Here is a 56,560-nt window from a genome sequence, read left to right as displayed (position 1 = left end):
CGTCTGCAAATCGTCCGCGCGTGCGATACGCATGATGAAGCTCAAGCGGCCATTCCTCCCTGAAATTCGCCCTTCGCGATCCGCCAGATCGCCAGCGCCGACAGACGCGCCCGTTCGGCCAGGCTTTCGGTCAGCAGAAATTCGGCGTCGCTGTGAATGCTGCCTCCGCACACGCCCATCGTATCGACCACAGGCACGCCGCACGCCGCGATATTGTTGCCATCGCACACGCCGCCAGTGTCGCGCCAGCCGATCGACAGCCCCAGGTCCGCGCCGCTGCGCCGCACCAGCCCGAACAATCGCTCCGCCTTTGCGTCCATCGGCTTGGGCGGGCGGCCGAAGCCCCCATGCAGGTGCAGGCTGACGTCATGGTCCCGCGCGACCGCCGCCATGACCGCATCGATCAGGGCATGCGCCGCGCTCTCGTCGGCTGGCGTTCGGGGCCGGAAGTTGACGCGCAGCACCGCATGGTCGGGCACGACATTGTTCGGCCCGCCCCCGTCGATCTTCGCCGGATTGCAGGAAAAGCCCGCACCGCTCCCTGCCTTCAGGCGCAGCGCCAGATCGGCGGCGGCGACGAGCGCGTTGCGGCCTTCTTCGGGGTTGCGCCCGGCGTGGGCGCTGTAGCCGGTGACGATGATCGAGAAATTGCCGCTGCCCGCCCGCGCGCCTGCCAGCGTCCCATCCGGCAACGCTGGCTCGTAGGTAAAAGCCGCCAGCTTGCCCGCCGCCGCGTCCCGCAGCAGGCCGGCGGAGGAGGGGCTGCCCACCTCTTCATCGCTGTTGATGACGACGGTATAGCCCAGCGAAGCGGCGGCGTCGGACGCCTCGATCGCCGTCAGCGCCGCCAGCATCACCGCGATCCCGCCCTTCATGTCGGCGACGCCGGGGCCGTTCAGGACGCCAGGCTCCAGCCAGCGCTGCGTCTGAAAGGGATGATCGGCGGCGAACACCGTATCCATATGCCCGGTCAGCAGAAGCTGCACCGGCGCATCCGGCCGCACCGACAGATGCAGATGCCGCCCATGCCCGACCAGCCCCACGCTGCCGTCCGCCGCGACGCTCTCGACCGGAGCGGGCTCGACCAGGGTCAACGCGCCTGGCAGCACCGCGAATGCATCCGCCAGCCGTCCCGCCATCGCCGCCAGCCCGGCAAGGTTGCGCGACCCGCTGTTGATCGCGGCCCAGTCCTGCACCTGCGCCAACATCGGCGCGGCGGCGACCGCATCCAACACTTGTTGTTCGGCGAACGAAAGCGTCATCCCCATCCTCTACCAGAGCGGGGAGCGCACCTCCACCGTCGCACGATTATTGCGCGGCCTAGAAATCATATGTCAAGGTCAAGCGGCTCAGAGTGTCCAGCCCGCTCGGCTGGAGGATGGTTTCCGATTCATACTGAACCGTGTAGGACAGGGCGGCCGACAGCCGCGTGCTGACCTTCGTTTCGACGGAGCTTAGCGCGTTCAGCGAAAACACGTCGCTTTCGGCATAGCCCGCCGCCTTCTGCCGGAACGTCAGCGTCGGCGTCGCGCGCCATGCGAACGCCGCCGATCCGCGCACGCCCAGCTTCGTCTCGCGCTCGCCCAGGACATATTTCGCATGGCGGATCGACGGGCCGATATCGGCCTGAAGGTCAACGGGCTTGCTGACGATCAGCTTGTATCCGATGCCGACCGATCCGGTATAGCGTTCGTCATAGCCGATCGAGGTGTCCCGCTCGAACTGCGCCAGCCCATAGGCGAAGCCGCGCGGATCGAACTGGTAACGCGGCTCGTAGCTGCCGAAATAGCGTTCGCGCGAGGTGACGCCATTGGCGCGGCGATAATCGGCGCTGGCGGTCAGCTTGTGGCTCCACTGGATGCCGGTGCGGGTGGTTGTTGCAGCGACGCTGATGCCGATTTCGCTGGTCGATCCGGTCGATCGGAAGCCGCCAGCCTCGATCCGCCCGGTCCATAATTCGGTAAAGCGCGCTTCGCGCACGACCATGTCGTGCGTCGCCTTCGTCCGGTCCTTCCAGCGATTGACCATCCGCTGGATTTCGTCGGCCGACGCGGGATTGGTCTGCACCGCGATCTTGGCGACGGTGGCGATGTCGGTCTCGTTACCGTTGGCGATCGCCGCCTCCAGCATCTCGCGCACCGCCGGCGGCAGCAGAGCACCGTCGGCGGCATGGGCGGTAGCGGGCAGGGCGGTGGTCAGCAGGGCGAGCAGGCGGAAACGCATTTGTCCGTCATATCGCCCTGACCGGAGATTTTAAGCCCCTAAATAAGTGTTTTGAATTCCTGAAGAATGTCGCGGTAGAGCTTCTTTTTGAAGGGCACAATCAGTTCGGGCAGCGATTCGGGCTCGGCCCATTTCCATTCGCGGAATTCGGGATGATCGGTGTTGATGTCGATATCGCTGTCCTGCCCAACGAAGCGGGCGAGGAACCAATATTGACGCTGCCCGCGATAGCGCCCGCCCCACAGCTTGCCGACCAACTCAGGCGGCAGATCGTAGAAATGCTCGTCCTTCGCCTTGGCGATGATCTCGACATGCTCGCGGCCGATGCCCGTCTCCTCGCGCAGTTCGCGCAGCGCGGCGGTTCGGGCGTCTTCATCGTCGTCGATCCCGCCCTGCGGCATTTGCCACGCCTCGACCACATTATCGAGGCGCTGGCCGACGAAGACCTTGCCATCCACATTGACCAGCATGATGCCGACGCAGGGCCGGTATCCCAATTCCTGTTCGCTCGGCGTCGAAGCCATTTGATCCCCAAAATTCGTCATGATCCGGCGGGATGCGTCCCCTGACCCGCCGTCGACGCCTGTTTCGTCGCCGACTCAGAATAAGCGGGGCGGGGGGCGGCGTCCATCGCGCGAATCGCTCATCGCTTCATTTGCGATAAGCCGCTGCCGGCAATATGGCCCAAGGACCGCTTGGAACCGGGCCGGCGCGCGCGCATTCCGGCCTGATGCCCGACCCCGTCCTGCTCTGGCTCCGCCAGGATCTGCGCCTGTCCGATCAGGCCGCTCTAATAGCCGCTGCCGCCGAAGGGCCGGTCATCCCCGTCTATGTGCTGGATGACGAAAGCCCCCGCAAATGGGCAATGGGCGGCGCGTCGCGCTGGTGGCTGCATCACAGTCTGGCCGCGCTGGACGAGGCGCTGCGGGCGAAGGGATCGCGCCTGATCCTGCGCCGGGGGAAAAGCGCCGAGGTGCTGGCGCAGATCGCGAAGGAGGCCGGCGCGTCGCGCGTCCACGCCCTGCGCCACTATGAACCCTGGTGGCGCAACGCCGAGAAAGCGGTCGCCAAGGCACTCGATCTCTGCCTGCACGATGGCGGATTGCTGCTTCCGCCGGGCGCGGTGCGGACCGGGGCAGGGGGCATGTATCGTATCTACACGCCCTTTTCGCGTGCGGTGATGGAGCAGATGCCGCCGACTGCGCCTCATCCCGCGCCAGGCGCGATCGACGCGCCCTCCGCATGGCCGAAAAGCGATTCGCTTGGTGACTGGAAGCTGCTGCCCACCAAGCCGGACTGGGCCAAAGGCTTCGCTGCCGACTGGACGCCGGGTGAGGAGGGCGCGCGCCGCCATGTCGCCGATTTCCTCGACGACGCGGGCGATTATGCGACTGCCCGCAACCTGCCCTCGGTCGAAGGCACGTCGCGCCTCTCGCCCCATCTCCATTTCGGTGAAGTGTCGCCCGCCTATGTCTGGCACCGGGTCTCCTCTTCTGGAAAGAATGTAGAAATCTTCCTCAAGGAACTGATCTGGCGCGATTATGCCCATACGCAGATAGGCGAGCTGCCCGCCTATGGATCGGACAACGCCCGCGCGGAATTCGACCGCCTGCCCTGGCGCGATCTGCGCGAAGCCCGCGCCGACTTCACCGCCTGGAAGCGCGGCCGCACCGGCTATCCGATCGTGGACGCCGGGATGCGGCAGCTCTGGGCGACCGGCTGGATGCACAATCGCGTCCGCATGATCGCCGCCAGTTTCCTTATCAAGCATCTGTTGATCGACTGGCGGCACGGCGCGCAATGGTTCTGGGACACGCTGGTCGATGCCGACTATGCCAATAACAGCGTCAATTGGCAGTGGGTCGCCGGCAGCGGCGTGGACGCCAATCTCTTTACCCGGATCATGGCCCCGCTCACCCAGTCGGAGAAATTCGACGCCGCCGATTATATCCGCCAGTGGGTGCCCGAACTTGCCGGCCTATCGGACGAGGTCATCCACGATCCCGACGCCCATGACGCGCGACCGCAGGACTATCCCGCGAAGATCATCGGCCACAAGGAGGGGAGGGAGCGGGCGCTCGCGGCCTATCGACAGATGAAGCGGTGATTGCCGATCCGATCGGCTTGCGGCAGATATGACGCCATGAATGCCACCGATCCCCGCCGCGGCCGCCGCGCCCTGTCCGTGCGGCGTCCGCCCGTCAGCGGCGAGCCGCGCCTGATGTCGCGCTGGACCGCGCCGCTGTTTCACCGGATGCTCGACCGGATCGATGCGGGGCTAGAGCAGGGTGCGCTGGAGGCGAGCCTGCCCGATGGCACGCGGCGGCTGCTGGGCGGCCGTGCCGATGGGCCATCCTGTATTGTCGACCTGCACAGCTGGCGCGCGCTCGTCCGGCTGGCGAACGGCGGCTCGGCGGGCTGGTATCGCGCCTGGGCAGCGGGCGAATGGTCCAGCCCCGATTCCGTGCCGCTCTTCGCCCTGTTCATGGCCAACGCCGCGGCGTTGGGGCGGGTCGCCCGACCGAACGGCCCGATGCGCTGGCTGGGCCGCGCGCTCCACTGGGCGCGGCGCAACCATCGGCGTGGATCGCGGCACAACATCGCCTATCATTATGATCTGGGCAATGACTTCTACAGCCTCTGGCTCGACCGGAACATGCATTATTCCAGTGCTTTGTTCCACGATCCCGACAGCCCGACCGAAAGCCTGGAGCAGGCGCAGGACCGCAAGGTCGACGCCATTCTCGATCGGCTCGACCTACAGGATGGCGACGCTTTGCTGGAAATCGGCTGCGGCTGGGGCGGCCTTGCCGAACGCGCGATGGAGTGCCGGGCGATCGGCTATACCGGCCTCACCCTCTCCACCGAGCAGGCGGATTATGCCCGCGACCGGCTGGGGTCGGGCGCGGAGGTCATGCTGACGGACTATCGCGACGCCTTGGGCAGCTATGATGCCATCGCCAGCGTCGAAATGGTGGAGGCGGTCGGACAGGCTTGGTGGCCCGCCTATCTCGCCGCAATCCACCGCCTGCTGAAGCCCGGCGGGAAGGCGGCGGTCCAGTTTATCCTGATCGACGACGCCATCTTCGATCGCTACGCCGCCGGCGCGGATTTCATCCAGACCTATGTCTTTCCCGGCGGTATGCTGCTCTCACAGAGTCGTTTCCGTGCGATCGCCGAGGCGCAAGGTCTCAAATGGCGCGACGAACGGCGCTTCGGGCTGCATTATGCCGAAACCTTGCGCCGCTGGCGCGAGCGCTTCGACCGGGCGATCGAGCAGGGCCGCCTGCCCGCCAGTTTCGACCAGCATTTCGTGGCCTTGTGGCGCTATTATCTCATGTACTGCGAAGGCGGTTTTCGCGGCGGCGGCATCGATGTGGCGCAAGTGACGCTGGTCAAGCCCGCCTGAGGCCCTACGCCTCGACGCGGATTCGCTGCCCGCTCGGCGCATCGCCCGTCACTAGATCGACGATCGCGTCGGCCACTGTCTCCGGCCCCTTGAGCTTCGCCGGATCTTCGCCGGGGAAGGCGCGCGCGCGCATGGCCGTGCGGGTCGCGCCCGGATCGACGATATAGGTGCGAATGGCGGAGATGGCCCGTACTTCCTCGCCATAAGCGCCGATGAGCGTTTCCAGCGCCGCCTTGGACGCGCCATAGGCGCCCCAATAAGCGCGGGGGCTTGCGACCGAGGAGGTCAGCGCCACCACCCGCGCGTCGTCGCTCGCGCGCAGCATCGGGTCGAACGCCGCGATCAGCGCCTGTGGCGCGCCGACGTTGAGCGACAGCAGCCGGCCGAACTCCTTGGCGTCGATCGCCTGCACCGCCGCCAGCGACCCCAGCGTCGCGGCATTGAGGACGAGAATGTCGAGCGCGCGCCAGCGGCCCGCAATCGCCTGCGCCAGCCGGCCGATGCTGTCCCCGTCGATCAGGTCGAGCGGCGCGATCGTCGCGTGGCCGCCGGCGGCGTGGATGCGCTCCTCCACCTCCTCCAGCCCGCCGACCGTTCGCGCGGTCAGGACGACATGCGCCCCGGCGCGCGCCAGGGCTTCGGCCGTCGCTGCGCCAATGCCCCGGCTCGCGCCGGTGACGAGGGCGAGGCGGCCGGAAAGGGGGAGCGTGTCTGTCATCCTAAATCCGTTCGTCTGCATAATCGTCACCCCGGACCTGATCCGGTGGCCCGCCTTTTCGCGTAAGGAAGCGGGACCCCGGGTCAAGCCCGGGGTGACGGTGAAGCGCAATTTTCGAGAGCTGCTAGACCACCCGTTCGGCCAGAAGCTCGAACTGGTTCTGCACCACCACTTCGTCCTGGTCGGTCAGGGTCGTAGGATAATCGCCGGTGAAGCAGGCGTCGCAATATTGCGGGCGGATGTCCGCGCGCTTCGCTTCGCCCAGCGCCTTGTAGAGGCCGTCGATCGAGATGAACGCCAGGCTGTCGGCGTGGATGAAATCCTGCATCCCGCCGATGTCCAGCTTGTGCGCCAGCAGCTTGGTCCGCTCGGGCGTATCGACGCCATAGAAGCAGCTATGCTTGGTCGGCGGCGAGGCGATCCGCATATGCACCTCCGCCGCGCCCGCCTCGCGCATCATCTGCACGATTTTGAGGGACGTGGTGCCGCGCACGATCGAATCGTCGATCAGCACGATCCGCTTGCCCTCGATCAGCGCGCGGTTGGCGTTGTGCTTCAGCTTCACGCCCAGATGCCGGACCTTGTCGCCCGGCTGGATGAAGGTGCGGCCGATATAGTGCGACCGGATGATGCCCAGCTCGAAGGGAATGCCCGATTGCTGCGCGTAGCCGATCGCGGCGGGAACCCCGCTGTCGGGCACGGGGATCACATAGTCCGCCTCGACCGGCATCTCGATCGCCAGCTGCGCGCCGATCGCCTTTCGCACCGAATAGACGCTGGAGCCGTCCACGATCGAATCGGGCCGGCTGAAATAGACATGCTCGAAGATACAGGGGCGTGGATGCGTTTCGCCGAAGGGGCGGTGCGATCGCGTGTCGCCGCCGTTGGTCACGATCACCAGCTCGCCCGGTTCGACCGTACGCACATAATCCGCGCCGACCACGTCCAGCGCCACGGTTTCGGACGCGAAGATGGTCGCGTCCCCCAGCTTCCCCATTACCAGCGGCCGGATGCCCAGCGGATCGCGGCACGCGATCATGCCCTCGGGCGTCATGACGATCAGCGAATAGGCGCCCTCGACCTGGCGCAGGGCGTCGATGAACTTGTCGAGCAGGGTGCGATAGCTGCTGGTTGCGACCAGATGGATGATGACTTCGGTGTCGGAGGTCGACTGGAAGATAGACCCGCGCCGAATCAACTCGCGCCGCAGCTTCATCGCATTGGAGATGTTGCCGTTGTGCGCGACGGCGAACCCGCCCGAGGACAGTTCGGCATAGAGCGGCTGGACGTTGCGCAGCGACGTCTCGCCGGTGGTCGAATAGCGCACATGGCCGCAGGCGCTTTCCCCCGGCAGGCCGCGAATCACCTCGTCCCGGTCGAAATTGCCCGCGACGTGCCCCATCGCCCGGTGGGTATGGAATTCATGCCCGTCCCAGCTGGTGATGCCGGCGGCTTCCTGGCCCCGATGCTGAAGCGCGTGGAGGCCCAGCGCCACGATGGCCGAAGCCGTCTCGCCGCCGGATACGCCGAAAATGCCGCATTCCTCGCGCAACTTGTCGTCGTCGAAGGGATTGGTCGTTATCATGGGTGCGAACCGGTTCCGTTGCCGTTTCTGGCGCGCCCGCCGGGCCGCCCGTTGGCGCGCATATAGGGACTAAAGGCTGCTTTGTCGCCTCCTTGTCACAAAAAAGCGGAACGCGTGCGGCAACGCAGCGTTTCGCCCCGCCCGCTATCGGCAAAATGCCCTACTGGCGCGCCGCCACGCACGCCGCTACACACGCGGCCCTGATGCACCGTTTCGCCAATCCCGCCCGCTTCGTAAAGATCGCGCGCCCGCTCACGCCATGGCTGTTCTGGCCGGGGCTGGCGCTGATTCTCGTCGGTGCGGGATGCGGCCTGTTCGTGACCCCGGCCGACTATCTTCAGGGGGATACGGTCCGCATCCTCTACATCCATGTCCCCGCCGCCTGGCTCGGCATGGGGGGCTGGACCGGCATAGCGGTGGCGGGGCTGATGCAGCTCGTCTGGCGCCATCCGCTCGCCGCCGTCGCCGGCCGCGCGATCGCCGCGCCCGGCGCGCTGTTCACCGCCATATGCCTTGCCACCGGATCGATCTGGGGGCGGCCGACCTGGGGAACCTGGTGGGAATGGGACGGGCGTATGACCTCCATGCTCGTCCTCCTCTTCCTCTATCTCGGCTACATCGCCCTCGCCAACGCCAGCGCGCGCGAAGGGCAGGGCGGGTCGAGCAACGTCGCCGCGATCTTCGGCCTTGTCGGCGCGGTCAACGTGCCCATCATCAACCGCTCGGTCGTGTGGTGGAACAGCCTGCACCAGGGGCCGAGCATCACGCTGCGCGGGTCAAGCATCGAACCGGCGCTGCTCTGGCCGCTGGGGCTGACCCTGCTTGGCTTTTCGCTCTGGTTCGGCGCGATCGTGCTGATGCGGATGCGGGCGATCCTGGCGCAGAACAAGGTGGAGGCGCGGATGCAGCGTCTCGCAAGGGGTTGAAGATGAACCAGTGGGCTTTCGTGATCGCCGCCTATGCCGTGACGGCGCTGGGAACCGGGCTCGTCAGCGTCATGAGCTGGCGCGCGATGCGCCGCGCCGAAGCGGCCGCCGAGGCGCTCTGACATGAAGGCGAAGCATCAACGGCTGATCCTGGCGCTCGTCGCGCTCGCCGCCATCGTCGGCGCGGGGCTGCTGGCGGCGTCGGCGCTGAAGGACGAGGCCGCCTATTTCTACGCGCCCGCCGACGTCAAGACCAAGGGCGTGGAACCGGGCAAGGCGATCCGCCTGGGCGGCATGGTAGTGAAGGGTAGCCTCAAGCGCGCAAGCGACGGCGTCACCATCCGGTTCGACGTCACCGACGGCAAGGCGACCGTCCCCGCGACCTTCAGCGGCATCGCGCCCGACCTGTTCAAGGAAGGCAGCGGCGTCGTCGCCGAAGGATCGTTCGACGCGCGCGGCACCTTCGTCGCCACCAACCTGCTCGCCAAGCATGACGAACGCTACATGCCCCGCGAACTGGAGGGGATGCAGTATAACGAGGCCACCCACGAGATGAAGGTGGCGAAGTGAGGGTTGGCACACTCATCCTCCCCCAGAGGGGGAGGGGGACCGTTCGCGAAGCGAATGGTGGAGGGGTGTCACCCTATCGAAAGGGCGACACCCCTCCGTCAACCCTTCGGGTTGCCACCTCCCCTTCCAGGGGAGGATGGTCGCGCCCATGATCGCCGAAGCCGGCCTCGCCGCCCTCTGGCTCGCGGCAGCCCTCGCGCTGCTGCAACTCTTCCTCGCCTTCGCGGGCCTGAACGGCGGCAAGCCCGACCTGCTCGCCGCCGTCCGCCCCGCCGCCGTCGCGCAGGGGCTGCTGACCGTCATCGCCTTCACGCTGCTCATCACCCTGTTCCTGCGCTCCGACATGTCGGTGCTGCTGGTCGCGACCAACAGCCATTCGGCCAAGCCCTGGCTCTACAAATTCGCCGGCACCTGGGGCAATCATGAAGGGTCGATGCTGCTCTGGGTGACGGTGATGGGCGTCGCGGGAGCCGCCGTCGCTCTGTTCGAACGCGCGCTCACCCGCGCCACCCATATGGCGACATTGGGCGCGCAGGCGGCGATCAGCCTCGGCTTCTACGCCTTCCTGCTCTTTTCCTCCAACCCCTTCGCCCGGATCGACCCGCCGCCGCCGGACGGGCAGGGGCTGAACCCGCTGCTGCAAGATCCTGGCCTCGCCTTCCACCCGCCGACGCTCTATTTGGGCTATGTCGGCCTGTCGGTCGCTTTCTCCTTCGCGGTCGGCGCGCTGCTGACCCGCACTGTCGACGCCGCCTTCGCCCGCGCGATGCGCCCCTGGGTGCTCGGCGCCTGGGTGCTGCTGACGCTCGGCATCACGGCGGGCAGCTACTGGGCCTATTATGAGCTGGGCTGGGGCGGATGGTGGTTCTGGGATCCGGTGGAAAACGCCTCACTCATGCCCTGGCTCGCGGCGACCGCGCTGCTCCACAGCGTTACCGTGCTGGCGACCCGCGACGGGCTGCGCGCCTGGACGATCATGCTAGCGGTCGTCGCCTTCTCGATGTCCATGGTCGGCACTTTCCTCGTCCGCTCGGGCATCCTCACCAGCGTCCACGCCTTTGCGGTCGATCCCTCACGCGGCAGCTTCATCCTGGCGCTGCTGGCCATCTACATCGGCGGCGCACTGGCGCTGTTCGGCTGGCGCATCGGGTCGGTCCGGGAAGGCGCGCCGTTCGAGCTGGTCAGCCGCGAAACCGCGCTGGTGGTCAACAACCTCCTCCTCTCGGTCATCCTCGGCATCGTGCTTATCGGCACCCTCTATCCCCTGCTGACCGAAGCGTTCGGGCACAAGGTGTCGGTCGGCGCGCCCTATTTCGACCGGATCGCCGGCCCCCTGGCGCTCGCGCTGATGCTCGTCATGGCGGTTGGGCCAATGATGCGCTGGCGGCGGGATGATCTTGTTTCGATATCGAAACGAGTCTGGGCGCCCGTCGTGATCGCGATTCTGGTGTTCAGCTCGCTGTTCATATTGGCCGGGTATCGCATCGGCATATTGCCGTTTTTCGGCCTTTTCGTGGCGATCCTCACCGGATGCGCCAGTGTCCTGCCGCTGCTGCGCCGCAAGCTGCTGCGCACCCCGCTGTTCACCTGGGGCATGGTGATCGCGCACCTTGGCTGCGCCGTCAGCCTGGCCGGCATGGCGTGCGATTCGGCCTTCACGGTCGAAAAGCTGGTCGCCGCCCGCCCCGGCGATATGATCCGGACGGCCGGCTGGACGCTCCGCTTCGACCGCATCCTCCCCATGGCCGGCGACAACTGGACCGCGCTTCAGGCCGATATGACAGTGGACCGTGGCGGCGCGCCGGTGGCGATCCACCCCCAGTCCCGCTTCTTCGCCGCGCCGCCGACCACCACCACCGAAGCCGCGCTGCTGACCCGCTGGAACGGCCAGCTCTACGTCGTGCTGGGCGAGGAAGTGGAGGGCGGCCGCTGGCAGATGCGAATCTGGTGGAAGCCGTTCGTCACCCTGATCTGGCTCGGCGGCATTCTGATCGCGCTGGGCGGCGCGCTGGCGCTCATTGGCCGGGAAAAGCGCGGCTGGCTGGCGAAATGGCGGGCGCGGGGGGCGCTGGCGTGAGGCGCCTCTTCATCTGGCTGCCGCTCGCGCTGCTGCTGGCCTTCGTCGGCCTGTTCGCGAGCGGCCTCTTCCGTCCCGACGATCGCGTCATCCATTCGCGCCTCGTCGGTCAGCCGCTCCCCGCCTTCACGCTCCCCGCCGCCGCCAGCGACCGTCCGCCGCTCGCCAGCGCGCAGCTCGCGACCGGCAAGCCGCGCCTGCTCAACATCTTCGCCAGCTGGTGCGTCCCCTGCGCCGCGGAAGCGCCCCAGCTGATGGCGCTCAAGCAGGCCGGCGTCGAGATCGACGCCATCGCCATCCGCGACGCCCGGCCCGATGTCGACCGTTTCCTTGCCCGCTACGGCAATCCCTATGCCCGCGTCGGCCTCGACGCCCGCAGCGCGGTCCAGATCGCGCTCGGCTCCTCGGGCGTGCCTGAGAGTTTCGTGATCGATGGGCGGGGGCGCATCGCCTACCAGCATATCGGCGACATCCGCGCCGACGATGTGCCGATGATCCTCGATCGATTGAGGGACGCGCAATGAAGCGGCTGATTGCCCTGTTGCTGATGCTGCTCGCCGCTCCGCTGTTCGCGCAGACGGCGCTTCCCCCGGCGCCCTGGGCCGACCGCCAGATACCGGACGCCGCGCAGGAGCGGCAGGCCAAGGCGCTGATGGAAACGATCCGCTGCCTGACTTGCCAGAGCCAGTCGATCGCCGATTCGGGCGCGAGCATGGCGGGCGACATGCGCTCCCAGATCCGAGAGCGGATCATGGCCGGGGAGAAGCCCGAAGCGATCCGCCAATGGCTGATTTCCCGCTATGGCGACTGGGTCAGCTACGAACCCACCGCCGCGCCGATCCTCTGGCCGCTCTGGGCCGCGCCCTTGCTGCTGCTCGGCCTGGGGCTGCTGCTGCTGCGCGGCCGGATCAAGCGGGGGAAGCGGCCATGACCGGCTGGATCATCGCCTTTGCCGGCGCGGCGCTGGCCTTCGCCGCTCTGCTCTTTGTCGGCCGCATTCCCCGTTCAGCGCGGGAGATCACCGCCGCCGCGCTGCTGCTCGGCCTCGCCGGCTACGCCTGGCAGGGGCATCCCGGCATCGCCGGCGCGCCGCGCCAAGTGCGCGAGACGAAGCGGGAAGGCTTCGACGAGGCACTGGCCGAAAAGCGGCGCGGCCTTGCCGAGCGGTTCGGCCCCGCGGCGCAATGGTTGATGCTGTCCGATGGCCTGGCCCGGCAGGGCAAGACCAAGGACGCGGCCAACGTGCTGCTCTCCGGCCTTCGCGCCACGCCCGACGATCCCAATCTCTGGCTTGGCCTTGGCAATGCGCTGGTCGCCCATGGTGAGGGCGCGGTGTCGCCCGGCGCCGCCTTCGCCTATCGTCGCGCGCTGGGACTCGCGCCGGACGCGCCCGCGCCGCGCTATTTCTACGGCCTCGCGCTCGCTCGCGCCGGCGACCTTCAGGCCGCGCGCGACCTGTGGGCGCCGCTCGCGGCCAGCGCGCCGGCCGACAGCCAGGTCAAGGCGGAACTGGAGGCGAACATCGCGCGTATCGACGCCATGCTGGCGAGCCCCCGATAACGCATCGCAGCCCGATTGCGCCGGCCCGGACGGCGTGATAGGGCGCGCGGCGATGCGGGGCATGATCTTTCCGTCAGCCGGGTGCGCGATGACCATTTGGTTCTTCCTCCATGGCTGATCTTCTGCCGAATGCGGCGTCCTCTTCCGATGAGGAGCCGGGCCAGCACGGCCATGGCCGGCAGAAGGCGACGCTGAAGCTCGTCGTCGGCGCGATCGGCATCGTCTTCGGCGACATCGGCACCAGCCCGCTCTACGCCTTCCGCGAAACCTTCGCCGGGCATCACAAGCTCGACCTTGATCCCGACCATATATTGGGCGTCATCAGCCTGATGTTCTGGTCGATGATGCTGGTCGTGACCCTCAAATATGTCAGCGTCATCATGCGCGCCGACAATAAGGGGGAGGGTGGCAGCCTGGCGCTGCTGGCGCTGATCAACGGCCAGACCCGCACCCAGCGCTGGTCGCGCGGGATCGTGCTGCTGGGGGTGTTCGCCACCGCGCTCTTCTACGGCGACTCGATGATCACCCCGGCCGTTTCGGTGCTTTCCGCGGTCGAGGGGCTGGCGGTCTATAACAGCGACCTGGCGCCCGCCATCCTGCCGGTCGCGGTGCTGATCCTTCTGGGGCTGTTCTGGATTCAAGGATTGGGAACCAACCGGGTCGCCTCCTTCTTCGGCCCGATCATGCTCACCTATTTCGTGACGATCGCCACGCTCGGCATCCTCTCGATCATCAAGACGCCGGGCATTCTCTTCGCCTTCAATCCCTATTGGGCGTTCATGTTCTTCGTCACCGATCCGATGCCCGCCTTCCTGGCGCTGGGGTCGGTGGTGCTGGCGGTGACGGGGGCGGAGGCGCTCTATGCCGATATGGGCCATTTCGGCCGCAGCCCGATCCGCGTCTCCTGGCTCGCCTTCGTGCTGCCCGCGCTGATGCTCAACTATATGGGGCAGGGCGCTCTGCTGTTCCGCGAAGGCGCGGCGGCGCTGCACAGCCCCTTCTACAATCTCGCGCCGCAATGGGGCCAGCTCCCGCTGATCGTGCTGGCCACGCTGGCGGCGATCATCGCGTCGCAGGCGGTGATTTCGGGCGCTTTCTCGGTGACGCAGCAAGCGATCCAGCTGGGCTTCATGCCGCGCCTGCGGATCGAGCATACCAGCGCGTCGACCGCCGGGCAGATTTACATCCCCCTCATCAACTGGGGGCTGATGGTGATGGTGATCGCGCTGGTGCTGGCGTTCAAGACATCGTCCAACCTGACCGCCGCCTATGGCATCGCGGTGACCGGCGCGATGTTCATCGACAATGTGCTGCTCACCGTCGTGCTCTACCGGCTGTGGCAGTGGAAATGGTATTATGCCGCGCCGCTTCTGGCTGTCTTCTACCTCGTGGACGGCGCCTATCTGGCGGCGAACCTGACCAAGGTGCCCGACGGCGGCTGGGTGCCGCTGCTGATCGGTTTCATCGTCTTCACCCTGCTCACCACTTGGTCGCGCGGCCGGCGGCTGGTGCAGGACCGGCTGCGCGAAGCGGCGATGCCGATCCCGGTGTTCGTCGCGTCCGCCGCCAACAGCGCTGTGCGGGTTTCGGGCACGGCGGTGTTCATGACGTCGACGCCCGATGGCGTTCCCCATGCGCTGCTCCACAACCTCAAGCACAACAAGGTGCTGCACGAGCGCGTGATCCTGCTGACGGTGAAGATCAAGGATGTGCCTGTGGTCGAGGATGACGGCCGCTGCAAGCTGGAGGATCTGGGCCGCGGCTTCTTCCGCATGGTGCTGCAATATGGCTTCATGCAGGAACCGGACGTGCCCGCTGCCCTTAAGCAAATCACCGGCTGCGGCCAGGCGTTCAAGATGATGGACACGAGCTTCTTCCTCGCGCGCCAGACCCTGCTGCCGTCCGCCAAGCCGGGGATGCCGCTGTGGCGTGAGAAGATCTTTGCCTGGATGCTGCGCAATGCGGAAAGCGCGATGGAATTTTTCCGCCTGCCCACCAACCGCGTCGTCGAACTGGGCAGTCAGGTCGAAATCTGACCGACGCGCCCACCGCTCGCCTGATCGCCGACAGGGAACCCGCACGATGTTCGGCGATTAAGGCGGCATGCGCTATCATCTTCATCATCTTCCCCTTACACTATCCCTCGTCATCCTGATGGGCGGCTGCTCGCCGACATCGGACGGCGGCAACAGCAGTAGCGGCAACACCGGTGCCCCCGCGACGTCGGAGACCATGGGCGCCAACGCTTCCGCACCGACCATTGACAATGCGGCCGGTGCAAATGCCGCCGAGACCAAGATGCTCCCCGCTGAAACGCGCGTTATCGGCCTGGAAGGGCTGGGCGATTTGCGTGTCGGCCGGCCGATACCCGCCAAGGGCAGCTGGGTGCAGCGAGGCGCTCAAGAAGATGGCTCCTGCCGCACCGTCTCGTCACCCGACTATCCCGGCGTTTATGCGATCATTACCGACGGAAAAGTGCAGCGCATTACCGTCGGCTCTCAGTCCGACGTGAAGTTGGCCGAGGGAATTGGGGTGGGCGCGACCGAGCGGGATGTCCAAAAATGGTTTGGCGGCTTCCGCGCAGAGCCGCATAAATATGAAGACGCTCCGGCCAAATATCTGACCGCCCCCAATGCGGCGGGGGGATCATCCGCGCTGCGCTTCGAAATCGGGCAAGATGGCAAGGTCAAGTTCATCCATGTCGGGATGATGCCAGTGCTTGCCTATGTCGAAGGCTGCGGGTGAGAGAAATAGAAAAGGCGCGGCCCGTACAGGCCGCGCCTCCATGTCGCTCAGGATGGCCGATCAGGCGGCGCTGCGATCCTGGGCGTTGATGTCGACCAGTTGACCGCCGTTGACGGCGATCTTCTTGGGCTTCATCGCCTCGGGCACTTCACGCACCAGCTCGATCACGAGCAGGCCATCGGCGAGGTCCGCCTTTTCCACCCGCACGAAATCGGCGAGTTCGAAGCGGCGTTCGAAGCTGCGGTTGGCGATGCCGACGTGCAGGAACTTCGAGCGGTCGTTCGCACTGTCATCCTTGCGACCGACGACCTGGAGTAGGTTCTGCTGCGCGGTGATGTCGATCTCGTCGGGACGGAAGCCCGCGACGGCAAGGGTCACGCGATAGCGATCCTCGGACAGGCGCTCGATGTTGAAGGGCGGATAATTGTCGCTCTGCTGCAACCGGGCGTTGTTTTCGATGAGGTCGAACAGACGATCGAAACCGACGGTCGAGCGGCGATAGGGGGTCAGGTCAAATCCACGCATTGTCATAATCTCCCAAGAGCAAAATGAACAAGCCGAACCCGAAACCGGCGTCCGGCGATACGATGCCCGGCCCCATTTGGCGACCGGACGGAACGGATATGGTTGAGGACAATCGGGTTTCAAGAGGATGCGGCGCGACGCTTTCGAGACGCGGGTAGGACGCTTTGTCCCATCGCCAACGCATTGCCGCGGGAGTAAGGATCGGGCCGCAATAAAAAGCACCCGGACCGTGCCATCACGATCCGGGTGCTTAATGGACGATTGCTCGTCTCCCCCTTGGCCTGCCTCGACCGCTTCTTAGCCCCCTAAGCTCGAAGCGGGATGCAGTATCCCTGAACCACGGCCATTTACCTGTGCTTCGATTGTCTTGCTATGCCTGGCGCGGGGGGCTGTCACGGCCAAAATCGGGGCGCTGTGATTTTGCGTCCGGCGCTGTGGCGGGGATGCAACAATTCGGCAATGCTTGCCGTTGAACGGCCCGCCGCCTAGAGCGGCACCACTCCATCAGCGAAGGGCCGCGCGCGCCGCATGATTCTCAACCGTTATGAACGCATGATCGCCAAACGCTATCTGCTGCCGGGCAAGGGCGAGGGGTTCATCTTCCTGGTGGCGGGGATCAGCCTGGTGGCGGTGATGCTCGGAGTCGCCGCTCTTATCATCGTCATGAGCGTGATGAACGGCTTTCGCGCGGAGTTGTTCGACAAGATCGTGGGCCTTAACGGCCATGCCGTGGTGCAGGGTTATGGCGGTCGCCTGCCCGACTGGCAGTCGGTGCTGAAACAGGCCAAGGCGACGCCGGGCGTCACCAGTGCCACGCCGCTGATCGAGCAGCCCCTTCTCGCCACCTTCCAGGGGCGGGTGGAGGCGGTGCTGGTGCGCGGCATGACCGTGCCCGACATTCGCGACAACAAGACGCTGAAGGGCAAGATCGTCGCCGGCAATCTCGACGCGCTGACCGCCAATGCCGGCAAGGTCGGGATCGGATCGCGGCTCGCGGAAAATCTCGGCATCCAGCTCGGCGACAGCATCACCATCATCAACCCGGCGGGACGCTCCACCCCGTTCGGTACGGTGCCGCGCCAGATCAGCTATCAGGTCGCGGCGATCTTCGAGGTCGGCGTCTATGACTATGACAAGGCATTCGTGGTCATGCCGATCGAGGACGCGCAGACGCTGCTGCTGCTAAACGATGTCGTCAGCATGATCGAGGTGGAGACGGTCAACCCCGACCGGGTCGGGCAGATATTGGAGCCGCTCGCCGGCAAGGTGGCGGGGCGTGCGGTCATCACCGACTGGCGGCAGATGAACGCCAGCCTGTTCGAGGCGCTTGCCGTCGAGCGGGTGGCGATGTTCGTCGTCCTGTCGATCATCGTGCTGGTCGCGGTGTTCAACATCCTCTCCTCGCTCATCATGCTGGTCCGCGCCAAGACGCGCGACATCGCCATCCTGCGGACGATGGGGGCGAGCCGGGGCGGCCTCGTCAAAATCTTCATGACCGTGGGCGTCACCATCGGCGCGCTCGGCATGGCGGCGGGGATGGTGCTGGGCTTCACCTTCCTCTTCTTCCGGCAGAGCGTCGTGAACGCGATCCAGTTCGTGACGGGGCAGAATCTCTGGGATCCCTCGATCCGGTTCCTGACCGAACTGCCGTCGAAGCCCGATCCGATCGAGATCGCGATCATCTGCGTCATGGCCTTGCTGTTCAGCTTCCTTGCGACGCTGTACCCGGCCTTCAAGGCCGCCAATACCGATCCCGTCCAGGTGCTGCGCTATGAGTGAGATTTTGCACGTCACGGGCCTTGCCCGCAGCTTCACCCAGGGCGGCGTGACCATCGATGTGCTGCGCGGGGTCGACCTCAATGTCGGGCCGGGCGAGATCGTGGCTTTGCTGGGGCCGTCAGGGTCGGGCAAGTCGACCCTGTTGCAGGCGGTCGGCCTGCTGGAGGGCGGATTCGAGGGGTCGATCCGCATTGGCGGCGAAGAAGCGGCGAAGCTCGACAATGATGGGCGGACGCGGCTGCGGCGCGACGCGCTGGGCTTCGTATATCAGTTTCACCATCTGCTGCCCGATTTCAACGCGACCGAGAATGTCGTGCTGCCTCAGGTCATCCGCGATGTGGAGCCAGCCGCCGCGCGGGCGCGGGCGGAATCGCTGCTGACCGCGCTGGGCCTTGGGCACCGGCTCGACCATAGGCCGAGCCAGCTATCGGGCGGCGAGCAGCAGCGGGTGGCGGTGGCGCGGGCGCTGGCCAACCGGCCGGCCCTTGTGCTGGCGGACGAGCCGACCGGCAATCTGGACGAGCGCACGGCGGACGTGGTGCTGGCGGAGTTCCTGCGGCTGGTGCGGCAGGAAGGGTCGGCGGCGCTGGTCGCGACCCATAATGAGCGGCTTGCGGCGAGGATGGACCGCGTGGTCCGGCTGCATGAAGGTCGGCTGGAACAGGCCTGACGCCGGCGATTGTCCACAGCTTTCGCGCCGAGGGGACTAGAATTGGATCGCCGGGCGGGCCACATAGGGCCATGCCGCACGCCGCCTTCGTACCCCTTCGCGTCTTTTCCTCGTTCACGATGCTCGAAGGCGCGATCGACCCCAAGAAGATCGCCAAGCAGGCGAAGGCGCTGGGCTTTCCGGCGGCGGCGATCACCGACCGGAATGGCCTTTACGGCTCCATGGCTTTTTCCGACGCCTGCAAGGATGAAGGGGTACAGCCGATCGTCGGCGCGATGCTGGGCGTGCTGCGGCCGGGGCGGCCGGCCAATGCGGCGCCCGTGCATGACTGGCTGGCACTCTACGCGCAGGATGGCGCGGGCTATGACAATCTCTGCGCGCTCGTGTCGATGGCGCATCTCGACCGGCCGGTGGAGGAAGTGCCCCATGTCACGCTCGACGCGCTGGAGGGGCGCACCGATGGCCTCATCGCGCTGACGGCGGGCGGCGAAGGGGCGATCGCGCGGTTGTTCGCGGAGGATCAGCCTGAAGCGGCCATCGCCTATGCCGAGCGGCTGGAGGCGCTGTTTCCCGATCGACTTTATGTGGAGATTTGCCGCCGGCTCGACCCGGCGGAAGACAAGGCCGAGGCGGCATTGCTCGATCTGGCCTATGCCCGCAATCTGCCGCTGGTGGCGACCAACCCGACCTGTTTCGCCGAACCGCATTTCCATGAGGCGCATGATGTCATGCTCTGCATCGCCGACAGCGCCTATGTCGATACCGCCGACCGGCGCACCAGTTCGCCCGATGCCTGGATGAAGCCGGCGGGCGAAATGAAGCGACTGTTCGAGGATTTGCCCGAGGCGCTGGCCAATACGCTGGTCGTCGCGCAGCGCTGCGCGGTCGCCGCGCCCAAGCGCAAGCCGATCCTCCCAAGCCTGGCCGGCGATATCGAGGGCGAGGCGGCGATGCTGCGGGAACAGGCGGCCGCCGGGCTGGAGGCGCGGCTGGACAAGGCCGGGATCATCGGCGCGGAGGCGCGCCAGCCTTATTATGAGCGGCTGAGGTTCGAAACCGACATCATCATCCAGATGGGCTTTCCGGGCTATTTCCTGATCGTCGCCGACTTCATCAAATGGGCGAAGGACAATGGCATCCCGGTGGGGCCAGGGCGTGGCTCCGGCGCGGGGTCGCTCGTCGCCTGGGCGCTCACCATCACCGATCTCGACCCGCTGCAACTGGGGCTGCTGTTCGAGCGATTCCTCAATCCCGAGCGCGTGTCGATGCCCGACTTCGACATCGACTTCTGCGAAACGCGGCGGGGCGAGGTGATCCGCTACGTCCAGCAGAAATACGGGTCCGATCATGTCGCGCAGATCATCACCTTCGGAAAGCTCAAGGCTCGCGCGGTGCTCAAGGATACCGGCCGCGTGCTCCAGATGAGCTATGGGCAGGTCGATCGGCTCGCCAAGCTGGTGCCCAATCACCCGACCGATCCCTGGACGCTGGAGCGCTCCCTGAACGGCGTCAGCGAGTTTCGCGCCGAATATGATAATGACAATCAGGTCCGCCGGCTGATCGACTATGCGATGAAGCTGGAGGGCTTCCCGCGCCACTCGTCCACCCATGCCGCCGGCGTGGTCATCGGCGACCGGCCGCTGAGCCAGCTTGTCCCGCTCTATCGCGATCCGCGCTCCGACATGCCGGTGACTCAATTCGACATGAAATATGTCGAGGGCGCCGGCCTTGTGAAGTTCGACTTCCTTGGCCTTAAGACACTTTCGGTCCTGCAGAAGGCGGTGCAGTTGCTCGGCGCGCGCGGGGTGCATGTCGATCTCGACACGCTCGCCTGGGACGATCCGGCGGTCTATGAACTGCTCCAGCGCGGCGACACGGTCGGCGTGTTCCAGCTGGAATCGGAAGGGATGCGCAAGACGCTGGCGGCCGTCCGGCCGACCAATTTCGGCGACATCATTGCACTGGTCTCGCTCTATCGCCCCGGCCCGATGGACAATATCCCGATGTTCGGCCGCCGCAAGAACGGGCAGGAGGAGATCGAGTATCCGCATATTCTCCTGAAGCCCATCCTCGAAGAGACCTACGGCATCTTCGTCTATCAGGAACAGGTGATGCAGGCCGCGCAGATCCTGGCGGGCTACAGCCTGGGTGACGCCGACCTGCTGCGCCGCGCGATGGGCAAGAAGGTCAAGGCGGAGATGGACGCGCAACGGTCCCGCTTCGTCGAGGGCTGCGCCGCGCAGAGTGAGATTCCGGCGGCCAAGGCGAACGAGCTGTTCGACTTGATCGACAAGTTTGCGGGCTATGGCTTCAACAAGTCGCACGCCGCCGCCTATGCCCTGCTCGCCTATCAGACGGCGTGGCTGAAGGCGCATTATCCGGCGGAATTCTACGCCGGGTCGATGGCGTTCGACATCCATCTGACCGACAAGCTGACGGTGTTCGTGGATGACATGCGGCGCATGGGGCTTACCTGCCTGCCGCCCGACATCAACCGCAGCCAGGCCGACTTTTCCGTCGAGTCGGTTTCACATGAGGGCGAGGACGCGCGGCTCGGCTTTGCGGTGCGCTATGCGCTGGGTGGCTTGAAGGGCGTTGGCGAGAAGGCGATGGAGCAGCTCGTCGAGGAGCGTGACAAGGGCGGGCCGTTCAAGTCGCTGGACGATTTCGCCGACCGCATCGAGCCGCGCCTGCTGAACCGGCGGCAGCTGGAAAGCCTGGCGGCGGCCGGCGCGTTCGATGGCATCCATGCTGACCGGGCGGGGGTCCATGCCGCCGCCGAGACGATCCTGTCGGTCGCCTCCAGCAATGCGGCGGCGCGGGAAAGCGGGCAGGGCGGCCTGTTCGGCGACGTCGAGACGCCCCATGCCGATGTGCGCATTCCCCCGCATCAGGCCTGGACCGTGGCAGACCGCATGGCGCAGGAAAAGGAGGCGTTCGGCTTCTATTTCTCCGCCCACCCGGTCGACCGCTACCGCCATCTGGCAGAGGCGCGGGGGGCGAGGAGCTATGGCCTCGTGTGCCAGTCGCCGATGCCCGCGCCCAATGCCGAAGGGCGGGCGATGACGATCATGGCGGCGATGGTCGAGGATGTGCGCTGGCGCGAGACCAAGCGCGGGGCGCGCTACGCCAACGCGACCTTTTCCGACCAGAGCGGGCAGTTTCAGGCGAGCTGTTTCGACGAGCCGGCGTGCAAGGCGATCGAGGAACTGGCGCGGGACGGGGACTGCGCGCTGCTGATCGTGGAGTTGGACCGGCTGCCGGGTGAGGAAACGCCGCGCGTCACGGTGCGCGGGGTCGAGCCGTTCCGCAGCATCGCCAGTGCTTCGCGGATGGAGCTGGTCGTGGACTGTGAGACGGTGGCGGCGGTCGAGGCGCTGGCCGCGCTGCTGGCGAAAGCGGGCGGCGGGCGGAGCGAGGTGTTCCTGCGCGCCCCCTTGGCCGGTGGGCAGGCGGCACGGATATTCCTGGGGGACATGTTCAGCCTGGGCGCGGATCAGGTGGACGCGATCGCCACGATCCCCGGCCTTGCCATCCACCGTTTCGAGCGGATGGACGTGAAGGCGGATGGGTATCGGACGCAGCGACGGCGGTCGGGGATGCGGTTGGTGGGGTGAGGCGATTGCGCCGTCCTGCGTTGTAGCGGATGTGGCATCGCGCAACCGATCATGCAGCGGTGTCGGCCTCTCAAAACGAGACATGGGGGGCTCCCGCTCGCGGCGCGATCGCCGCGCTGCCCTCGCGATGGCCGCCGGCCGATGGGGACACGATGCCGGGGGCTGGACAGGCCGATGCGGATCGGCATCTAATGCGGGCATGACAGCGGGGGTGAGAGGCATATGGCGGTCAGCTTCACGGTGAATGGCGTCAGGCGGCAGGTGGAGGGCGACCCCGCCAAGCCGCTGCTTTGGGTGCTGCGCGAGGATCTGGACATGGTCGGGACCAAGTTCGGTTGCGGCGCGGGCCTGTGCGGCGCCTGCACCGTCCATGTCGGCGGGGAGGCGGTGCGTTCGTGCCAGACACCGCTCGGCGATGTCGCAGGCAAGGCGATCACGACGATCGAGGGCGTGCAGAAAAGCGACGCGGGCAAGCGCGTCGCCGCCGCCTGGGTGAAGCTGGACGTGCCGCAATGCGGTTACTGTCAGGCTGGCCAGATCATGAGCGCGACCGCTCTGCTCGCCACCACGCCCAGGCCCTCCGACGAAGAGATCGATGCCGCGATGATGGGCAATCTCTGCCGCTGCTCCACCTATGTCCGCATCCGCGCCGCGATCAGGCAAGCCGCCGGCATCAAGGAAGCGCAGGCATGAGCGCGGCCGTGCTTTCGCGGCGGGGGTTTATTTCCGCCTCGCTGCTGGCCGGCGGCGGATTGCTGTTCGACCTCAGCTTTCCCGTCGCGCAGGCGGCGGACGGCGCGCCGGTCATCCTCACCGCCTTCATCCGCATCCTGCCCGACAATCGCGTCGTCATCGGCGCGAAGAATGCCGAAGTGGGGCAGGGCGCCAAGACCATGCTGCCGATGATGATCGCCGAGGAGCTGGACGTCGACTGGGGCCAGGTGACGATCGAGCAGACCCATGCCGACGCCAAGATTTTCGGCGGGCAGAGCGCCGGGGGCAGCCGCACCACGCCGCGCGAATGGCTGCCCACGCGGCAGGCGGGCGCGGCGGCGCGGGCGATGCTGGTCGCGGCGGCGGCGCAGGGCTGGGGCGTCGCGCCCGAACGCCTCAAGACCGCAGGCGGCAAGGTGACCGATCCCGCAACGGGCGAGTCGGCGACCTATGCCTCGCTGGCGGGGGCGGCGGCCAAGCTGCCCGCGCCCGATGTCGCGGCGCTCAAGCTGAAAGATGCCGCCGATTTCCGCATCATCGGCCGTTCGGTCGGCGGCGTGGACACGCCCGCGATCGTGGCGGGCCAGCCGCTCTACGGCAGCGATTTCAAACTCCCGGGGATGCTCTACGCGGTGCTGGAAACCTGCCCGGCGTTCGGAGGTACGATCAAATCGGCCAATATCGATGCGGTGAGGGCGCTGCCAGGCGTCGCCCATGTGCTGACCATCAGGGGCGACGGCACGGCGGAGTCGGGCTATGACGGCGTCGCTATTCTGTCCAAAAGCTGGTGGAGCGCCAATCAGGCGCGCGAGACGCTGGCGATCGATTGGGACATAAGCGCCGTCAGCGGCTTTTCGACCGACGCCTATGCCGCGCAGGCTGCCGAAAAGCGCAAGGCGAGAGCCGAGGGCGAGATCATGCGGACCGGTGACGTGGACGCCGCCTTCGCCAGTGCCGCGAAAATCGTCGCGGCGGACTATAGCTATCCCTTCCTCGCCCATGGCAATCTGGAGCCGCAGAATTGCACCGCCCTGTTCAAGGATGGCGCGATCGAAATCTGGGCGCCGACGCAGAACCCGGAAAACGGTCGCGGGCTGGTGGCGAAGGCGCTGAACCTGCCGCCGGAGAAGATACGGATCAACTTCCGCCGCATCGGCGGCGGCTTCGGCCGGCGGCTGATGAACGACTATATGGTGCAGGCGGCGTCGATCGCGGCGCAATTGCCGGGGGTGCCGGTCAAGCTGCTCTGGACACGGCAGCAGGACATTCAACGCGATTTCTACCGGCCGGCGGGCTGGCACGGCTTCCGCGCAGCGCTGGACAAGGATGGGCGGATGACCGCCTTCCACGATCATTTCGTGACCTTCGGGAAGGACGGCAAGCCGCTGCGCGCCGCCGAGATGCCGGCGCATGAACCTCCGGTGGGCCTCGTGCCCAATGCCTTGCTGGAGCAGAGCTTCCTTGCCACCAACATGCCGACCGGATGGCTGCGCGCGCCCGGTTCCAACGCGCTCGCCTTCGTCACTCAGGCATTTCTGGACGAGGTCGCGGCGGCGGCGGGCAAGGATCTGCCGACGCTGATGCTGGAGCTTTTGGGTGAGCCGAAGGAACTGGCGCGCGGCACCAACCAGCCACCTTTCGTCACCGCGCGTGCCAAAGGCGTGATCGAGAAGGTCGTGGCGATGAGCGGCTGGGCGGATCGCCAGGCGCTGCCCAAGGGGACGGGAAAGGGCTTCGCCTTCTACTACAGCCATATGGGCTATTTCGCCGAAGTGGTGGAGGTGGCGATCGCGGACGGTACGCCCAAGGTGAAAACCGTGTGGGTCGCGGGCGATGTCGGCAGCCAGATCATCAACCCGATCAACGCGCTGCATCAGGTGCAGGGATCGGTGATAGAGGGGCTAAGCCAGGCGCTGGCCGGGCAGCAGATCACGCAAGTCGCCGGCGCGGTCGAGCAGGCCAATTTCGACACCCATCCCTATCTGCGCATCAACGACGCGCCCAGGATCGTCACGGAGTTCGTCAAGACCGACTATCCGCCGACCGGCCTTGGCGAACCGGCGCTGCCTCCGGTCATCCCCGCGCTGGTGAATGCCATCCACGCCGCTACCGGCAAGCGTGTCCGCTCCCTGCCGATCACGGCCGCAATGCTGGCCTGAAAGGCGGTCGGCGGTCCATTCCGCCCCACATTCAAGGCATGATTTCGCTCGCGTGAAAAAACTCTGACGGTCGTCAAGATTCCCATGGCGGATTGACCCGCGCCATACGTCATTCGGGCAATGGCGTGGTGGATGGGGAAACCTGGGCCCATGCCACAAAGCGGCCAACGGCCGCAGAGGGGGACAGGCAGGGTGAATCGGCTTCCCGTCACGAAATTCGGCCTTATGGCCCTGTTTTCCGCGTCGGTCGTCTTCGCGCAGGCGGATGGCGGACCCGAGGGCGCGACGATGAAGGAAACCGAGGCAGGCATCCCGGTCGCCGACCCGCTGGTCAAGGAAAAATGCGGGGCGTGCCACAGCGCCGACGCGAAAGGCAACATGACCCGCATCAGCTGGGTCCGCACGACGCCCGAAGGCTGGTCGCAGGCGATCAAGCGGATGGTGGCTCTCAACGGCCTGTCGATCACGCCGGAGGAAAGCCGGGCGATCGTGAAGTCGCTCTCCTCCTCGCATGGCCTCGCGCCGGAGGAAGCGCGGCCGGTCATGTACCTGCCCGAAAAGCGGATGCTGGACGAGACCAACATCCCCAACGAGACGATGCGTGGGGCCTGCGCCGCCTGCCACAGCTTTGCCCAGCCCTTGTCCTGGCGCCGGTCGAAGCTGGAGTGGAAGCAGCTTCAGGACATGCATGTCGCCCTCTATTCGCAGGCCGACGCGCAGTACCGCCGCCCGGCCGAGGATAGCGAGCAGCCCGCCGGGCGCGATCCCAAGGACAAGATGAACCGCGGCGAATATGCGCTGACCTACATGACCAAGGTCGCGCCGCTGCATACGCCCGAATGGGCGGCGTGGAGCGCGCGCCAACGAACCCCCAGACTCGTGGGCAATTGGCTGGTGGTGGCGAGCGTGCCGGGCAAGGGGCGGTTCGTCGGCGACTATGTGGTCGCACCCGGCAAGGCGGCGGACGAGTTCACCACGCAGGTGACGCTGCGATCGCTGACCGACGGCACGACGATCAGCCGCAGCGGGACGGGGATCGTCTATGCCGGCTATAGCTGGCGCGGCAGCTCGCAGGGGACAGGGGCGGCGCGGCCCGACGATCTGACCAGCGCGGCGCGCGAGGCGATGTGGTTCGCGCCCGACCAGCAAAGCGCGGTGGGTCGCTGGTTCTGGGGCAATTATCAGGAATTCGGCTATGACGTGAAGCTGGTGCGCGCGACCGCCGCGCCGACCGTGCTCGCGGTGGCGCCCGGCCCGGTCAAGGCAGGCACGAAGGGCATCCAGGTCCGCATCCTGGGCAACAATCTGCCCGCTTCGCCGGGCGTGGCCGACATCGATCTCGGCGAAGGCGTCAGTGTCACCAAGATCGTGTCGGCGAGCCCCAAGGAGCTGGTGGTGACGGCGGACGTAGCGCCCGGCGCGACATCCGGGCCGCGCGATGTCAGCATCGCGGGCGCGGTGCTGGAGCAGGCTTTCCCCGTCTATCGCAAGATCGACTATATCAAGGCAACCCCCGAAACCGCGCTGGCGCGGCTCGGCGGGGTGAAGTTCCCCAAGGGCTATCAGCAGTTCGAGGCGATCGGATACGAGAACGGCGTCGACGGCAAGCCGAACACGGCGGACGACATCGCGGTGGGGCCAGTGCCGGCCGACTGGTCGATGCAGGAATTCATGTCGGTCTATTATGACGACGACACCAAATATGTAGGCTCATTGAGCCCCACCGCCTTCTTCACCCCGGCCGAGGAAGGGCCGAACCCCGCCCGGCGCTTTGGCCGCAACAATTATGGCGAGGTATGGGTGGTCGCGACGGCGAAGAATGACCGGGACAAGTTTGGCAAGCCGCTGAGCGCGCGGTCCTACATGGTCGTGACGGTGCCGCTCTACAAAGTCATCGACCAGCCGGAGGTGTCGCGATGACCGTGATGCAGGCACCCGCCTATCGCCGCGCCGAATATCATGGCTTTGCGGCCGGCGGCAGCGACTTCGTCTATCTGGTGAGCGCCGGCGCGATCTTCGAGGTGGATGACGATGTGCGCGCGGTGCTGGACCGGCTGGACGGGCGGGAACTGACCCATGCCGACATGATCCGCGCGCTGACGAGCAACGGCAGGGATGCGGCCGAAGCCGAGGCGCTTGTGCGCGAATTGCGCGCGGCGCGGCTCATTCAGTTGGGCGCGGCGGCCCCAGTAATGCCGCAGGCGCCGCCCGCCGATTTTCCGCTCCAGGCGCTGGTGCTGAACGTCACCAACCAGTGCAACCTTGCCTGCACCTATTGCTACGAGTTCGGTGCGGACAAGATCGCGACGCCTGCGGGCAAGCCCAAATATATGACGCTGGAGACTGCAAAGGCATCGGTCGATCTGCTGATCGCCGAAGCAGTGGGGCGCAAGGCGGTGCATATCACTTTCTTCGGCGGCGAGACGCTGATGAATTTCCGCCTGCTGCGCGATGTGGTGGACTATGCCAATGCGGCGACGGCGGCGGCGGGGAAGGGGATTACCTACAGCCTCACCACCAACGCGACGCTGCTGACCGAAGAGATCGTTACTTTCCTGTCCGAAAACCGGATCGGGGTTACCGTGTCGATGGATGGCCCGCCCGAGGTGCAGGACAGGCATCGCGTCTATAAAAATGGCAAGGGCAGCTATGCGGTGATCGAGCCGCGCTTGCGGACGCTGATCGCCCACCACCGCACGCGCGCGGTGACCGCGCGGGTGACGCTGACCGAAGGCGTGACCGACGTGGTGCGGATATTCCGCCACCTGACGGACGATCTGGGCTTTCATGAGGTCGGCTTCGCGCCGGTTACGACGGGGGAAGAACGCACCTACTCGATCGATGGCAAGGGTATGGACGATGTGCTGGCGCAGTTCACCGCGCTGGCCGACGAATGGCTGGACTATGCGCTGCGGGGCGAGATGCATGGCTTTACCAATGTCAGCGAGACGATCAGCGAGCTGATTTCGGGCGTCAACAAGTCGCATCCCTGCGGCGCGGGGCTGGGGCTGATGGGGGTCAGCCCGTCGGGCGACCTGTCGCCCTGCCACCGCTTTACCGACGCCGACACGCATGTGATGGGGCATGTGTCGAGCGGCATCGACCGCGCGAAGCAGAGCGACTTCCTGGCGCGCGGGCATGTCGAAGCGAAATATGACTGCCAGAGCTGCTGGGCGCGGCCACTGTGCGCGGGTGGGTGCCATCATGAGGCGTTCGTGCGCTATGGCGATACGGGGCACGCCAACCTCCATTATTGCGACTGGATCCGGCAATGGACCGACACGTGCCTGCGCATCTACGGCGAGCTGGCGGTGAAGAATCCCGGCTTCCTCGAACGCTTCGCTGAACGAAAGGGCCTGTCATGAAGCATCTCCGGCCGATCAACAAAAAGGCGCATGCGATCGACGAGGCGGTGACGCAGATCGAATTGAGGGCGGCGCAGAACCCGGACGACCTGGAGGAGGATGTCGTCGCGTTGCAGCAGCAGCCGCGCCCGCATGTGCCGATGGGCTGCACCCTGTCCTTCTCGCCGGGCTGGGAAGTGGATGCGGGCGGCGGCACGGCGGGGCTGTGCCAGCCGGTCGAGCGCGATATCTACGATTGCTACGTCACCTGCTTCTGGCCGGTGCAGGTGCCCGACCATGTGAACTACTCGCCCGACTGGGCAAGCAATTGCGCGACGGCCACCAAGGACTGGCGCAACCTGGACCTTGTATTCCCATGAGGCGCGCCATGATCCTTCGCACCCTCGTTGCCGCCGGCATGTCGTTGCTGAGCGCGCTGCCGGCCTCCGCCGCAACGCTGTTCATGGGCTCCTACCCCGATCAGTTGCTGGTGTTCGATGAGGCCAAGGGCGCGGTGACGAACAAGCTGACGCTTGCGACCGGGCTGCCTACTTCGATGACCCTGTCGGACGATGGCAAGCGCATCTATGTGACGACCATCACCACCAGCGGGATCGAGGTGATCGACACCGCGACGCGCAAGGTGACGAGCAAGTTCAGCCTGAATGATGGCACCACCCGTTACCGCTTCTGGGGCGGTGTGCCGGACCCGACGGGCCGCTATTTCTACACGTTGCTCACCAAGTTCGAGAAGGGCGTGGATCGCTACACGGTCGGCAAGCCGAGCTGGAGCGTCGTCGATATGAAGACCCAGAAGGTCGCGCGCATGGTCGAGATGGACCGGGAGGACGAGCGGTCAGGGGGGTGGCGGTCGGCCTACAAGCTGTCGCCGGACGGCAAGTTCCTCTATGTGTTCGGGGAAAAGGTGCTGATCGTCGATACCGCGACGCTCAAGGTCGTGGATCGGATCGACCTCGCCAAGCCCGAAGGCACCGGCCTTGAGAATGTCGGCTTCGGCGGGCCGGTGGACACGATCCGCACGCCGGGCCAATATGTGTCGCTGTTCAACGCCGCTGACCCCTATATCCACAACAAGACGTTCGGGCTGGCGCGGTTCGACCTTAACAACCGGCAATTCACTTTCACGCCGATCGGGCCGGCGCCCGAAGCGATGGCGGGATTGCAGGTGACGCCCGATGGCAGGCAGGCTTACACCGTCGTCACCAACGGGAAGCTGGGCAACAAGCGGTGCGAATTCTGGCACATGGACATGGGCACCAACGCTGTGGTGGACAAGGCCGAATTCCCATGCCGTTCCCGCTTCCGCTTCGGCATGTCGCTCGATGGGACCAAGCTCTACATTTACGGGGCGAGCTACGACGTCGAAGTCTATGACGCCAGGACGCTGAAGCTGGAGACGACCTGGGATCTGGGCAACGACACCACCGGCGCGGGCATGGTCGCGGTGCAATGACGAGCGCAGTCGCATTCGTGGGAAGAGGATGACGACCGTCGCCATCCGGGGCAGCGGGATCGCCGCCAGCGGGTGCGCGCATATATTGACGGGCGCGGGCCTTCGGGTCGCAATCGAGGATGTCCGCCGCCCGTCCGTACCGACGATCATGCTGAGCGATCCGGCGCTGGACCTGATCCGGGGCGTGTTCGACCGGCCGGAGCTGTTCTTGCACCACCCCCGTGTGCGGCGTCGGGTGGTTGCGTGGGGCGGAGGATCGCCAGTGGTGGTGCCCCATGGCGCGGCGCTGGCGTCGGAAGCGCAGGTGCATGCGGCGCTGACCGTGGCGACCGACCAGGCCGACGGAACTGCCGATTTCATCATCCATAGCGCGCCGCGTGAGCCGGCGGGCGAAATGCGGGTCTTTGGCGATCGTGACGCGGTGGCGGCGCATGTCCGGTTGCGCGATCCGGCGCTGGCCGGGGAGGTGCGGATCGAGGCGGTGGAAAGCGGCTGGCTCTATCTGGTGCCGGAACAGGCGGGAACGGGCTGGCTGCTGGGGGTGGGCGGTCCGATCGACGCGCTGCTGGGACAAAGCGCGCTGATCGCGCCGGTGGTGGATGTGGTGGGCGCGGCGTCGACGCCTTTTGCCGCGACGCCGCGCCTGCGCCTGCCGCTGCATGGTGACGACTGGCTGGGCTGCGGGTCGGCGGCGCTTGGCTTCGATCCGATCTGCGGCGACGGGGTGGCGCAATCGGTGCGGGAGGCGATCCTGGCGGCGGCAGTCGTCGCGGGGATCGCCGGGGGCGGGGATCGGGTGGCGCTGCTGACGCACTATCGCTCGATGCTGATCGCGGCGATGCGGCGGCATTTGCTGTTGTGCGCGCAATTCTACGCCAATGGCGGGCGGGGCGATTGGTGGCGGGCGCAGCATGCTGCGCTGATGGAGGGGCATCACTGGTGCACCGGGCTGCTGGCAAAGCTGCCCGAGCCGCGGTTCCTGCTCGACGGGTTCCGCCTGGTGCCGAGGGCTGCGGCGGCGTGAGCGATGCCGCGCCGCCTGTCGCCGACTGGGGCACCTATCGCCGGCTTGCGCCGTTCCTGAAGCCCTATCGCGGCGCGTTGCTGCTGGTGCTGGCGATCAGCCTGCTTTCGACCGCGCTGGGGCTGGCGCAGCCTTACCTTTCGAAGCTGATGATCGATCAGGCGCTGCTGAAGCGGGACATGGGGGCGCTGGTCGAGATCGCGGCGATCATGGTCGGGGTGACGGTGGCGGGCTTTGCCGTCAACATCCTCGCCAGCTATCGCTATGTCGCGCTGTCGGCGGCGATGCTCTACGACATTCGCGCGGCGCTGCTGCGGCATTTGCAGACGTTGTCGCCGCGCTTCTACGGCAGTTTCCGGTTGGGCGATCTCGTGTCGCGGATGAACAGCGATGTGAGCGACGTGCAGCGCATCGCATCCGACACGTTGCTGTCGGTGGTGAGCAATCTGCTCTTCTTCGTCGGGTGCGTCGCGATGATGCTTTGGCTCGACTGGCGGCTGTTCCTTGTGAGCGTGGTGCTGGTGCCGGCGAGTCTTGCCACCTTCTCTTATTATCAGCGCCGGCTGACGGCGCTGACCCGCGAAATGCGCGAGCGGGGCGCGGACCTCGGCAGCCTGCTGGTCGATACGGTCATGGGGATGCGGGTGGTCGCGTCGCTGCGCGCGGGCGAGCATGAGGTGGGGCGGTTCAAGGCGAAGAACGACGCCTTCGTCAGCGCGATGATGCGGATGCAGCTTGCGTCCTTCATGACCGGGGCGCTGCCCGGCACGCTGATGACGGCGGCGACGTCGGCGGTGATCCTCTATGGCGGCTGGCGGATCATCGAGGGGGGGATGAGCATCGGCACGCTGGTCGCCTTCATGACATACCATATGCGGCTGCTCTCGCCGATCCAGACGCTGATGGGGCTGACATCGGGGCTGGCTTCGGCGCGGGTGTCGCTGGGGCGGATATTCGAGCTGTTCGATACCAAGCCGGAGGTCGTGGAGCGCGCTGATCCGGTGGCGCTGGTTCGGGCCGGCGAGGTGCGGTTCGAGCGGGTCGGGATGCGCTATGACCGGGACGCGGTGCTGCGGGACGTCGACCTGACGATCCCGGCGGGGAGCCTGTGTGCGATATTGGGGCCGAGCGGGGTGGGCAAATCGACCATGGCGGACCTGATGGTCCGCTATCTGGACCCAGATAGCGGTCGGGTGCTGGTGAGCGGGCGCGACCTGCGCGACTATGCGCTGGACAACGTGCGGCGCGAGATCATCCTGGTGGATCAGGCGCCATATCTGTTCAACGACACGATCGCGGCCAATATCGGCTTCGCGCTCAATGGGGTGCGCCAGGGGGAGATCGAGGCGGCGGCCCATGCGGCGGGGCTGGACGGGTTCATCGCCGGGCTGCCGCTGGGCTATGACACGCGCTGCGGGGAGCGGGGGGCGGCGCTGTCGGCGGGCGAGCGGCAGCGGATCGTGCTGGCCCGGGCGCTGCTGCGGCGACCGTCGGTGCTGATCCTGGACGAGCCGACATCGGCGCTGGACAGCGAGACCGAGGCGCTGGTCGCCGGGCGGCTGAGAGACGCGCTGCCGGGCGCGACGATCATCGTCATCACCCACAAGCCGGCGTTGGCGGAGATGGCCGATTGCGTCATCCGGCTGGCGGACGGGCAGGCGCGGATGGAGCAGCGCAGGGCGATGGCCGATGCCTGAGCCGGTGCGGATCGCGGTGATCGACAGCGGGGTTCAGCCGGCCCATCCGCACATCGACGCCGGGCGGTTGATGCCCGGACTCGCCGTGTCGGGCGATGATTTGGACAGCGAGTTGGACAGCTGTGACGCACTCGGCCATGGTACGGCGGTTACGGCCGCCATCCAGAATTTATCGCCTGATTGCATATGCTTACCCGTAAAACTGTTCCATGATGCCCTGCGGACGACGGCGCGGGCGCTGGTGCGGGCGATCGACGCGGCGGTAGGGGCGGAGGTGGACATCATCAACCTCAGCCTGGGCACGGTTAATGCGTCGCATCAGCAAATTTTGTCCGACGCTGTGCGGCGGGCGAGCGCGGTCGGGGTGCTGATCGTCGCGGCGCGCGCGGTGGACGGCGCGCCCTGCTATCCGGGCAGTCTGGACGGGGTGATCGGCGTGTCGCCCGACTGGGATCTGCCGCGCGATCGGTGGGCGGCGCGGGATGGCGGCTTCTACGCCTCTGGCCATCCCCGGCCGATTCCGGGGGTGCCGCAGCGGCGCAACCTGCACGGCGTTTCCTTCGCCGTCGCCAACATGACAGGCTTGATCGCGCGTGGCGGGCGGGCCGACGTTGCGTACTGGCGCGATCAGGCGGTCATGGCCTAGCGCACGGACGTCCAGGTCTGGGTCTTGCAGAAGAAGGCGATACAGCCCTGCACCTTGAGCGTGCCATTGGGGTTGCGGCTGACTTTGGAGGCGTAGCTCTTGCCGCTTTCGGGGTCGTAGATCGTCCCCTTCCAGATGTCGCCGGCATCCTCGAAGCCGGACAGCAGCGCGAGGCCGACCAGCGGCTTCGACCGCAGCGCGGGGTCGGGGTTCTTGATGTCGGTCTGGGGGCGACCGGGGGTCGGCTTCACGATCCGTTCGATGCGGCCGCATAGCTGCTTGCCGCACGGGCCGATCGCGACGATCGCCTTGCCGTCCACCGTGGCCCAGCGGCCGGTGACGGGCTGGGCGGCGTAGGCCGGAACGGCGAGGCTTGCGGTCGAAAGGGTGATAAGGGCTGCCAGAGCCGGCTTCATGCGATCCACTCCAATGGTCTGTAAGGCACCGGAATAGGCCGGAAAAAGGACGCCCGCCACCGCCTTTTTCGGGCGGGGCGGGCGAGTGTGTCGGCGACGCTACGGCACGGCGCGGTGCGTCGGCGGATTTTTCAGAACGCCTTGCTGATCGAGCAGGCGGCCGGACCCAGGATAACGACGAACAGGGTCGGCAGGATGAAGAGGATCAGCGGGACAGTCATGATCGCGGGCAGGCGGGCGGCCTTTTCCTCCGCGCGCATCATGCGTTCGTGGCGGAATTCGGCCGAAAGCACGCGCAGCGCCGAGGCGAGCGGGGTGCCGTATTTTTCGGTCTGGATCATCGTGGTGACGACGCCCTTGACCGCATCCAGCTTCACGCGGGTCGCGAGATTTTCGAAGGCCATGCGGCGTTCGGTGAGGAAGCTGAGTTCAATGGCGGTCAGTTGGAACTCGTCGCCCAGTTCCGGGTACGCCTTGCCCAGTTCGCGCGCGACGCGGTTGAACGCGGCATCGACGGTAAGGCCCGCTTCGGCGCAGATGACGAGCAGGTCGAGCGCGTCGGGCAGCCCCTTGCGGATCGCGGCGGCGCGCTTCTGCACCTTGTTGTCGATGTAGATGTCGGGCGACTTGTAGGCGAGCAGCAGCACCACGGCGAAGGCGAAGAAGCGCTTCAGCGGTCCCCATTCGGGCTGGATGCCGACGCCATAGAGCAGGATCGCGGCGAGGCCGCCCAGCACGATCGGCAGGATCATGCGGCCGAAGATGACGGCGACGGCCCAGTCCTTCGAGCGGATGCCGGCCTGCGCCAGGCGGATCTGCGCGTCCTTGAGCTGGTCGTCCTGAAGCACCTTGAGGCTCGACAGGAAGGACCGCATCTGGTCGGTCGCCTGGTTCTTCTGCACCAGTTTCGCGCGGCGCTTGGCGGTCGAGGCGGTGATCCCGGCCTTGAGCTGCTCGCGGCGGTCGTTGAGCGCCTTGACCCGCTTCGCCATCGGATCGCGCACCGTCATCACCGCATAAAGGGCGGCGAGCACGGCGAGCGTCGCCAGCGCGGCGAGCAACGTGCCGAAATCGGTGGCGGTCAGCCCGAAGAGGGTTCCGGCGGCAGGGGCGGCTTCCATGGTCGTTCCTTGCTCCCGCTCAAATCTCGAAATTGATCATCTGGGCCATGATGAAGGCGCCGATGCCCATCCAGATCATGCCGCCGATGCCCACCACCTGCATCGTGCCCAGGCCGAAGATGCCGGCCGGATCGGGCGTGAAGAAGGGGAGCATATAGTTGTAGTTGACGTAGCAGATCATCGCGAACACGAGGAACGGCAGCGCGCCGATGATATAGGCCGACGCCTTCGATTCCGACGACATGGCGCGGATCTTGAGCTTCATCTGCGCGCGCTGGCGCAGCACGGTGGCCAGGTTCGACAGGGTTTCGGCGAGGTTGCCGCCGGTTTCCCGCTGGATCGACAGGGTGATGACGAAAAACTGGAATTCGGCGGTGCCGAGGCGATCGGCGGTCTCCTGAAGCGCCTGCTCCATCGTCTTGCCGATCTTGATGCGTTCGGTGATGAGCTTGAACTCCTCGCCCACCGGCCCCGGAATCTCGCCCGATATCACCCCCAGCGTCTCGGCGATGGGAAGGCCGGAGCGCAGGCCGCGCGTCAGCAGTTCAAGCGCATCGGGAAATTTTGCGGTGAATTTGTCGACCCGCTTGCTGATGACTCGGCCGACCCACCAGTGGGGGAGGCCAAGGCCGGCGGCGAGGCCAACCATCATCGCGAAGAGGAAGGGAAAGCCACGCAGGACGAGGAAGGCGGTAAGCAGCAGGAAGATGACCGCGCAGGTCGTCATATAGCCGTTCAGCGTCCACTTCTTGCCCGTCATCCGCAGACGTTTGGTCAGGTTTTCGGGGTTGGGGACCAGCGAGGACAGAACCTTCATCTCCGCGCCGGCAGGGCGGTTGGAGATGGCGCGGCGCATCCGCGCTTCGAGCAGGGCTTCGGCCGAATCGCTGTGCCGCCCGCGGATCAGAGCGACGCGCCGCTTGCGCGCCTTTTCCGGCGACGGGCCGGCGAAGGCGAAGGCCGCGAGGCCCACCATCGTGGCGATCAACACCGCTATCAGGATGAAATTGCCGTCCATCTGGTCGCCTGTTCACTTGGGGATGCGGCGCCGTCCGCGATGGGACGGCGCGCGCGATCAATCGTCCTGCGTTACCTTCGCCTTGCGGCGCGAGGGCATCATCGACTTGAAATCGAACTTGCCGAGCAGCGAGTCGCCTTTTTTGGCGCTCGGCTTCGCGCCGCCCTTGGCCGGGGCTCCGTCTGCTGCGTCGGCATCCGCCGCGCCCAGCACTTCCTCCAGCATCGCCGTGCAGGCCGCGCCGAGCTTGCTGCCCTTGGCGGTTTCCGCGATGGTCTTGCCGAGCTTGGCCGCCTGCGCGGCGACGCGTAGGTCGAAGGGGACGATCACGTCCACCTTGCGCTCGATCGACTGCTCGAAATCCTTGCGGCTGATTTCGGGCGACCCCGGATGGACCCGGTTGGCCACCACGATCACGCGGCCCTGCGGCGCGTTGCTTTTGAGCCAGGAGAGGATGCGGATCGTGTCGCGCGCCGACGCCAGCGTCAGCTCCGTCACCACCAAGGTCACATTGACGTCGGTCATGAGGTGCGGATGCTGGATCAGCATGCCGCGCGGCAGGTCGATGACGCTGCATTCGAAGGCGAGGCGGAATTCCTCCAGCAGTTGGTAGAAGGCGCCGCCGTCGGTCAGCATCGGCTGGCTGATCGGCGCTTCGGCCGACAGGATCGCCAGCGTGTCGCTCGCCCGCACCATCGCGCGCTCGATGAACAGGCCGTCGATGCGGCTGGGATTTTCGATTGCGTCGGTCAGGCCACGGCCGGGCTCCAGGTCCATCGCCAGCGCGTTGGTGCCGAAATGCACGTCGAGGTCGAGCAGCGCGGTCGGGCGCTTCTTCTTTTCCGAGAGCAGCCAGGCGAGCGAGGTCGCGATGCTGGACGCACCCACGCCGCCGCGCGTGCCGATCACCGCGATGGTGCAGTGCGGCCGTTCCGGCCCGGCGTCGCGCGGGGCCATGAACACGGCCTGCGCCTGCGCCAGTGCGTCGCGCAGCTGGTCCGCGCCGAAGGGTTTGAGGAGATAATCCTGGATGCCGCTGGCGACGAGATCGCGATAGAGGCGCACGTCGTTGACCTGGCCGGCGGCGATCACCACCGTGCCGGGCTCGCAGACTTCGGCGAGGCTGTTGATGTCGTTGAGCGGATCGCCGCTTTCGGACATGTCGACGAACAGGATCTGGGGCGAAGCGGTGATCGACAGGCTCTGAACCGCGTTACGCATCCCGCCCTTGTTCACCTTTTCGGGCGCCCAGCCCATTTCGGCGACGACCGCACGCAGCAGGTCGAAGCTGTGATCGTCGCAGACGAAGGCGTGGAACGGGTCACGCTGTCCCGCCATGCCGGGTTTCCAGGGTGCGTTCATGTCACTGGCCTCCTGCGGTGATCTGCTTGAGGTCGCCAGCACCGCTGGGCGCCTTGTCGCGATAGGCGGAAATGGCGCGGTTGGACGTCGCCGTGCGAAGATCGCTGTCGGTGGTCTGGCCACGCACGAGGTCTTCGGGGTTGGCGACCATCGCCGCCCAGTTGCTGTTGACGCCGCAGCCAAAATTGGCCCCGCCGCCCAGGGTCATGTTGGTTTCCTGCGTGTCGTGCCAGTCGGGGCAGCTCGGTACGCGCGCCGTCGCGCGGCGGACGATCAGGCGGACGCTGCCTGCAGGGGCGGTGCCGGCCGCGCCGGAGCTGTCTTCGCCGACCAGCAGGCCGTAGCGTGCGGCGACATCGGCGACCGCATCGCGGATCGTCGGATCATAAAAGCCGCTGTCGGCCGCGACCGCGACCTGATCGCCATAGCCAAGGTCGATCGAGGCGAACCAGTCGTTCAGGCGCGCCATTTCCTGCGGCGTCAGGCCGCCGGGGCCGACCAGCGCGTCGTAGGTGTAGGCGCTGTGGCTGACGACGGGCTGATGCACCGAATCGACGCTGCGGTTGGTGTCGCGTTTGCGACCGGCGGCATCCGCCGACATCGGCAGCGCGGCGATGAGGACGACGGTCAATGCGGTCAGGCAGCGACGGGTGGAGAGAGGAGAAGTCATCGGATCGATCCTTCCGTCAGAAGCTGAAGCCGGGGGTCACAGGCCCCTTGCCGGTGGAGCGGGCGGCGACCGGCGGCAGCGGTGCTGCGGCCTGCGGGCCGGGCGCGGGGGCCGGGCCGGTGGGTCCGCGCTGCGGCTTGGTGCCGGGATGGCCGCTGATGCCGTCCTGCCCCTGTTGCAGCAGCAGGCCCTGAAGCTGGGTGGCGTTGCGGAACCCGTCGGTCGGCAGGCGCACGTCCTGCGCGTTCATCGGCTTCACCAGATAGGGAGTGACGACGATCACCAGTTCAGTTTCGTTGCGCTGGAACTGGCGCGACTTGAACAGGCTGCCCAGGATGGGGATGTCGCCCAGGCCCGGCACCTTGTCGACACCGTTGCTGGTTTCCGCGTTGAGCAGGCCCGCGATCATGAAGGCCTGACCCGAGCCCAGTTCGACCGTGGTTTCCGCCGTCCGGCTCTTGAGCGCGGGGATGCTGGCGTTCACCGAGAAGTCGAGGCTCGACACCGTCGGGCGGACGCGCAGGGAAATGCGGCCATCGGCCAGCACCGTAGGCGTGAAGGCGAGCTGCACGCCATATTGCTTGAATTCGATGCTGTTGCCCGAGGACGGCCCGTTATTGACCGTGTAGGGATATTCGCCGCCGGCCAGGAAGCTGGCGGTTTCGCCCGACAGCGAGGTCAGGTTGGGCTGCGCCAGCGTGGTGGCGAGGCCGCTCGATTCGGCAAGATCCAGAGCCCCGGCGACGTCCATGCCAAAAATCTTGGCGATGAAGCCCAGCGAGGTCGTGCCGTCGGTAAGACCGTTGAAGGTCCACGAACGTGTGGTGTTCTGCGGCGCATCGGGGACCGGGCCATTGTCGGTAACAAAGTTGCGGGTCGAGCGGTTGAGATAGCCGCTGAAGCTGCCGCGCCCAGTGCCAAGTCCCATTACGTTCGCGCCAATCTTGTGGCCGACATCCTTGCTGACTTCCGCGATCTTGACCTGAAGCATGACCTGCAACGGCGTCGCCATGCGCAGGCGGCTGACGACGGTCACTTCCTTGCCGACGAACGCCTGGGTCAGGCGTTCCGCCTCGGCCGCGTCCTCGGGCGCCTGAATCGTGCCGGTGAGCAGCACCATGCCGTTCATCTTGTTGACCGCGATGTCGGCGCCCGGCATCGCCAGGCGGAGCATGTCGTCGATGCTGGTCAGGTTGTTGCCGACCCGGACCGTGCCCGAAAACAGCACCTTGCCGTTCTTGGCGGTCGCAAAGACGGTGGTTTCGCCCGCCTTCTTCGCGATCAGGTAGAGCTGGTTCTGCGAGCGGACATGGACGTCCACCACTTCGGGATTGGCGATCACCACGTCCGACATGGCCGAGCCGAGATTGACCACCCGGCTGCCGCCGACCGACATCAGGATCGCATTGTCCTGCGTGCTGGCCGGGGCGGCGTTGAGCGCCGTCGTGGGGGCCGCGACCGCCGCGACCGCCAGGCCGAGCGCGATCGCCGGAGCGGCGAGGCGCGAGGCGCGATTGTGCAAGCTCTTCATCTCACTTACCCCCGACCGGAACTTCGGTCACATTGGTGCCGCGCGCGACGCGGATCACTGGTCCCTTGAAGGCGACGGTGCCGACCGGCGCGCCATTGGCGGCCATCATGGGCGGGATCGGCGCTTCGGCTTTGGCCGGCACGCTGCTGCGCTGGTAGCGCGACACATCGGCGCCGGTGGAATAGGTGGAGCCGCGATCGACCGGGCGCGCCGCGAGCTTCGCGATCAGCGCTTTTTCGGCGTTCGGGTTCGCGCTGCCGGGCAGGTCGACATCGGTGCCGGCGATCGCTGCGTCCAGATCCGACGCATTGTCGGCAATCGAGCGGAGCGACATGCTGAGCGACCCGATGGTCTGCGCGACCGCGATCTTTTCCGCGATCTTGGGCGTCACTTCGACGGTGACGTTGGAATAGGTCTGGACGACCGGCTTGCCGTCCTCGCCCATCGCGTCCATGCGCTGATCGGTGGCGAGCACGCGCAGGTTGCGCAGGATGGTTTCGGAAACCTTGAGCGGTTCGCCTTCGCCGCCGCCCGACACGCTTTGCGTGAGGACGAGGTCGACGCGGTCGCCGGGGAAGACGAAGCCCGCGACCGAGCTTTGCGCCGACACCGGCACCGTCACGGCGCGCATGCCCGGCCCCAATGCGGCGGCGAGGAAGCCGCGATCGCCGGGCTTCACCAGCGCGCCCTGGGTCAGCGGCTGCCCCGCCGTGATGGCGGTCCGCACGACGCTGCCGGCGAGTTTGGCAGGATCGGCCTGACCCTTCAGATAATAGACCTGTTCGACCAGATCCTTGGGCCAGGGCTGGAAACGGAAGCTTTCCGCGTCGAGGATGGTGCCGACCGGCAAAGCCTTGGTCGCGACCAGGACGTGCGGCAGTTCCGCCTCGTTCGGCATGGCCGCAGCGTTGACCTGCGGCGCGCTCGATGAACTCAACATGCTGCGCGCAAGCAAGGCGGTAGTGACCGCTATGATAAGCGCCCCCACCAGCAGCACGATCTTCTTAGCGTCCATGACGAAATTCGCCTCCCTCAAATGGGTGCACTGCCCCCAGCACCCCGTTCATCACGCAAATTGGTTAAGATATCGTTCGCCAAGTACCCACAAACCGGCGATGGAAATGGCAACGCCGTAGGGTATTTCGGGCTGGCCCGGCTTTCTGGCGATCCTGTGGTGGACGATCGTGACGAGCGTCACGAGGCCGCCCAGCATCGCCATCAGCACGAGCAGCGACAGGGTCACCTGCCACGGGAACCAGAGCGCCAGCGCGCCCAGTAGCTTGACATCGCCCCCGCCCATCAGGCCGAAGGCGAAGAGCGCAGCGAACAGGGCGAACACGACCGCTCCCGTGAGCAGTTGGATCGCCATATCGGGCCATGGCGACACGCCGCAGGCGACCCACCAGGGCAGCGCCAGCAGCGCGATCGCCAGATTGAGCCGGTTGGAGATGATGCGCGCGCGCAGGTCCGTGATCGCCGCGACGATCAGCAGCGCGCCCAGGGCGCCTATCAGCGCCAGTCTGAAAAAATCCCCCGACATGGGCCTAGTCCCTAGACCAGATGGCTTACCAAAGCGTAACCATGCGCCCCATGGATTCGCCCGATTTCACCGGCCTTGCAGCCGTGCCGGCCTTCGACCGGCGTGCCTGGCCGATGGGTGGCCGGCTGGATTACTGGACCGCGCCGGACGGCTGGCCGATCCGCCGCTATCGCCTGGGGAACGGCGCGCGGGGACGGATGCTCGTGGTGGGCGGGCGCGGCGACATGATCGAGAAATATCTCGAAGTCATCCATCACTGGGCGGAGCGGGGCTGGGCGGTCACCAGCTTCGACTGGCGCGGGCAGGGCGGATCGGGGCGACTGACCGGCGATCCCTTGTGCGGGCATATCGGGGATTTCGGCGACTGGATCGCGGACTTGAGCGCGCTCGCCGCCGAGTGGCGGGCTGAGGGGCAGGGGCCGAGCGTGATGGTCGCGCATTCGATGGGCGGGCATATGCTGCTGCGCGCGCTCGTGGAGGGGCTGGAGCCGCCCGATGCCGTGGTCCTTACAGCGCCGATGCTGGGGCTGCACAGCGCGCCGCTGCCGCTGTGGCTGGCGCATCTGGTCGCGCGGGCGATGGTGGCGCTGGGGCAGGGCGAAAAGCAGGCCTGGACCCAGAAGGAAGGATCGGAGCGGCTGAACCGTATCCGGCAGAAAAGGCTGACCCACGATCCCGAACGCTATGCCGACGAATTGTGGTGGCGCGACCATAGTCGCGACGTGGCGCTGGGGCCGCCGAGCTGGAACTGGGTATTGCAGGCGTTGGAATCGACGCGGGCGATGGCGCGAGCCGATGCCGTGCCGGGGATCAGGGGGCCGATGCTGATCCTGGCGACGAAGGCGGATGCATTGGTATCGACGCCGGCGATCCGGGCGATGGCGGCGCGCATTCCGCACGTGCGGCTGCATGTCTATGGCAAGGAGGCGGCGCACGAGATTTTGCGCGAGCTCGACCCGGTGCGGATCGACGCGCTGCGGCGGATCGACGCCTTTCTGGACGAGGTCGCGCGGTGAGCCGGCCAGATATCGTGATCGTGGGCGCGGGCATGGCGGGCGCGAGCCTGGGCGCGGAACTGGCCGCGTTCGCCAAGGTGACGATCCTGGAGATGGAGGAACGGGCCGGATATCATTCCACCGGGCGTTCGGTCGCTTTCTGGGAGGAGACCTACGGCGGGCCGGCGGTGCAGCCGCTGACGACGGCGTCGGGGGCCATGCTCGCCGCGCCCGATCCCGATTTCCATGACGGGAGCTTCCTGTCGCCGCGCGGCTCGCTGCATATCGGGCGGGCGGGGGACGAGGGACTGCGCGACGCGATGATCGCCGAATTTGCCGGCATGGTCGATTTGCGGCCGGTCGATCCCCAGGCGCTGGTGCCGGGATTGCGGCCCGAATGGACGGTGGGCCTGATGGAGGCGAGTTGCCGGGACATCGACGTGGCGGGGCTGCACCAGGCCTATTTGCGGCGCTTTCGGCGGCGGGGGGGCGACATCCGGCTGGCGGCGGCGCTGGAGGCAGCGCGGCGGCAGGGCGATGGCTGGCGGATCGAGACGCGCGATGGGGCGATCGATTGCGGGCTGATCGTCAATGCGGCCGGGTCTTGGGCGGACCAAGTGGCGATCGCCTGCGGGGTCGCGCCGATCGGCATCGCCCCGCTGCGGCGAACGGTGGTGCAGATCACATGCCCCGATCTGCCTTCGCCCGACCTGCCGCTGATCATGGACCTGGCGCAGCGTTTCTATTTCAAGCCCGAGGGACCGGGGCGGCTGTGGCTGACGCCCCATGACGAGGAGCCCTCGCTCCCCTGCGACGCCGCCCCGGAGGAGATGGCGGTGGCGCAGGCGATCGCCCGGTTCGAGGGCGCGGTCGACTGGCGGATCGGCGGGGTCGAGCATAAGTGGGCGGGGTTGCGGAGCTTTTCGCCCGATCGCGCGCCCGTTTACGGGTTCGATCCTGAGGCGCCGGGCTTCTTCTGGTTCGCGGGGCAGGGCGGCTTCGGCATTCAGACCGCGCCGGCGGCGGCCATGATCGGCGCGGCGTTGCTGGGCGGGGCGGCGCTGCCGCCGGCGCTTGCCAGCATCGATGCGGCGGCCTATTCTCCGGCACGATTTCGATGACGCAACGACTTTGGGGAGGCAGGCATGGCGCACAAGTTCGTGATCGAAAAGAACAAGGCGGGCGAGTTCGTCGCCAAGTTCAAATATAATAGCGAAACGATCTTCTGGACCGAAGGCTATGCCAGCAAGGCGGGCGCGAAGAACGCGATCGAGTCGATCCAGAAGAACGGCCCCGGCGCGGCGATCGACGACCTGACCGACTAGGCGCGCAGCGCCCGGCGGCTGGCAAGGCCCATCATCGCGAAACCGGCGAGCGCCGCGACGATGTTGGCCATCGCCGCGCCTTTGGTGCCGTAGAGCGGCAGCAGCGCGGCTTGCAGGCCGAGCAGCAGCAGCGTCGAGACGAAGGTGATCCGTAGCGACAGGCCGGCGCGGTCGGTCGCCATCAGCAGCGGGCGATAGCTGACGCCGATCAGGTCGATGCAGGCCGCGATCCCCAGCATCAAAAGCAGCGGATAGGCAGGAAGAAATTCGCGCCCGGCGATGAGGCCGAGCAGCAGGTGGCCGATGGCGACGATCAGCAGGATGATAACCGCGCCGGCCGCCAGCGCCAGCTTGTTCGTGCGGCGGAACAGTGCGCCGAGCGCTTCGGCGCCGTGCGTGCTGGTGCGCGACAGTTCGACGAAGATGCTGCGTGAGAGGAGGCTGCTGATCTTCGTCAGCGAATTGGCGAGCTGGTTGGCGAGGCGGTAGAGGCCGGCGCCCGCCGGGCCGACGAAGCCGCCGACGATCAGCACCGCGACCTGCTGTCCCACCGAGGTGAGGCTGGTCTGGAGATTGGTGGCGGTCAAAAAGCCGACGATGCCGGGATTTTCGCGGGGCGCGTCGAGCGCCCGGCCCGCGCGCCAGTGGCCGATGCGGCCGCGCCCGACCTTCAGCGCCAGATACCAGTAGCTGATCGCGCAGAGCAGTTCGGAAAAGCCCCAGGCGATGAGGAATCCCGCGATGGTCGGCGCGAAGGCCAGCGCCAGCGCGGCGCCGATCATCCGGCCGACCGGGATCATGGTTTCGGCAAGCGCGGCGGACCCGAAGCGGTCGAACAGGCGCAGCACGCCGGTCGGGCTGGAGCGGATGGTGATCATCGTCACCATGCAGAACAGCCAGACCTGAAGCGCCATTCCGGGGCCGAGATCGAGCATATGGCCGAAGAAGAGGAGGATGCCCGCCGCGATCGCCCCACCCGCCACCGCCGAGGCGAGGTCGATCAGGATGCAGAAGCGCAGCACCCGGTTGAGGGCGTCGCCGTTCCCCGCCGCCAGATGCGGCTGGCCGTAGCGCACGACGATCTGCCAGCTGTCGAAGCTGACCAATGTCTTGATGACCTGCGCGGCGCTCAACACCAGGGCGAAGCGGCCGAAATCGGCGACGCCCAGCGTCCGGGTGACGATGGCGAGATAGACGAGGCTGAGCACCGCGCCCACGCCCTTGCCGCCCAGCAGCCATCCGGTGTTCGCCAGGATGCGCGCGAACCCGTCCCCCGCCGCGCCCGGCTTGCGCTTGAACATCACTCGCTGAACGGCCCCTCGCTGGCGTGCTGATAGCGCGCTGTAGGCCAGCGTTTCGGCCAGCGCAAACGCCGCCTTTTTTTCGGCCAGATTTCGCTCTACAGCGCGGCGATGACCATTACCAAAGCCATCATCCTGTCCGCCGGCCAGGGATCGCGCCTGCTGCCGCTGACCCGCGACATCCCCAAATGCATGATCGATTTCAACGGCCGCAGTCTGATCAGCTGGCAGGTGGCGGCGCTGGTGGCGAACGGGGTGACGGATATCGTGGTCGTGACAGGATTCCGCACCGAGCGGGTCGAGGACCATGCGCTGCAACTCTACCGCGACACCGGGGCGCGCATCCGCACCGTCTTCAACCCCTTCTTTCAGGTCGCCGACAATCTTGGCACCTGCTGGATCGTGCGGGAGGAGATGGACCGCGATTTCATCATCCTGAACGGCGACACGATCATTTCGGACGAGATCGTCGCGCGGCTGATCGCCGGGGCGACGGATGCGATCACGGTTACCGTCGATGTGAAGCCCGACGGCGACTATGACGATGATGACATGAAGGTCAGCCGGGACGACGACGGGCGGCTGCGCGCCATCGGCAAAAGGCTGCTGCCGCCCGACACCAACGCCGAGTCGATCGGGATGCTGGCCTTCACCGGCGAAGGACCGGCGATCTTCCGCAACCAGATCGACCAGATGATGCGGACGCCCGAAGGGGTCGAGCGCTGGTATCTGCGCGCCATCGACATCATCGCCAAGGGCAACCGCGTCGGCACCGTGTCGATCGAGGGGCTGGCGTGGCAGGAGGTCGATTTCCCGCAGGATGTCGAGGCGGCGACGGCGCTGACGGCGCAGTGGATGGCGCAGGGGCGTTATCGCGGCTGAGCTGCCGCAGGCGTTCCTACGAAGTTCACACCGTTGCAGGGCTTTTCGGGCCTTATGCGCCCGCGACGCGCCACCCAAGCGTCTGCGACGCGTCCCTTCCAACAGAATGGCAACAGTCCCGCGCTGCGAGCGTTCGGCGGCGGCAGGGGGGACGAGCGGTTCCGGGATCATCCGACAGGATAGATCAGAGATAATCCTACTTTGAAAGGGGGGGATAGGCTGGATGCTGATCTGGAAGTGATTGCCCTCGTCACCCCGGGCTTGACCCGGGGTCCCGCTTTTTTGAGGCTCGACGAATGACGGGGGATGATCGTCACGGCGGCCGGGTCTATATGATGGCCGATCGATATCGCGGTGCGATATATGTCGGCGTGACAGCGGATATTGTCGCGCATATATGAGCATCGTAGCGGCACTGGCTCGGACTTCTGCAGGCGTTATGGATTGAATCGCCTGGTATGGACGGAGGGGGGCGACGATATTCGCGCCTGCATCGAGCAGGAGAAGCGGATAAAGCGGTGGAAACGCAGCCGGAAATTCGATCTGATCAAGCGCGCCAATCCCGACTGGCGGGATATGTCCGACATGTTGTTCAAAGAATAGCGGGACCCCGGCTCAAGGCCGGGGTGACGAGCGCATTCTTTTTCGCTTTCCCTACAGTTATCTGTCGACCCATCCTTTCAGCCAATCCCGCACCGCCGCCATGTCGCCGTCCAGCTTGACCGCAGCACCGAGGTCCGGCTGTCCGGGCCAGCCTGCATCGGGCACCGTCACGCCGCCGCCGCTGCGGGCGCCTTCGTAGCGGGGGATGACGTGGAAATGGACGTGGGGGTCGACCATCATCAGCATCAGATAGTTGATCTTCGCATAGTCCACCGCCTCGCGCAGGGCGGCCTCGATCATAGCGGTGACGGTCTTGAGTTCGGCATGGGCGGTGGCGGGGAGGTCGCCAAAGGCGGTGGCGTCGCTCCTGGCCGCCAACACCAGCGATCCGAGCGTCGGCTGGGCGGGGCGGAGCAGGACCAGCCAATGGTCGAATTCCGCCACCAGGGTCGCGGGCCAGCCGAATTTTTCGATCGTCGCGTTCATAGCGCCGCCTCCGCCTCGTCCATCCAGCTGACGATCGGCCTGCCTGACAACGTCATGACATAAGCCTGCGCCAGGCGGACGGCGTGGACGATCAGCGAGAGGATCGTCCACCAGGCGAGCGCAATCAGGCCGATGTCGGGCCGCCCGAACAGCAGCGACACGAACAGGATCACCATATTGGGGTTGCGGCGTGCGGTGATGAGGCGGAACCAGCTGTCGAACGGCCGCCAGACATGGATGTGCATCCCGCCAAAGGAGCGCATGAACGCGCCCTCGATCAGCCGTTGCAGCACATAGCCCGCGACGACCGCGCCCATGACGAAGCGGAAATCGGCGGGCGAAAGCGGCAGGCCCCAATAGACGAGGCCGGTGCCCCAGAAATACCACCAGAAGGGCGGGTGGACGAGGTCGACGCCATGGTCGATCACATTGCCCCATTTGGACGAGGTGATGGTGCAGCGGGCGAGCTTTCCGTCGACGGTGTCGAGCACCATGAAGATGAAGCCGGCCAGAAAGCCGCTCCAGTACAGGCCCTTCGCGAACAGGAAGGTCGCCAGGATGCAGAGGGCGACGCCGATGACCGACACCATGTTGGGCGTCATCCGCAGTTGCGCGGCGATGCGGGTCAGGATGAGCGCGAGTTCGGGCCAGAGATATTTGGTGAGCAGGTCGGTGACGCCCTTGTAGGCGCCGAAATAGCTTTGCCGTTCGATCGCGCGGCGGGTGGCTGGGTTGAGGTCGCGCACCATCGGCTGTTCGAGCTTGCGCAGCGCGCGGTTGTAGAGCTTGCGCCCGTCGGACAGATCGATGATGTGCGGCGCGGCGGCGGGATCGCTGCCTTGCGCCACCTGACCGACGATCGGTGCCTCCCCCCAGGTGAAGAGCGTGCCCGGCGTATCGAGCGCAAGCCGCAGCAGCAGCGGGTCGAACGCATAGGCGAGATTGAACAGAAGTTCATGGCCCGGCGCGAGGCGGCCGCCGCTCTTGGCCGCGCTTTCCGCCATGCGGCGGTTGCGTTCGGCATTGGACATGCCCCAGATCGGCGTCGCATTGTCGCCGATCAGGCGGACGGGGCCGAGGTTGGTGGTGATCGTCTGGCTCATGCGGGCTTTCGGAAGGGTCGCAGGTGGCCTGCTGCATTGCCATGCTCGCCGCGCTTTGCAAGTCGTTCGCGCGGAGGGCAGGGCGGGATTGGGCGATATGCCCCATAGTCGGTGCTGGACCTTTGCCTATTTTTTGTTATGCGCTCCCCCACGCATGTTTTGACATCATTGAGGCTGGAACCGCGATGGCCGAATTTTCTCTGCCCAAGAACAGCAAGATCAACGGCAAGGGCACGACCCACAAGGCGCCCGAGGGGGCGACCAACGTCCGCAGCTTCAAAGTCTATCGCTATGATCCCGACTCGGGCGCGAATCCGCGCTACGACACGTTCGAGGTCGACCTCGACACCTGCGGCCCGATGGTTCTGGACGCGCTGCTGAAGATCAAGAATGAATATGATCCCACGGTGACGTTCCGCCGTTCCTGCCGCGAGGGGATTTGCGGCAGCTGCTCGATGAACATGAACGGCAAGAACGGCCTCGCCTGCACCACCGCGATCGAGGAGTGCGCGGGCAAGGAGGTGCAGATCACCCCGTTGCCGCACATGGATGTCATCAAGGATCTGGTGCCGGACTTCACGCATTTCTACGCGCAGTACAACAGCATCAAGCCGTGGCTGCAAACCGTCAGCCCCGCGCCGAGCGGCAAGGAGCGGCTCCAGTCGCCGGAGGATCGCGAGAAGCTCGACGGCCTCTACGAGTGCATCCTGTGCGCCTGCTGCTCGACCAGCTGCCCGAGCTACTGGTGGAACAGCGACAAGTTCCTGGGTCCGGCGATCCTGCTTCAGGCCTATCGCTGGCTGGCGGACAGCCGCGACGAATATACCGGCGAGCGGCTGGACGAGCTGGAAGACCCGTTCCGTCTCTATCGCTGCCACACCATCATGAACTGCGCGAACGTCTGTCCCAAGGGCCTCAGCCCCGCCAAGGCGATCGCCGAAACCAAGAAGATGATGGTCGAGCGGCAGCTGTAAGTTGGCGAGTGACGGCGTTGCCGGCGGAACCCCGCTGACCGAAGGCAAATGGACAGGCTGGGCCGCATGGTCCGACCCCGAGCCAGACACGTTCCTCCAGTCGATCGGGCGCGGACATATGCGCGCGCTCGGTCCGGCCAAGGCGCTGGTGGCGATCGAGACGCGGCAGGGGCACCGCAACCGGCTGGATACATTGCACGGCGGCTTCGTCGCGGCTTTTGCCGACCACGCCTATTTCGGCGCGCTGTGGATCATGGGGCACAAGGATCAGGTCAATGGCGTGACCATTGACCTATCGATGCAATATCTGGGCGCGGGCAAGGTCGGTCGCGATCTGGTGGCCGAAGTGGAGGTGCTGCGTGAAACCGGCCGGCTCTTCTTCCTGCGGATGCTGATTACCCAGGACGGCGAGCCGGTCGCCGCCTCTACCGCGACCGTCCGCAAGGCGCCGACTCCCCGGTGACGACTGTGCTTGCCCGCTACGACGCGCTCGTCGCGGGCGGCGAATTGCGGCCGGACCCGGACCAGCGCGCCGCGGCCGAGCGGCTCGATCGGCTGCAACGGGAACTAGAAGCGGTGCCGGCACGGGGATCGACGCTCTGGAAGCTGCTGCGGAAAGCACCCGAGCCGCCGCGCGGCCTCTATATGTGGGGCGGGGTGGGCCGCGGCAAATCGATGCTGATGGACTTGTTCTTCGATACCGTACAGGTCAAGCGCAAGAAGCGGGCGCATTTCCACGAATTCATGCTCGACGTCCACGCCCGGCTGGCCGAGGCGCGCAAGTCCGAGACGGGCGATCCGATCCCGCCGGTCGTGGAGTCGCTGGCGGACGAGGCGCGGCTGCTCTGCTTTGACGAGATGGTGGTGAACAACATGGCCGATGCGGCAATCATGTCGCGGCTGTTCACGGGCCTCATGGAAAAGCGGGTGACGATCGTCACCACGTCCAACCGTGTGCCCGACGATCTCTACAAGGACGGGCTGAACCGCCAGCTTTTCCTGCCGTTCATCGACCTCATCAAGGTGAAGCTGGACGTGCTGAGCCTCAACGGGCCGACCGATTATCGGCGCGACCGGCTGGGCGACGCGACGCTCTGGCACTGCCCCAACGGGCCGGAGGCGACGGCGGCGCTGAGCGCGGCGTTCTTCCGCCTGACCGACCATGCGGTCGAGGATCGGGCGAAGGTGCCGGCGGAGGACATCAAGGTGCAGGGCGGGCGGACGCTGCATGTGCCCAAGAGCCTGAAGGGCGTCGCCGTATTCTCCTTCAAGCGGCTGTGCGTCGAGGCGCGCGGCGCGCCCGACTATCTGGCGATCGCGCGCAAATATCATACGGTCATCATCGTCGGCATTCCGGTGCTGGGGCCGGAGAGGCGCAACGAGGCGGCGCGCTTCGTGACGCTGATTGACTCCCTTTACGAATATAAGGTCAAGCTGCTGGCGGCGGCGGATGCCTCGCCCGCGCGGCTGTATCCGGAAGGGGATGGCGCGTTCGAGTTCGAGCGGACCGTGTCGCGGCTGATGGAGATGCAGTCGGACGAGTATCTGGCGCTGGGTCACGGGCCGAAATAGCCTTCCCCCCTTTCGGGCTACCATTCATTTCACCGCAACTTTGCGCGCGCAAAAGGGGCCGGGCGCGCCCGAGGACATGCGCGCCCGGCAGGGTAGCCTTGGAGGGAAGGCTCGCGGCCAGGGTAGGAGCCGGCGAGCGACAGGCTGTGTCCGGCCTTTAATGCAATTGCGAACCAATTGCAAAGATAATTTGGGCGTGGCGGATTTCCTAGGTTGAAACCCCCCGCTGAAGGGCGTAGGCGAGCCGGCAATTCCAAATGTCACGACTTGGAGGATGACAGCATATGGCCCGTAAGAAGATCGCGCTGATCGGCGCTGGCAATATCGGCGGCACGCTCGCGCACCTGGCGGCGCTCAAGGGTCTGGGCGACATCGTCCTGTTCGACGTGGTCGAGGGCATACCGCAGGGCAAGGCGCTGGACCTGTCCCAGTGCGGGCCGGTCGAAGGCTTCGACGCGAAGATCACGGGTTCCAACGACTATGCCGACATCAAGGACGCCGATGTCATCATCGTCACCGCCGGTGTCGCCCGCAAGCCGGGCATGAGCCGCGACGACCTGCTGGGCATCAACCTCAAGGTCATGAAGGCGGTGGGCGAGGGCATTCGCGATAACGCGCCCAATGCCTTCGTCATCTGCATCACCAACCCGCTCGACGCGATGGTGTGGGCGCTGCGCGAATTTTCCGGCCTGCCGCACAACAAGGTCGTCGGCATGGCCGGCGTGCTGGATTCGGCGCGCTTCAGCCACTTCCTGGCCGAAGAATTCCAGGTGTCGGTGAAGGAAGTGAACAGCTTCGTGCTGGGCGGCCATGGCGACACGATGGTGCCGGTGCCCGCCTATTCGACCATTGCGGGCATCCCGATCCCCGACCTCATCAAGATGGGCCGTTCCACCCAGGAGCGGATCGACGCGATCGTCGCGCGCACCCGCTCGGGCGGCGGCGAGATCGTCGGCCTGCTCAAGACCGGGTCGGCCTTCTACGCGCCCGCGACCAGCGGCATCGCGATGGCCGAAGCCTATCTCTACGACCAGAAGCGCCTGCTGCCCTGCGCGGCGCACCTGACCGGCCAATATGGCGTCGATGACCTCTATGTCGGCGTGCCGGTGATCATCGGTGCGGGCGGCGTCGAGCAGGTCGTCGAGATCGAACTGGACGAGACGGCCAAGGGCTATCTTCAGGTGTCGATCGACGCGGTCAAGGAACTGCTGGTCGCCTGCAAGGGCATCGACAGCACGCTCGCCTGATTTTCAACGAACCTGCACCGTTACGCCTCAGGTAAGTGCGCAGCCTGGGGCGTAGCGCTTTTCGACCAAGTGCCACTTCCACAGAAGCAAAGGGACACCGAATGTCCATTCTGGTGAACAAGAACACCAAGGTCATTACCCAGGGGATGACCGGCGCCACCGGCACCTTCCATACCGAGCAGGCGCTGGCATACGGCACGCAGATGGTCGGCGGCGTGACGCCGGGCAAGGGCGGCACGACGCATATCGGCCTGCCGATGTTCGACACGGTGGCCGAAGCCAAGAGCAAGACCGGCGCGGACGCTTCGGTCATCTACGTGCCGCCGCCGTTCGCCGCGGACTCGATCCTGGAAGCGATCGACGCGGAAATTCCGCTGATCGTGTGCATCACCGAAGGCATTCCGGTGCTGGACATGGTGCGCGTGAAGCGCGCCCTGTCGGGCAGCAAGTCGCGCCTGATCGGGCCCAACTGCCCCGGCGTCCTGACCCCCAACGAATGCAAGATCGGCATCATGCCGGGGTCCATCTTCTCAAAGGGCAGCGTCGGCGTAGTGTCGCGTTCGGGCACGCTGACCTATGAGGCGGTGTTCCAGACCACCAACGCGGGCCTGGGCCAGACCACCGCGGTCGGCATTGGCGGCGATCCGGTCAACGGCACCAACTTCATCGACGTGCTGGAACTGTTCCTGGCCGACGACGCCACCGAATCGATCATCATGATCGGCGAAATCGGCGGCGACGCGGAAGAGCAGGCCGCCCAGTTCCTGATCGACGAGGCCAAGAAGGGCCGCAAGAAGCCGATGGCCGGCTTCATCGCGGGCCGCACGGCGCCTCCGGGCCGTCGCATGGGCCATGCCGGCGCGATCGTGTCGGGCGGCAAGGGCGACGCGGAAAGCAAGATCGCGGCGATGGAAGCGGCCGGCATCAAGGTCGCCGCCAGCCCGTCCGAACTGGGATCGACGCTGGTCGAGGTCTTGAAGGGGTAAGATAACTCCTACATATACACGCGGCCGGGCTGCACCCCGGCCGCTCTTCTCCCGTCTCCGCGACTGCACGCGGCTGGGATGGTACAAACGATGGGTTATGAAAACCAGGAATTCGAGATCGAGCGCGGCCCGAGCTGGGCGCGCGACAATTGGCCGCTCAACGATACGGACGATCTGACCGGGGCGCTGGACCCCACGCAGATGCAGGTGGCGGTCAAGGCCGCCGCCAAGAGCGCGGGCAAGGCCGTGTCCGACAGCGACGCCGTCGCCGCCGCCGATGACGCGATCCGGGCGCAGCTGCTGATCCGCACCTATCGCGTCCGCGGGCATCTCGCCGCCAATCTCGACCCGCTGGGCCTCACCAAGCGCGACCTGCCGGCTGACCTGACGCCGGAATATCATGGCCTGAACGATCCCGGCAAGAAGATCTATCTCGGCGGCACGCTGGGGCTGCAATATGCGACCGTGGCGGAGATCGTGTCGATCCTGCGCGCCAATTATTGCGGCAATGTGGGCCTAGAATATATGCACATCGCCGACGTGGAGGAGCGCCGTTTCCTCCAGGAGCGGCTGGAGGGCAAGGACAAGGAGATCATCTTCACGCCCGAGGGCAAGAAGGCGATCATGGCCAAGGTCATCCAGGCCGAGCAATATGAGAAGTTCCTGGGCCGCAAATATGTCGGCACCAAACGCTTCGGCCTCGACGGCGGCGAATCCATGATCCCCGCGCTCGAAGCCGTCATCAAATATGGCGGCCAGTCGGGTGTGCGCGAGATCGTGTTCGGCATGGCGCATCGCGGCCGCCTGAACGTGCTGGCGAACGTGATGGCCAAGGGCTTCCGCGTCATCTTCCACGAATTTTCGGGCGGCACCGCCAACCCGGAAGACGTCGGCGGATCGGGCGACGTGAAGTATCACCTTGGCACCTCGACCGATCGCGAGTTCGACGGGATCAAGGTGCATATGTCGCTGGTTCCGAACCCTTCGCACCTCGAAACCGTCGATCCGGTGGTGCTGGGCAAGGTGCGCGCGCAGCAGACCTTCCGCGACGATCTGGGCAAGCATGACCAGGTGCTGCCCGTGCTGATCCATGGCGACGCGGCCTTCGCGGGCCAGGGCATCGTGTGGGAATGCTTCGGCTTCTCGGGCGTCCCCGGTTACAACACCGGCGGCTGCGTCCACTTCATCGTCAACAACCAGATCGGCTTCACGACCAGCCCGCAATTCTCGCGCGGTTCGCCCTATCCCAGCGATGTCGCTAAGGGCGTTCAGGCGCCGATCCTGCACGTCAATGGCGACGATCCCGAAGCCGTGACCTTCGCGTGCAAGCTGGCGATGGAATATCGCCAGACCTTCCACCGCGACGTCGTGATCGACATGTGGTGCTATCGCCGCTTTGGTCATAACGAGGGCGACGAGCCGGGCTTCACCCAGCCGCTGATGTACAAGGAAATCCGTCAGCACGCCCCCGTGAGCGATGTCTATGCCGCACGGCTGAAAGCGCAGGGGGTGATCGATGACGCCTTCGTCGCCGAGCAGACCGACGGTTTCGTCGCGCATCTGGAGGAAGAGTTCGAGGCCGCCAAGAGCTATAAGGCGAACAAGGCGGATTGGTTCGCCGGTCGCTGGTCTGGCCTGCACAAGCCCGCCGATGCCGAAACCGCGCGGCAGAGCGTGGATTCGGCGATCAGCAGCAAGCTGTTCGACAGCCTGGGCAAGACGCTGACGACGGTGCCCGAGGGCCTCAATGTCCACAAGACGCTGACCCGCGTGCTGGCCGCCAAGGCGGAAATGTTCAAGACCGGCGAGAATTTCGACTGGGCGACGGGTGAAGCGCTGGCTTTTGGTTCGCTATTGTCGGAAGGCTATGGCGTGCGCCTGTCGGGGCAGGATTCGGGGCGCGGCACCTTCAGCCATCGTCACGCGGTCTGGACCGATCAGGACAGCGAGAAAAAATATATCCCGCTGTCGACCGTGCCGCACGGCCGGTTCGAGGTGCTGGATTCGCCCTTGTCCGAATATGGGGTGCTGGGCTTCGAATATGGCTATGCCTTGGCGGACCCCAAGAGCCTGGTCATCTGGGAAGCGCAGTTCGGCGATTTCGCCAATGGCGCGCAGATCATCTTCGACCAGTATATCGCCTCGTCGGAGACCAAGTGGCTGCGCTCCAACGGGCTCGTCTGCCTGCTGCCGCACGGCTATGAGGGGCAGGGGCCGGAGCATAGCTCGGCGCGTCTGGAGCGCTATCTCCAGCTGTGCGCCGAAGGGAATATCCAGGTCGCGAACATCACGACCCCGGCCAATTATTTCCACGCGCTGCGCCGGCAGATGCTGCGCCCGTTCCGCAAGCCGCTGATCATCATGGCGCCCAAGTCGCTGCTGCGGCACAAGGCGGCGGTGAGCAAGGCCGAGGATTTCCTGGGCGAAACGCAGTTCAAGCGCATCCTGTCCGACCCCAATGCGGCGGCGGATACGGAAACCAGGCGGCTGGTGCTGTGTTCGGGCAAGGTGTTTTACGACCTGGCCGACGCGCGGGACGCGGCGGGCGACACGGATGTCCAGATCGTCCGCATGGAGCAGATCTATCCCTTCGCCACCGAAGCGCTGGCGATCCGCATCGCCCGCATGACCGCCCTGGAGGAGGTGGTGTGGTGCCAGGAGGAGCCGCGCAACAATGGCGCGTGGTTCTTCGTCGAGCCCTATATCGAGGAAGCGCTGGCCAAGGCCGGCAAGGCGCCGATGCGCGCCCGCTACGCCGGTCGCAAGGCGTCCGCCTCGCCCGCCACGGGCCTGGCGTCGCGCCACGTGTCCGAACAGGGCGCGCTCGTCGCCGATGCGCTGGGTCACAGCGTCCGCACCGAAATCCGTCGCCAGAAGAAAGGCTGACAGCTCATGGCTACCGAAGTCAAAGTCCCCACGCTGGGCGAATCCGTTACCGAAGCAACCGTGGGCCAGTGGCTCAAGAAGCCGGGCGAGGCGGTGAAGGCCGACGAGCCGATCGTCAGCCTTGAAACCGACAAGGTCGCGGTCGACGTGCCCGCGCCCGCCGCCGGCGTCATGGGCGACATCGTCGCGAAGGAAGGCGACACCGTCGAGGTCGGCGCCCTGCTCGGCTATGTGAACGAGGGCGCGTCCGCCGGGGCTTCGCCCGCGCCGGCTGCGAAAGCAGAGGCCGCTGCGCCCGCGCCCGCCGCTTCGGCCCCGGCCCCCGCCGCCGAGGAAGAGGGCGAGGGCGGCAGCCTGACCCTGTCGCCGGCGGTCCGCCGCCTGGTGCTGGAGCATGGCCTAGACCCGAGCAAGATCAAGGGCACCGGCAAGGACGGCCGCCTGACCAAGGACGATGTGATGACCGCCGCCGCCGCCGGCACCGCCAAGGCCGCGGCTTCGGCCCCCGCCGCCGCCGCGCCCGCCGCCGCGCCGTCGTCGGGTCCGTCGCGCGCGCAGGAGCGGGTCAAGATGACGCGCCTGCGTCAGACGGTCGCCAAGCGCCTCAAGGAAGCGCAGAACAACGCCGCGCTGCTCACCACCTTCAACGATGTCGACATGACCGCCGTCATCGAGGCGCGGGCCAAGTACAAGGATCTGTTCGAGAAGAAGCATGGCGTGCGCCTGGGCTTCATGGGCTTCTTCACGAAGGCCGTGTGCATGGCGCTCAAGGACATTCCGGGCGTCAACGCGCAGATCGAGGGCGACGAGATCGTCTATAACGATTTCGCCGACATTTCGGTCGCGGTGTCCGCGCCCACCGGCCTCGTCGTCCCCGTCATCCGCAATGCCGAAAGCATGAGCGTCGCCACGATCGAGAAGACGATCGGTGAGTTCGGCAAGAAGGCGAAGGAAGGCAAGCTGACGATGGAGGATATGAAGGGCGGCACCTTCACCATCTCCAACGGCGGCGTGTTCGGATCGCTGATGTCCACGCCCATCATCAACCCGCCGCAGTCGGCGGTTCTGGGGCTCCACCGC

51 protein-coding genes and 1 pseudogene (2 of these 52 only partly in view) are annotated in these 56,560 nt (G+C 66.2%); 34 read left to right on the top strand and 18 right to left on the bottom strand.

The genetic code is table 11. From position 1 onward, the window contains the following. The 4 genes in view from ACETPF_RS02400 to ACETPF_RS02385 are tightly spaced (at most 58 nt apart) and all read right to left on the bottom strand, a layout consistent with a single transcriptional unit that may run on beyond the window. Nucleotides 1–45, bottom strand: the start of a protein-coding gene (locus tag ACETPF_RS02400; protein ID WP_373932666.1) for an arginine N-succinyltransferase. The gene continues 987 nt to the left of window position 1, outside the view; 45 of the gene's 1,032 nt are visible here — the first part of the coding sequence; its start codon is at nt 43–45; its stop codon lies beyond the left edge, outside the window. Continuing rightward, nucleotides 42–1,262 carry a hydrolase gene (locus ACETPF_RS02395; RefSeq protein ID WP_373932665.1) on the bottom strand — a complete coding sequence of 407 codons (1,221 nt, stop codon included), beginning with the start codon at nt 1,260–1,262 and terminating at the stop codon, nt 42–44. The genes ACETPF_RS02400 and ACETPF_RS02395 overlap by 4 nt, the downstream gene beginning before the upstream one ends. A 58-nt stretch (nt 1,263–1,320) precedes the next feature. Beyond that, nucleotides 1,321–2,223 (bottom strand): DUF481 domain-containing protein, encoded by a 903-nt coding sequence (locus ACETPF_RS02390; RefSeq protein ID WP_373932664.1) that lies wholly within the window; start codon nt 2,221–2,223, stop codon nt 1,321–1,323. A 38-nt stretch (nt 2,224–2,261) separates the two neighbouring features. Beyond that, nucleotides 2,262–2,747, bottom strand: a complete 486-nt coding sequence (locus tag ACETPF_RS02385) for an RNA pyrophosphohydrolase (RefSeq protein ID WP_373932663.1) — start codon at nt 2,745–2,747, stop codon at nt 2,262–2,264. A 206-nt stretch (nt 2,748–2,953) separates the two neighbouring features. Here ACETPF_RS02385 and ACETPF_RS02380 point away from each other — a divergent pair, with 206 nt between their 5' ends. Both ACETPF_RS02380 and ACETPF_RS02375 read left to right on the top strand, forming a co-directional pair. After that, nucleotides 2,954–4,330: a cryptochrome/photolyase family protein gene (locus ACETPF_RS02380; RefSeq protein ID WP_373932662.1), complete on the top strand. Its 1,377-nt coding sequence runs from the start codon at nt 2,954–2,956 to the stop codon at nt 4,328–4,330. Between the two features lie 36 nt (nt 4,331–4,366). Next, a complete protein-coding gene (locus ACETPF_RS02375; protein ID WP_373932661.1) occupies nt 4,367–5,632 on the top strand; it encodes a class I SAM-dependent methyltransferase in 1,266 nt (421 codons plus the stop codon). A 4-nt stretch (nt 5,633–5,636) separates the two neighbouring features. Here ACETPF_RS02375 and ACETPF_RS02370 read toward each other — a convergent pair whose 3' ends face one another. Both ACETPF_RS02370 and purF read right to left on the bottom strand, forming a co-directional pair. Continuing rightward, the gene (locus ACETPF_RS02370) at nt 5,637–6,350 is read right to left on the bottom strand and encodes an SDR family NAD(P)-dependent oxidoreductase (protein WP_373932660.1); all 714 of its coding nucleotides are present in this window, start codon (nt 6,348–6,350) and stop codon (nt 5,637–5,639) included. A 124-nt stretch (nt 6,351–6,474) separates the two neighbouring features. After that, a complete protein-coding gene (purF, locus tag ACETPF_RS02365) occupies nt 6,475–7,935 on the bottom strand; it encodes an amidophosphoribosyltransferase (RefSeq protein ID WP_373932659.1) in 1,461 nt (486 codons plus the stop codon). Between the two features lie 203 nt (nt 7,936–8,138). On the opposite strand from purF, the gene ccmC reads away from it, so the two are divergent. From ccmC to ACETPF_RS02325, 8 genes are all read left to right on the top strand, one after another. Beyond that, nucleotides 8,139–8,861: a heme ABC transporter permease CcmC gene (gene ccmC, locus ACETPF_RS02360; protein WP_373933046.1), complete on the top strand. Its 723-nt coding sequence runs from the start codon at nt 8,139–8,141 to the stop codon at nt 8,859–8,861. Between the two features lie 123 nt (nt 8,862–8,984). Beyond that, nucleotides 8,985–9,431 (top strand): cytochrome c maturation protein CcmE, encoded by a 447-nt coding sequence (gene ccmE / locus ACETPF_RS02355; RefSeq protein WP_373932658.1) that lies wholly within the window; start codon nt 8,985–8,987, stop codon nt 9,429–9,431. A 148-nt stretch (nt 9,432–9,579) separates the two neighbouring features. Continuing rightward, nucleotides 9,580–11,508, top strand: a complete 1,929-nt coding sequence (locus ACETPF_RS02350; RefSeq protein WP_373932657.1) for a heme lyase CcmF/NrfE family subunit — start codon at nt 9,580–9,582, stop codon at nt 11,506–11,508. Beyond that, entirely contained in the window at nt 11,481–12,032 is a 552-nt protein-coding gene (locus ACETPF_RS02345; protein ID WP_373932656.1) for a redoxin family protein, read from the top strand. The genes ACETPF_RS02350 and ACETPF_RS02345 overlap by 28 nt, the downstream gene beginning before the upstream one ends. Next, nucleotides 12,029–12,439, top strand: a complete 411-nt coding sequence (locus ACETPF_RS02340; RefSeq protein WP_373932655.1) for a cytochrome c-type biogenesis protein — start codon at nt 12,029–12,031, stop codon at nt 12,437–12,439. The genes ACETPF_RS02345 and ACETPF_RS02340 overlap by 4 nt, the downstream gene beginning before the upstream one ends. Next, the gene (locus ACETPF_RS02335) at nt 12,436–13,068 is read left to right on the top strand and encodes a tetratricopeptide repeat protein (RefSeq protein ID WP_373932654.1); all 633 of its coding nucleotides are present in this window, start codon (nt 12,436–12,438) and stop codon (nt 13,066–13,068) included. The genes ACETPF_RS02340 and ACETPF_RS02335 overlap by 4 nt, the downstream gene beginning before the upstream one ends. A 110-nt stretch (nt 13,069–13,178) precedes the next feature. Next, nucleotides 13,179–15,104, top strand: coding sequence for a potassium transporter Kup (locus tag ACETPF_RS02330; RefSeq protein ID WP_373932653.1), 1,926 nt, complete (start codon nt 13,179–13,181; stop codon nt 15,102–15,104). A 67-nt stretch (nt 15,105–15,171) separates the two neighbouring features. Beyond that, complete coding sequence (locus ACETPF_RS02325; protein WP_373932652.1) at nt 15,172–15,813, top strand: hypothetical protein; 642 nt, start codon at nt 15,172–15,174, stop codon at nt 15,811–15,813. A gap of 60 nt (nt 15,814–15,873) precedes the next feature. Here ACETPF_RS02325 and ACETPF_RS02320 read toward each other — a convergent pair whose 3' ends face one another. Further along, on the bottom strand, nt 15,874–16,344 hold the full coding sequence (locus ACETPF_RS02320) for an Hsp20 family protein (RefSeq protein ID WP_373932651.1): 471 nt from the start codon (nt 16,342–16,344) through the stop codon (nt 15,874–15,876). Between the two features lie 522 nt (nt 16,345–16,866). Between ACETPF_RS02320 and ACETPF_RS02315 the strand changes: the two genes are divergently transcribed. From ACETPF_RS02315 to qhpE, 12 genes are all read left to right on the top strand, one after another. Then, on the top strand, nt 16,867–18,117 hold the full coding sequence (locus tag ACETPF_RS02315; RefSeq protein WP_373932650.1) for a lipoprotein-releasing ABC transporter permease subunit: 1,251 nt from the start codon (nt 16,867–16,869) through the stop codon (nt 18,115–18,117). Continuing rightward, nucleotides 18,110–18,787, top strand: a complete 678-nt coding sequence (locus ACETPF_RS02310) for an ABC transporter ATP-binding protein (RefSeq protein ID WP_373932649.1) — start codon at nt 18,110–18,112, stop codon at nt 18,785–18,787. Before ACETPF_RS02315 ends, ACETPF_RS02310 begins: the two co-directional genes overlap by 8 nt. 71 nt (nt 18,788–18,858) lie before the next feature. Further along, nucleotides 18,859–22,404, top strand: coding sequence for a DNA polymerase III subunit alpha (dnaE, locus tag ACETPF_RS02305; protein ID WP_373932648.1), 3,546 nt, complete (start codon nt 18,859–18,861; stop codon nt 22,402–22,404). Between the two features lie 222 nt (nt 22,405–22,626). After that, nucleotides 22,627–23,097, top strand: coding sequence for a (2Fe-2S)-binding protein (locus tag ACETPF_RS02300; RefSeq protein WP_373932647.1), 471 nt, complete (start codon nt 22,627–22,629; stop codon nt 23,095–23,097). Next, nucleotides 23,094–25,277, top strand: coding sequence for a xanthine dehydrogenase family protein molybdopterin-binding subunit (locus tag ACETPF_RS02295; protein WP_373932646.1), 2,184 nt, complete (start codon nt 23,094–23,096; stop codon nt 25,275–25,277). The genes ACETPF_RS02300 and ACETPF_RS02295 overlap by 4 nt, the downstream gene beginning before the upstream one ends. Before the next feature lie 192 nt (nt 25,278–25,469). Next, complete coding sequence (peaA, locus tag ACETPF_RS02290; protein WP_373932645.1) at nt 25,470–27,197, top strand: quinohemoprotein amine dehydrogenase subunit alpha; 1,728 nt, start codon at nt 25,470–25,472, stop codon at nt 27,195–27,197. Beyond that, the gene (gene peaB, locus ACETPF_RS02285; RefSeq protein ID WP_373932644.1) at nt 27,194–28,642 is read left to right on the top strand and encodes a quinohemoprotein amine dehydrogenase maturation protein; all 1,449 of its coding nucleotides are present in this window, start codon (nt 27,194–27,196) and stop codon (nt 28,640–28,642) included. The genes peaA and peaB overlap by 4 nt, the downstream gene beginning before the upstream one ends. Then, nucleotides 28,639–29,001, top strand: a complete 363-nt coding sequence (gene qhpC / locus ACETPF_RS02280; protein ID WP_373932643.1) for a quinohemoprotein amine dehydrogenase subunit gamma — start codon at nt 28,639–28,641, stop codon at nt 28,999–29,001. Before peaB ends, qhpC begins: the two co-directional genes overlap by 4 nt. An 8-nt stretch (nt 29,002–29,009) precedes the next feature. Continuing rightward, nucleotides 29,010–30,095, top strand: coding sequence for a YncE family protein (locus ACETPF_RS02275; RefSeq protein WP_373932642.1), 1,086 nt, complete (start codon nt 29,010–29,012; stop codon nt 30,093–30,095). A 28-nt stretch (nt 30,096–30,123) separates the two neighbouring features. After that, nucleotides 30,124–31,119, top strand: coding sequence for a hypothetical protein (locus tag ACETPF_RS02270; protein WP_373932641.1), 996 nt, complete (start codon nt 30,124–30,126; stop codon nt 31,117–31,119). Then, nucleotides 31,116–32,816, top strand: coding sequence for an ABC transporter ATP-binding protein (locus ACETPF_RS02265; RefSeq protein WP_373932640.1), 1,701 nt, complete (start codon nt 31,116–31,118; stop codon nt 32,814–32,816). Before ACETPF_RS02270 ends, ACETPF_RS02265 begins: the two co-directional genes overlap by 4 nt. Further along, nucleotides 32,809–33,462 carry a subtilisin-like serine protease QhpE gene (gene qhpE / locus ACETPF_RS02260; protein WP_373932639.1) on the top strand — a complete coding sequence of 218 codons (654 nt, stop codon included), beginning with the start codon at nt 32,809–32,811 and terminating at the stop codon, nt 33,460–33,462. Before ACETPF_RS02265 ends, qhpE begins: the two co-directional genes overlap by 8 nt. Here qhpE and ACETPF_RS02255 read toward each other — a convergent pair. The 8 genes from ACETPF_RS02255 to ACETPF_RS02220 form a co-directional block, all read right to left on the bottom strand. Beyond that, complete coding sequence (locus ACETPF_RS02255; protein ID WP_373932638.1) at nt 33,459–33,878, bottom strand: DUF2147 domain-containing protein; 420 nt, start codon at nt 33,876–33,878, stop codon at nt 33,459–33,461. The two genes, qhpE and ACETPF_RS02255, sit on opposite strands and share 4 nt — an antisense overlap. A gap of 131 nt (nt 33,879–34,009) precedes the next feature. Next, on the bottom strand, nt 34,010–34,999 hold the full coding sequence (locus ACETPF_RS02250; protein WP_373932637.1) for a type II secretion system F family protein: 990 nt from the start codon (nt 34,997–34,999) through the stop codon (nt 34,010–34,012). 19 nt (nt 35,000–35,018) lie between these two features. After that, nucleotides 35,019–36,017: a type II secretion system F family protein gene (locus ACETPF_RS02245; RefSeq protein ID WP_373932636.1), complete on the bottom strand. Its 999-nt coding sequence runs from the start codon at nt 36,015–36,017 to the stop codon at nt 35,019–35,021. A gap of 57 nt (nt 36,018–36,074) precedes the next feature. Then, entirely contained in the window at nt 36,075–37,379 is a 1,305-nt protein-coding gene (locus tag ACETPF_RS02240) for a nucleotide-binding protein (RefSeq protein WP_373932635.1), read from the bottom strand. A gap of 1 nt (nt 37,380) precedes the next feature. Further along, on the bottom strand, nt 37,381–38,049 hold the full coding sequence (locus ACETPF_RS02235) for a CpaD family pilus assembly protein (protein ID WP_373932634.1): 669 nt from the start codon (nt 38,047–38,049) through the stop codon (nt 37,381–37,383). A gap of 16 nt (nt 38,050–38,065) precedes the next feature. Beyond that, on the bottom strand, nt 38,066–39,580 hold the full coding sequence (locus ACETPF_RS02230) for a type II and III secretion system protein family protein (RefSeq protein ID WP_373932633.1): 1,515 nt from the start codon (nt 39,578–39,580) through the stop codon (nt 38,066–38,068). 1 nt (nt 39,581) lies between these two features. Continuing rightward, nucleotides 39,582–40,595 (bottom strand): Flp pilus assembly protein CpaB, encoded by a 1,014-nt coding sequence (gene cpaB / locus ACETPF_RS02225; RefSeq protein ID WP_373932632.1) that lies wholly within the window; start codon nt 40,593–40,595, stop codon nt 39,582–39,584. Nucleotides 40,596–40,646: 51 nt separating this feature from the next. Then, nucleotides 40,647–41,120 carry an A24 family peptidase gene (locus ACETPF_RS02220; RefSeq protein WP_373932631.1) on the bottom strand — a complete coding sequence of 158 codons (474 nt, stop codon included), beginning with the start codon at nt 41,118–41,120 and terminating at the stop codon, nt 40,647–40,649. A 41-nt stretch (nt 41,121–41,161) separates the two neighbouring features. Here ACETPF_RS02220 and ACETPF_RS02215 point away from each other — a divergent pair, with 41 nt between their 5' ends. The 3 genes from ACETPF_RS02215 to ACETPF_RS02205 are packed head-to-tail and all read left to right on the top strand — an operon-like array spanning nt 41,162 to nt 43,440. Further along, nucleotides 41,162–42,136 (top strand): alpha/beta fold hydrolase, encoded by a 975-nt coding sequence (locus ACETPF_RS02215; protein WP_373932630.1) that lies wholly within the window; start codon nt 41,162–41,164, stop codon nt 42,134–42,136. Beyond that, nucleotides 42,133–43,236 (top strand): NAD(P)/FAD-dependent oxidoreductase, encoded by a 1,104-nt coding sequence (locus ACETPF_RS02210; protein WP_373932629.1) that lies wholly within the window; start codon nt 42,133–42,135, stop codon nt 43,234–43,236. The genes ACETPF_RS02215 and ACETPF_RS02210 overlap by 4 nt, the downstream gene beginning before the upstream one ends. Before the next feature lie 24 nt (nt 43,237–43,260). Continuing rightward, nucleotides 43,261–43,440 carry a YegP family protein gene (locus ACETPF_RS02205; protein WP_373932628.1) on the top strand — a complete coding sequence of 60 codons (180 nt, stop codon included), beginning with the start codon at nt 43,261–43,263 and terminating at the stop codon, nt 43,438–43,440. On the opposite strand, the gene ACETPF_RS02200 is transcribed toward ACETPF_RS02205, so the two are convergent. Continuing rightward, complete coding sequence (locus ACETPF_RS02200) at nt 43,437–44,741, bottom strand: lipopolysaccharide biosynthesis protein (RefSeq protein ID WP_373932627.1); 1,305 nt, start codon at nt 44,739–44,741, stop codon at nt 43,437–43,439. The two genes, ACETPF_RS02205 and ACETPF_RS02200, sit on opposite strands and share 4 nt — an antisense overlap. 111 nt (nt 44,742–44,852) lie before the next feature. Between ACETPF_RS02200 and ACETPF_RS02195 the strand changes: the two genes are divergently transcribed. Together ACETPF_RS02195 and ACETPF_RS02190 are read left to right on the top strand one after the other, a co-directional pair. After that, nucleotides 44,853–45,623 carry a phosphocholine cytidylyltransferase family protein gene (locus ACETPF_RS02195; RefSeq protein ID WP_373932626.1) on the top strand — a complete coding sequence of 257 codons (771 nt, stop codon included), beginning with the start codon at nt 44,853–44,855 and terminating at the stop codon, nt 45,621–45,623. A gap of 296 nt (nt 45,624–45,919) precedes the next feature. Beyond that, nucleotides 45,920–46,226 (top strand): annotated as a pseudogene (locus tag ACETPF_RS02190) (GIY-YIG nuclease family protein). Nucleotides 46,227–46,283: 57 nt separating this feature from the next. Here the strand turns inward: ACETPF_RS02190 and ACETPF_RS02185 are convergent. After that, complete coding sequence (locus ACETPF_RS02185) at nt 46,284–46,712, bottom strand: HIT family protein (protein WP_373932625.1); 429 nt, start codon at nt 46,710–46,712, stop codon at nt 46,284–46,286. Continuing rightward, nucleotides 46,709–47,815 carry a CDP-alcohol phosphatidyltransferase family protein gene (locus tag ACETPF_RS02180; protein WP_373932624.1) on the bottom strand — a complete coding sequence of 369 codons (1,107 nt, stop codon included), beginning with the start codon at nt 47,813–47,815 and terminating at the stop codon, nt 46,709–46,711. The genes ACETPF_RS02185 and ACETPF_RS02180 overlap by 4 nt, the downstream gene beginning before the upstream one ends. A gap of 185 nt (nt 47,816–48,000) precedes the next feature. Between ACETPF_RS02180 and ACETPF_RS02175 the strand changes: the two genes are divergently transcribed. The 7 genes from ACETPF_RS02175 to odhB all read left to right on the top strand — a co-directional run. Next, the gene (locus ACETPF_RS02175; protein ID WP_373932623.1) at nt 48,001–48,789 is read left to right on the top strand and encodes a succinate dehydrogenase iron-sulfur subunit; all 789 of its coding nucleotides are present in this window, start codon (nt 48,001–48,003) and stop codon (nt 48,787–48,789) included. A 1-nt stretch (nt 48,790) separates the two neighbouring features. Beyond that, the gene (locus ACETPF_RS02170) at nt 48,791–49,252 is read left to right on the top strand and encodes a PaaI family thioesterase (RefSeq protein ID WP_373932622.1); all 462 of its coding nucleotides are present in this window, start codon (nt 48,791–48,793) and stop codon (nt 49,250–49,252) included. Beyond that, nucleotides 49,249–50,361 (top strand): cell division protein ZapE, encoded by a 1,113-nt coding sequence (gene zapE, locus ACETPF_RS02165; RefSeq protein WP_373932621.1) that lies wholly within the window; start codon nt 49,249–49,251, stop codon nt 50,359–50,361. Before ACETPF_RS02170 ends, zapE begins: the two co-directional genes overlap by 4 nt. Before the next feature lie 284 nt (nt 50,362–50,645). Next, entirely contained in the window at nt 50,646–51,608 is a 963-nt protein-coding gene (gene mdh, locus ACETPF_RS02160; RefSeq protein WP_373932620.1) for a malate dehydrogenase, read from the top strand. Between the two features lie 101 nt (nt 51,609–51,709). Next, on the top strand, nt 51,710–52,594 hold the full coding sequence (sucD, locus tag ACETPF_RS02155; RefSeq protein WP_066857545.1) for a succinate--CoA ligase subunit alpha: 885 nt from the start codon (nt 51,710–51,712) through the stop codon (nt 52,592–52,594). 90 nt (nt 52,595–52,684) lie between these two features. Continuing rightward, complete coding sequence (locus ACETPF_RS02150) at nt 52,685–55,480, top strand: 2-oxoglutarate dehydrogenase E1 component (protein WP_373932619.1); 2,796 nt, start codon at nt 52,685–52,687, stop codon at nt 55,478–55,480. A 6-nt stretch (nt 55,481–55,486) separates the two neighbouring features. Further along, nucleotides 55,487–56,560: the 5' portion of a 2-oxoglutarate dehydrogenase complex dihydrolipoyllysine-residue succinyltransferase gene (odhB, locus tag ACETPF_RS02145; RefSeq protein ID WP_373932618.1), read on the top strand. The gene runs 168 nt beyond the window's last position; 1,074 of the gene's 1,242 nt are visible here — the first part of the coding sequence; its start codon is at nt 55,487–55,489; its stop codon lies beyond the right edge, outside the window.

The organism is Sphingobium agrisoli, assembly GCF_041877245.1.
Classification (GTDB): Bacteria; Pseudomonadota; Alphaproteobacteria; order Sphingomonadales; family Sphingomonadaceae; genus Sphingobium.
This window is presented reverse-complemented; position numbering and strand designations above follow the sequence as displayed.

What these genes read in the sequence shown, in the direction of transcription:
- ACETPF_RS02220 (WP_373932631.1), bottom strand. Translation starts at nt 41,120, where the DNA reads ATGTCGGGGGATTTTTTCAGACTGGCGCTGATAGGCGCCCTGGGCGCG.
- ACETPF_RS02235 (WP_373932634.1), bottom strand. Translation starts at nt 38,049, where the DNA reads ATGACTTCTCCTCTCTCCACCCGTCGCTGCCTGACCGCATTGACCGTC.
- ACETPF_RS02320 (WP_373932651.1), bottom strand. Translation starts at nt 16,344, where the DNA reads ATGACAATGCGTGGATTTGACCTGACCCCCTATCGCCGCTCGACCGTC.
- ACETPF_RS02300 (WP_373932647.1), top strand. Translation starts at nt 22,627, where the DNA reads ATGGCGGTCAGCTTCACGGTGAATGGCGTCAGGCGGCAGGTGGAGGGC.
- ACETPF_RS02180 (WP_373932624.1), bottom strand. Translation starts at nt 47,815, where the DNA reads ATGAGCCAGACGATCACCACCAACCTCGGCCCCGTCCGCCTGATCGGC.
- ACETPF_RS02310 (WP_373932649.1), top strand. Translation starts at nt 18,110, where the DNA reads ATGAGTGAGATTTTGCACGTCACGGGCCTTGCCCGCAGCTTCACCCAG.
- peaB (WP_373932644.1), top strand. Translation starts at nt 27,194, where the DNA reads ATGACCGTGATGCAGGCACCCGCCTATCGCCGCGCCGAATATCATGGC.
- ACETPF_RS02380 (WP_373932662.1), top strand. Translation starts at nt 2,954, where the DNA reads ATGCCCGACCCCGTCCTGCTCTGGCTCCGCCAGGATCTGCGCCTGTCC.
- ACETPF_RS02375 (WP_373932661.1), top strand. Translation starts at nt 4,367, where the DNA reads ATGAATGCCACCGATCCCCGCCGCGGCCGCCGCGCCCTGTCCGTGCGG.
- dnaE (WP_373932648.1), top strand. Translation starts at nt 18,859, where the DNA reads ATGCCGCACGCCGCCTTCGTACCCCTTCGCGTCTTTTCCTCGTTCACG.
- ccmE (WP_373932658.1), top strand. Translation starts at nt 8,985, where the DNA reads ATGAAGGCGAAGCATCAACGGCTGATCCTGGCGCTCGTCGCGCTCGCC.
- ACETPF_RS02340 (WP_373932655.1), top strand. Translation starts at nt 12,029, where the DNA reads ATGAAGCGGCTGATTGCCCTGTTGCTGATGCTGCTCGCCGCTCCGCTG.
- ACETPF_RS02385 (WP_373932663.1), bottom strand. Translation starts at nt 2,747, where the DNA reads ATGGCTTCGACGCCGAGCGAACAGGAATTGGGATACCGGCCCTGCGTC.
- cpaB (WP_373932632.1), bottom strand. Translation starts at nt 40,595, where the DNA reads ATGGACGCTAAGAAGATCGTGCTGCTGGTGGGGGCGCTTATCATAGCG.
- ACETPF_RS02295 (WP_373932646.1), top strand. Translation starts at nt 23,094, where the DNA reads ATGAGCGCGGCCGTGCTTTCGCGGCGGGGGTTTATTTCCGCCTCGCTG.
- ACETPF_RS02205 (WP_373932628.1), top strand. Translation starts at nt 43,261, where the DNA reads ATGGCGCACAAGTTCGTGATCGAAAAGAACAAGGCGGGCGAGTTCGTC.
- ACETPF_RS02175 (WP_373932623.1), top strand. Translation starts at nt 48,001, where the DNA reads ATGGCCGAATTTTCTCTGCCCAAGAACAGCAAGATCAACGGCAAGGGC.
- ACETPF_RS02250 (WP_373932637.1), bottom strand. Translation starts at nt 34,999, where the DNA reads ATGGAAGCCGCCCCTGCCGCCGGAACCCTCTTCGGGCTGACCGCCACC.
- ACETPF_RS02275 (WP_373932642.1), top strand. Translation starts at nt 29,010, where the DNA reads ATGATCCTTCGCACCCTCGTTGCCGCCGGCATGTCGTTGCTGAGCGCG.
- ccmC (WP_373933046.1), top strand. Translation starts at nt 8,139, where the DNA reads ATGCACCGTTTCGCCAATCCCGCCCGCTTCGTAAAGATCGCGCGCCCG.
- ACETPF_RS02325 (WP_373932652.1), top strand. Translation starts at nt 15,172, where the DNA reads ATGCGCTATCATCTTCATCATCTTCCCCTTACACTATCCCTCGTCATC.
- ACETPF_RS02270 (WP_373932641.1), top strand. Translation starts at nt 30,124, where the DNA reads ATGACGACCGTCGCCATCCGGGGCAGCGGGATCGCCGCCAGCGGGTGC.
- qhpE (WP_373932639.1), top strand. Translation starts at nt 32,809, where the DNA reads ATGCCTGAGCCGGTGCGGATCGCGGTGATCGACAGCGGGGTTCAGCCG.
- ACETPF_RS02185 (WP_373932625.1), bottom strand. Translation starts at nt 46,712, where the DNA reads ATGAACGCGACGATCGAAAAATTCGGCTGGCCCGCGACCCTGGTGGCG.
- ACETPF_RS02370 (WP_373932660.1), bottom strand. Translation starts at nt 6,350, where the DNA reads ATGACAGACACGCTCCCCCTTTCCGGCCGCCTCGCCCTCGTCACCGGC.
- ACETPF_RS02215 (WP_373932630.1), top strand. Translation starts at nt 41,162, where the DNA reads ATGCGCCCCATGGATTCGCCCGATTTCACCGGCCTTGCAGCCGTGCCG.
- ACETPF_RS02245 (WP_373932636.1), bottom strand. Translation starts at nt 36,017, where the DNA reads ATGGACGGCAATTTCATCCTGATAGCGGTGTTGATCGCCACGATGGTG.
- ACETPF_RS02255 (WP_373932638.1), bottom strand. Translation starts at nt 33,878, where the DNA reads ATGAAGCCGGCTCTGGCAGCCCTTATCACCCTTTCGACCGCAAGCCTC.
- ACETPF_RS02345 (WP_373932656.1), top strand. Translation starts at nt 11,481, where the DNA reads ATGGCGGGCGCGGGGGGCGCTGGCGTGAGGCGCCTCTTCATCTGGCTG.
- ACETPF_RS02150 (WP_373932619.1), top strand. Translation starts at nt 52,685, where the DNA reads ATGGGTTATGAAAACCAGGAATTCGAGATCGAGCGCGGCCCGAGCTGG.
- ACETPF_RS02315 (WP_373932650.1), top strand. Translation starts at nt 16,867, where the DNA reads ATGATTCTCAACCGTTATGAACGCATGATCGCCAAACGCTATCTGCTG.
- ACETPF_RS02240 (WP_373932635.1), bottom strand. Translation starts at nt 37,379, where the DNA reads ATGAACGCACCCTGGAAACCCGGCATGGCGGGACAGCGTGACCCGTTC.
- purF (WP_373932659.1), bottom strand. Translation starts at nt 7,935, where the DNA reads ATGATAACGACCAATCCCTTCGACGACGACAAGTTGCGCGAGGAATGC.
- ACETPF_RS02200 (WP_373932627.1), bottom strand. Translation starts at nt 44,741, where the DNA reads ATGTTCAAGCGCAAGCCGGGCGCGGCGGGGGACGGGTTCGCGCGCATC.
- mdh (WP_373932620.1), top strand. Translation starts at nt 50,646, where the DNA reads ATGGCCCGTAAGAAGATCGCGCTGATCGGCGCTGGCAATATCGGCGGC.
- ACETPF_RS02230 (WP_373932633.1), bottom strand. Translation starts at nt 39,580, where the DNA reads ATGAAGAGCTTGCACAATCGCGCCTCGCGCCTCGCCGCTCCGGCGATC.
- ACETPF_RS02330 (WP_373932653.1), top strand. Translation starts at nt 13,179, where the DNA reads ATGGCTGATCTTCTGCCGAATGCGGCGTCCTCTTCCGATGAGGAGCCG.
- ACETPF_RS02195 (WP_373932626.1), top strand. Translation starts at nt 44,853, where the DNA reads ATGACCATTACCAAAGCCATCATCCTGTCCGCCGGCCAGGGATCGCGC.
- ACETPF_RS02390 (WP_373932664.1), bottom strand. Translation starts at nt 2,223, where the DNA reads ATGCGTTTCCGCCTGCTCGCCCTGCTGACCACCGCCCTGCCCGCTACC.
- ACETPF_RS02350 (WP_373932657.1), top strand. Translation starts at nt 9,580, where the DNA reads ATGATCGCCGAAGCCGGCCTCGCCGCCCTCTGGCTCGCGGCAGCCCTC.
- ACETPF_RS02395 (WP_373932665.1), bottom strand. Translation starts at nt 1,262, where the DNA reads ATGACGCTTTCGTTCGCCGAACAACAAGTGTTGGATGCGGTCGCCGCC.
- ACETPF_RS02335 (WP_373932654.1), top strand. Translation starts at nt 12,436, where the DNA reads ATGACCGGCTGGATCATCGCCTTTGCCGGCGCGGCGCTGGCCTTCGCC.
- qhpC (WP_373932643.1), top strand. Translation starts at nt 28,639, where the DNA reads ATGAAGCATCTCCGGCCGATCAACAAAAAGGCGCATGCGATCGACGAG.
- sucD (WP_066857545.1), top strand. Translation starts at nt 51,710, where the DNA reads ATGTCCATTCTGGTGAACAAGAACACCAAGGTCATTACCCAGGGGATG.